Annotated in this window: 35 protein-coding genes and 1 tRNA gene; 19 read left to right on the top strand and 17 right to left on the bottom strand. The window is 66.0% G+C overall.

Annotated elements, in window-relative coordinates:
• The 6 genes from FE256_RS07205 to FE256_RS07180 form a co-directional block, all read left to right on the top strand.
• On the top strand, nucleotides 1-1421 hold a 1421-nt coding region (locus FE256_RS07205), incomplete at its 5' end, for a multicopper oxidase family protein (protein WP_138174197.1).
• Between the two features lie 143 nt (nucleotides 1422-1564).
• Nucleotides 1565-1777: a YHS domain-containing protein gene (locus FE256_RS07200; protein ID WP_067121084.1), complete on the top strand. Its 213-nt coding sequence runs from the start codon at nucleotides 1565-1567 to the stop codon at nucleotides 1775-1777.
• Nucleotides 1778-1839: 62 nt separating this feature from the next.
• On the top strand, nucleotides 1840-3045 hold the full coding sequence (locus FE256_RS07195) for an FAD-dependent oxidoreductase (protein WP_067121082.1): 1206 nt from the start codon (nucleotides 1840-1842) through the stop codon (nucleotides 3043-3045).
• 18 nt (nucleotides 3046-3063) lie between these two features.
• Nucleotides 3064-5238, top strand: a complete 2175-nt coding sequence (locus FE256_RS07190; protein WP_067121080.1) for a heavy metal translocating P-type ATPase — start codon at nucleotides 3064-3066, stop codon at nucleotides 5236-5238.
• A gap of 18 nt (nucleotides 5239-5256) precedes the next feature.
• Nucleotides 5257-5571 (top strand): metal-sensitive transcriptional regulator, encoded by a 315-nt coding sequence (locus tag FE256_RS07185; RefSeq protein WP_067121078.1) that lies wholly within the window; start codon nucleotides 5257-5259, stop codon nucleotides 5569-5571.
• Between the two features lie 58 nt (nucleotides 5572-5629).
• Nucleotides 5630-5700 (top strand) — tRNA-Cys (locus FE256_RS07180).
• A gap of 29 nt (nucleotides 5701-5729) precedes the next feature.
• Here the strand turns inward: FE256_RS07180 and FE256_RS07175 are convergent.
• The 3 genes from FE256_RS07175 to FE256_RS07165 form a co-directional block, all read right to left on the bottom strand.
• Nucleotides 5730-6515 (bottom strand): F510_1955 family glycosylhydrolase, encoded by a 786-nt coding sequence (locus FE256_RS07175; protein ID WP_354645990.1) that lies wholly within the window; start codon nucleotides 6513-6515, stop codon nucleotides 5730-5732.
• A 125-nt stretch (nucleotides 6516-6640) separates the two neighbouring features.
• Nucleotides 6641-7252 (bottom strand): DUF305 domain-containing protein, encoded by a 612-nt coding sequence (locus FE256_RS07170; protein ID WP_067121076.1) that lies wholly within the window; start codon nucleotides 7250-7252, stop codon nucleotides 6641-6643.
• Nucleotides 7253-7331: 79 nt separating this feature from the next.
• The gene (locus tag FE256_RS07165) at nucleotides 7332-7757 is read right to left on the bottom strand and encodes a DUF6153 family protein (RefSeq protein WP_067121074.1); all 426 of its coding nucleotides are present in this window, start codon (nucleotides 7755-7757) and stop codon (nucleotides 7332-7334) included.
• A 129-nt stretch (nucleotides 7758-7886) separates the two neighbouring features.
• On the opposite strand from FE256_RS07165, the gene FE256_RS07160 reads away from it, so the two are divergent.
• Complete coding sequence (locus FE256_RS07160) at nucleotides 7887-8273, top strand: four-helix bundle copper-binding protein (protein ID WP_067121088.1); 387 nt, start codon at nucleotides 7887-7889, stop codon at nucleotides 8271-8273.
• Between the two features lie 45 nt (nucleotides 8274-8318).
• Here FE256_RS07160 and FE256_RS07155 read toward each other — a convergent pair whose 3' ends face one another.
• A complete protein-coding gene (locus FE256_RS07155) occupies nucleotides 8319-9260 on the bottom strand; it encodes a cation diffusion facilitator family transporter (RefSeq protein ID WP_067121073.1) in 942 nt (313 codons plus the stop codon).
• 93 nt (nucleotides 9261-9353) lie between these two features.
• Here FE256_RS07155 and FE256_RS07150 point away from each other — a divergent pair, with 93 nt between their 5' ends.
• Genes FE256_RS07150 through FE256_RS07140 form a run of 3 tightly spaced genes read left to right on the top strand, consistent with a single transcriptional unit; the run spans nucleotide 9354 to nucleotide 11608 of the window.
• Nucleotides 9354-9959, top strand: a complete 606-nt coding sequence (locus FE256_RS07150) for a TetR/AcrR family transcriptional regulator C-terminal domain-containing protein (RefSeq protein ID WP_067121071.1) — start codon at nucleotides 9354-9356, stop codon at nucleotides 9957-9959.
• 48 nt (nucleotides 9960-10007) lie between these two features.
• Nucleotides 10008-10388 (top strand): ArsR/SmtB family transcription factor, encoded by a 381-nt coding sequence (locus tag FE256_RS07145; protein WP_067121069.1) that lies wholly within the window; start codon nucleotides 10008-10010, stop codon nucleotides 10386-10388.
• Nucleotides 10385-11608 carry an MFS transporter gene (locus FE256_RS07140; RefSeq protein ID WP_101305188.1) on the top strand — a complete coding sequence of 408 codons (1224 nt, stop codon included), beginning with the start codon at nucleotides 10385-10387 and terminating at the stop codon, nucleotides 11606-11608. The genes FE256_RS07145 and FE256_RS07140 overlap by 4 nt, the downstream gene beginning before the upstream one ends.
• 268 nt (nucleotides 11609-11876) lie before the next feature.
• On the opposite strand, the gene drmC is transcribed toward FE256_RS07140, so the two are convergent.
• The 5 genes from drmC to FE256_RS07115 form a co-directional block, all read right to left on the bottom strand.
• Nucleotides 11877-12587 carry a DISARM system phospholipase D-like protein DrmC gene (gene drmC, locus FE256_RS07135; RefSeq protein WP_138174195.1) on the bottom strand — a complete coding sequence of 237 codons (711 nt, stop codon included), beginning with the start codon at nucleotides 12585-12587 and terminating at the stop codon, nucleotides 11877-11879.
• Nucleotides 12577-14607 carry an MrfA Zn-binding domain-containing protein gene (gene drmB, locus FE256_RS07130; RefSeq protein ID WP_138174193.1) on the bottom strand — a complete coding sequence of 677 codons (2031 nt, stop codon included), beginning with the start codon at nucleotides 14605-14607 and terminating at the stop codon, nucleotides 12577-12579. Before drmB ends, drmC begins: the two co-directional genes overlap by 11 nt.
• Nucleotides 14607-18320, bottom strand: coding sequence for a DISARM system helicase DrmA (gene drmA / locus FE256_RS07125; RefSeq protein WP_252370934.1), 3714 nt, complete (start codon nucleotides 18318-18320; stop codon nucleotides 14607-14609). The genes drmB and drmA overlap by 1 nt, the downstream gene beginning before the upstream one ends.
• 61 nt (nucleotides 18321-18381) lie before the next feature.
• The gene (locus FE256_RS07120) at nucleotides 18382-19254 is read right to left on the bottom strand and encodes a hypothetical protein (protein ID WP_138174191.1); all 873 of its coding nucleotides are present in this window, start codon (nucleotides 19252-19254) and stop codon (nucleotides 18382-18384) included.
• Nucleotides 19255-19300: 46 nt separating this feature from the next.
• A complete protein-coding gene (locus FE256_RS07115; protein ID WP_138174189.1) occupies nucleotides 19301-20572 on the bottom strand; it encodes a recombinase family protein in 1272 nt (423 codons plus the stop codon).
• Between the two features lie 44 nt (nucleotides 20573-20616).
• Between FE256_RS07115 and FE256_RS07110 the strand changes: the two genes are divergently transcribed.
• Entirely contained in the window at nucleotides 20617-21879 is a 1263-nt protein-coding gene (locus FE256_RS07110) for a type IIL restriction-modification enzyme MmeI (RefSeq protein ID WP_138174187.1), read from the top strand.
• Nucleotides 21880-21897: 18 nt separating this feature from the next.
• Here FE256_RS07110 and FE256_RS07105 read toward each other — a convergent pair whose 3' ends face one another.
• Nucleotides 21898-25962, bottom strand: coding sequence for a DNA methyltransferase (locus FE256_RS07105; protein WP_252370933.1), 4065 nt, complete (start codon nucleotides 25960-25962; stop codon nucleotides 21898-21900).
• A gap of 29 nt (nucleotides 25963-25991) precedes the next feature.
• Entirely contained in the window at nucleotides 25992-29141 is a 3150-nt protein-coding gene (gene drmD / locus FE256_RS07100) for a DISARM system SNF2-like helicase DrmD (protein ID WP_138174185.1), read from the bottom strand.
• A gap of 173 nt (nucleotides 29142-29314) precedes the next feature.
• Here drmD and FE256_RS07095 point away from each other — a divergent pair, with 173 nt between their 5' ends.
• Nucleotides 29315-31189: a DUF262 domain-containing protein gene (locus FE256_RS07095; protein ID WP_138174183.1), complete on the top strand. Its 1875-nt coding sequence runs from the start codon at nucleotides 29315-29317 to the stop codon at nucleotides 31187-31189.
• On the opposite strand, the gene FE256_RS07090 is transcribed toward FE256_RS07095, so the two are convergent.
• From FE256_RS07090 to FE256_RS07075, 4 genes are read right to left on the bottom strand one after another with little or no spacing between them, the layout of a single operon-like run.
• Nucleotides 31181-31978 (bottom strand): metallophosphoesterase, encoded by a 798-nt coding sequence (locus tag FE256_RS07090; RefSeq protein ID WP_138174181.1) that lies wholly within the window; start codon nucleotides 31976-31978, stop codon nucleotides 31181-31183. The two genes, FE256_RS07095 and FE256_RS07090, sit on opposite strands and share 9 nt — an antisense overlap.
• Complete coding sequence (locus FE256_RS07085; RefSeq protein ID WP_138174179.1) at nucleotides 31971-32375, bottom strand: hypothetical protein; 405 nt, start codon at nucleotides 32373-32375, stop codon at nucleotides 31971-31973. Before FE256_RS07085 ends, FE256_RS07090 begins: the two co-directional genes overlap by 8 nt.
• Before the next feature lie 28 nt (nucleotides 32376-32403).
• A complete protein-coding gene (locus FE256_RS07080) occupies nucleotides 32404-32799 on the bottom strand; it encodes a hypothetical protein (protein ID WP_138174177.1) in 396 nt (131 codons plus the stop codon).
• Between the two features lie 52 nt (nucleotides 32800-32851).
• Nucleotides 32852-33205, bottom strand: coding sequence for a MarR family transcriptional regulator (locus tag FE256_RS07075; protein WP_138174175.1), 354 nt, complete (start codon nucleotides 33203-33205; stop codon nucleotides 32852-32854).
• Nucleotides 33206-33422: 217 nt separating this feature from the next.
• On the opposite strand from FE256_RS07075, the gene FE256_RS07070 reads away from it, so the two are divergent.
• From FE256_RS07070 to FE256_RS07055, 4 genes are all read left to right on the top strand, one after another.
• Nucleotides 33423-34178 (top strand): TnsA-like heteromeric transposase endonuclease subunit, encoded by a 756-nt coding sequence (locus FE256_RS07070; protein ID WP_138174173.1) that lies wholly within the window; start codon nucleotides 33423-33425, stop codon nucleotides 34176-34178.
• Entirely contained in the window at nucleotides 34175-36292 is a 2118-nt protein-coding gene (locus FE256_RS07065) for a TnsB C-terminal domain-containing protein (protein WP_138174171.1), read from the top strand. The genes FE256_RS07070 and FE256_RS07065 overlap by 4 nt, the downstream gene beginning before the upstream one ends.
• Nucleotides 36289-37410, top strand: coding sequence for an AAA family ATPase (locus tag FE256_RS07060; RefSeq protein ID WP_138174169.1), 1122 nt, complete (start codon nucleotides 36289-36291; stop codon nucleotides 37408-37410). The genes FE256_RS07065 and FE256_RS07060 overlap by 4 nt, the downstream gene beginning before the upstream one ends.
• Nucleotides 37411-37477: 67 nt before the next feature.
• Complete coding sequence (locus FE256_RS07055; RefSeq protein WP_289508579.1) at nucleotides 37478-39841, top strand: TniQ family protein; 2364 nt, start codon at nucleotides 37478-37480, stop codon at nucleotides 39839-39841.
• Here the strand turns inward: FE256_RS07055 and FE256_RS07050 are convergent.
• Nucleotides 39795-40079 (bottom strand): helix-turn-helix transcriptional regulator, encoded by a 285-nt coding sequence (locus tag FE256_RS07050; protein ID WP_138174165.1) that lies wholly within the window; start codon nucleotides 40077-40079, stop codon nucleotides 39795-39797. The genes FE256_RS07055 and FE256_RS07050 overlap by 47 nt on opposite strands.
• 163 nt (nucleotides 40080-40242) lie before the next feature.
• On the opposite strand from FE256_RS07050, the gene FE256_RS07045 reads away from it, so the two are divergent.
• The 3 genes from FE256_RS07045 to FE256_RS07035 are packed head-to-tail and all read left to right on the top strand — an operon-like array spanning nucleotide 40243 to nucleotide 43496.
• Nucleotides 40243-41445, top strand: coding sequence for a DUF262 domain-containing protein (locus FE256_RS07045; RefSeq protein ID WP_212743491.1), 1203 nt, complete (start codon nucleotides 40243-40245; stop codon nucleotides 41443-41445).
• Nucleotides 41442-42572: an AAA family ATPase gene (locus FE256_RS07040; protein ID WP_138174163.1), complete on the top strand. Its 1131-nt coding sequence runs from the start codon at nucleotides 41442-41444 to the stop codon at nucleotides 42570-42572. Before FE256_RS07045 ends, FE256_RS07040 begins: the two co-directional genes overlap by 4 nt.
• Before the next feature lie 6 nt (nucleotides 42573-42578).
• Nucleotides 42579-43496, top strand: a complete 918-nt coding sequence (locus FE256_RS07035) for a hypothetical protein (protein WP_138174161.1) — start codon at nucleotides 42579-42581, stop codon at nucleotides 43494-43496.
• Between the two features lie 114 nt (nucleotides 43497-43610).
• Here FE256_RS07035 and FE256_RS07030 read toward each other — a convergent pair whose 3' ends face one another.
• Entirely contained in the window at nucleotides 43611-43832 is a 222-nt protein-coding gene (locus FE256_RS07030; protein WP_138174159.1) for a hypothetical protein, read from the bottom strand.
• Nucleotides 43833-44017: the final 185 nt, after the last annotated feature.

The following is a 44017-nucleotide window of genomic DNA, read 5'->3' as shown; positions in this document are numbered from 1 at the left end:
CCCCCACCCCCGCCTGGGTCAGCCCGACGGGAGCGGCCGTCGACCGCACCGAACGGGGCCGTGGCGGCACCGGCCGCGTGGTCACCGCGACGCTGACGGCGGCGGCGGCGACCCTCGATCTGGCAGGAACACCCGCGTCCACGTTCTCCTACGGCAGCATCCCCGGGCCTGTCCTGCGCGTCCAGGCAGGAGACACCCTGCAGGCCACCCTGCGCAACACCCTCCCCGTCGACACGTCCGTGCACTGGCACGGCCTGGCACTCCGCAACGACATGGACGGCGTCCCCCCACTCACCCAGACCGCGACCCGCCCCGGCGAGGCGTTCCAATACGAGTTCATCGCCCCCGACCCCGGTACGCACTGGTTCCACCCGCACGTCGGCGCCCAGCTGGACACCGGCCTATACGGGGTGCTCATCGTCGAAGACCCGAATGAGCCGCTGCGCTACGACGACGAATGGGTCATCGTCCTCGACGACTGGCTGGACGGGGTCACCGCCACCCCCGACGCGGTGCTCGAGCAGCTGCGAGAAGGAATGGGCGACATGGGCGGGCACGGCGACATGTTCATGCGGATGGGGAACATGCTGATGGGCGCCGACTCCGACCTACTCGGCGGCGACGCCGGCGACGTGTACTACCCGCACTACCTGATCAACGGCAAACCCGCCGCCGACCCCGCCCAATTCACCGGCACGCCCGGCACGCGGGTACGGATCCGGCTGATCAACGCCGGCGGCGACACCGCGTTCCGCGTCGCCATCGGCGGGCACCGGCTGACCGTCACCCACACCGACGGGTTCCCCGTCGACCCGGTCGCTGCCGATAGCGTCCTGGTGGGAATGGGGGAACGCTACGACGTGATCGTCACCCTGGGCGACGGTGCGTTCCCCCTGGTGGCGGAGGCCGAAGGCAAGCGGGAACGCGGCTTCGCCATCATCCGCACCGGCAGCGGACAGGCGCCCACCCCGGACGCGGACATCGCCGAACTGGGCGAAGGCCGCGTCGTCGCGGTGGCGAGCATGCTCTTCGCCGCACCCGAGGTCACCCTCGACCGTCGTGACGTGGACCGCACCCTCGACCTCACCCTCACCGGCAGCATGGCCAATTACGACTGGGGGTTCAACGGCACCCAGTTCGACATGCACAACCCGTTGCGCGGCGCGCACGCACTGGTCGCGGGGGAACGGGTGCGGCTGCGGGTGACGAACGACACCGACATGTGGCACCCCTTCCACCTGCACGGCCACACCTATCAGCACGCCGGTGGCGGCCCCCGCAAAGACACCTCCATCGTGCTGCCGAACCAAACCCTCGACCTCGAGTTCGACGCCGACAACCCCGGCCAATGGATGACCCACTGCCACAACATCTACCACGGCGAAGCCGGGATGATGACCGTGCTCGCCTACCGCCCCTGAGCACCAGCAGTCCAGGGAATACACGCCACACCCCACCTGTTGTCATACCCGTACAGGGTATAGCCTGGAGGGGTTCGGACGCAGACAAACGAGGCAGCGACGACGGCTGCCGCCCCGGACCCACATCACGGAGAGCAACGGATATGAGCCACGACCATCACCACGAAGCACCCGCCGGCACCCCCGCCGATGACATCGTCACCTGCCCGGTGATGCCCGGCAGCACCGTCAGCAAGAGCACCGCGGAAGCCCAAGGCCTCTACCGGGACTACGACGGGCAGCGGTACTGGTTCTGCTGCTCCGCCTGCGGCCCCCTCTTCGACGCCGACCCCGCCAAGTACGCCACGGCCGCCTAACCGACCACAGGCCGGGGATACCGGTCACCAGCCCCCACATTCGCGAGACGCAAGGAGCAACATTGTCACCCCAGAAGGTCCTCATCCTGGGAGCCGGCGCCGCCGGCGCGGCCGCGGCGCGCGTTCTTCACGGTTCCGGCACGGTGAGCGTCACCCTCGTCGACCGCACCGGACAGGCCCCGTACAACCGCACCCTGGTCAACAAGGGGGTCGCGATCGGGCTGCTCACCCCGGAACAGGTCGTCACCCCCGGGGTGGAGGTCATAAGTGACACCGCGGTCGAGGTCGACCCACAGGGAAAGACCGTGCGGCTCGCATCCGGCCGGATCGAACCGTACGACGCGCTCCTCCTCGCCACCGGCAGCACCCCCCGCTTGCTGCCGGACACGCTGCCCGGCCTGACCGCCGCCACGGAGGCAGGACGGGTCACCACCCTGCACTCCCTGGAAGACGCGGTCGCCGTCCGCGACCTCCTGGGCACGCTTGGCCGCCCCGCGCAGATCGTCATCTCCGGTGCCGGTCTGGTCGCGGCCGAGACCGCCACGCTGCTCCGCGACCGTGGACATCAGGTCACCCTCCTCGCCCGCGCGACCACCCCCGGGGTCAGCGTGTTCGGCGCCGGCGCCGCGGAGCGCCTCGCCGCCGCGCACCGGGAGCACGTGGACGTCGCGTTCGGCCGCACCCTCACCGCCGTCACTGACACCGGCACACAGCTCGAGCTCGCCTTGGACGACACCACACAGCTGACGGCGGATCTGCTGATCATCGCCCACGGAACCACCCCGACCGGCCCCGCCCCTTGGGAAGACGGGGTCATCGTGGACGGGAAGCTGCGCACCGCCACCCCCGGCGTCTACAGCGCCGGCGGGGTCGCCGCACACTATGACACCACCCTGGGCGCCTGGCGCATCGATCACTGGTCGGACGCGGCCGCGCAGGGTGAACATGCCGCACGCACCATGCTCGCCGACCTCGGCGCCGGCACCCACCCGGGCGACTACCAGCCCCGCGCCCCCTTCACGGCAACCGTGCACGGCATGATGGTCGCCGGTGCCGGGATCACCGGGGGTCACACCTCCGCACGCATCGACACTACCGACCCGCTCCTGGTCGTCCACGAGCATGACGGTGTCCCCGTCGGGGTGCTCGGGCTGGACGCCGTGCCCGCGGTGTTCGGGTGGATGCCGAACCTTCATACTCCTGCCGCGACCGATCCGCAGGACCTCGCCTCCGCGGGAACCGCGACGGCAGACTCACACCAACGCTAGGCACAGGGAAGTGAACCGATGACTGACCCGCACGCACACCACACCGACCACCCCACCGGCAAGGCCGCCACCGCCACCGGGGGAGACACCCGCCACGGCGACCACACCCCCGAGCCGCCCACCCAGCACGACACCCACACCGGCCACGGCACGCAGGCCAGCCACGGGGACCACGCAGGTCACGATGGTGGTGGCCACGGCGGCGGGCACGGTGGGCACGGGGATCACGTCGGCCAGTTCCGGCGACTGTTCTGGATCAACCTGATCATCGCCGTCCCGGTCGTGGCGTTCTCCCCGATGTTCGCGATGATCCTCGGCTACACCGTCCCCGACTGGGCACTGTTCATCGCCCCCGTCCTCGGCACCGTCATGTACGCGTGGGGCGGGTGGCCGTTCCTGACCGGTGCGGTCAGCGAACTCCGCTCCCGCAAACCCGGCATGATGCTGCTGATCGGTCTGGCCATCACGGTCGCGTTCTTCGCGTCCTGGGGCGCCACCCTGGGCCTGCTGCACCACGAGCTGGAGTTCTGGTGGGAGCTGGCGCTGCTGATCGTGATCATGCTGCTCGGTCACTGGATCGAGATGCGCTCCCTCGCCCAGACCAGCTCCGCGCTGGACACCCTCGCGGCGCTGCTCCCGGATGAGGCAGAGCGCGTCGAAGGGGACCAGATCGTCAAGGTCTCACCCGCCGACCTGCAGGTCGGGGACGTGGTGGTGGTCCGCCCCGGCGGCAGCGTCCCCGCCGACGGGAAGATCGTCGACGGCCGCGCCGACATGGACGAGTCCATGGTCACCGGTGAATCCCGCCCCGTCGCCCGCGGCACTGGCGACCCCGTTACCGCGGGCACCGTCGCCACAGACTCCGGCCTTCGCGTGGAGGTCACCGCCACGGGGGATGAGACCACCCTCGCGGGTATTCAGCGGCTGGTCACGGAGGCACAGAACTCGTCCTCTCGGGCGCAGCGGATCGCCGACAAGGCGGCGGCGCTGCTGTTCTGGTTCGCGCTGGGCGCCGCCGCGATCACCGCGGTGGTGTGGACTGTCGTCGGCAATCCCGATGCGGCGGTCGTGCGCACCATCACCGTGCTGGTCATCGCCTGCCCGCACGCGCTGGGCCTGGCGATCCCGCTGGTGGTGTCCATCGCCACTGAGCGCGCCGCCCGTGGCGGGGTGTTGGTGAAGGACCGGCTCGCGCTCGAGAGCATGCGCACCGTCGACACCGTGCTGTTCGACAAGACCGGCACCCTCACCAAGGGCGAGCCCACCGTCTCCGCCGTGGAACCGGTCGGTGACCTGGACGCTGACCAGGTGCTCGCGATCGCCGCGGCGGCCGAGGCCGACAGTGAGCACCCGCTCGCTAGGGCCATCGTTCGCGCCGCGAAGGACAAGAACCTGACCCTGCCGAAGGCGACCGGGTTTTCCTCTTCCCCGGCGGTCGGTGTCACCGCGACCGTCGACGGTGCGGAGATCCGTGTCGGCGGTCCCCGTCTGCTCGAGGACGTCGGTGCCAGCGAGGTCGACACGGCGGACGCGTGGCGTAGCGAGGGCGCGATCATCCTGCACGTGACCCGGGACGGAAAAGTCATCGGCGGGCTCAAGCTCGCCGACGAGATCCGCCCCGAGTCCCGTGAAGCCGTCGATGCCCTGCACAAGCTGGGTGTCCAGGTGGTCATGATCACCGGCGACGCCGAAGCCGTCGCGAACGCCGTCGGCGCCGAGCTGGGCATCGACCGGGTCTTCGCGCACGTGCGCCCGGAGGACAAGTCCAGCAAGGTCGCCGAGCTGCAGAAGGAGGGCCGCAAGGTCGCGATGGTGGGCGACGGCGTCAACGACGCCCCCGCCCTCGCGCAGGCCGACGTCGGCATCGCGATCGGCGCCGGCACCGACGTCGCGATCGCGTCCGCCGGGGTCATCCTCGCGAGCTCCGACCCGCGCAGTGTGCTGTCGGTGATCCAGCTGTCGCGTGCGGCGTACCGGAAGATGAAGCAGAATCTGTGGTGGGCTGCCGGGTACAACCTGATCTCCGTGCCGCTCGCCGCCGGCGTGCTCGCCCCCATCGGGTTCGTCCTGCCGATGTCGATCGGTGCGATCCTGATGTCCCTGTCCACCGTCGTGGTCGCCCTGAACGCGCAGCTGCTGCGCCGCATCGACCTCAGCCCCGAAGCCAGCACCCGCGCAGCGCTGGACAGCTAAACCCGAAGGAACCCGGCCATGACCACACCCGCACCCGACACCGCTCACGCCCCCCACGGGTACATCACCGACAAAGACCGATACCTGAACCGGCTCAAGCGGATCGAAGGTCAAGCGCGGGGCATCTCGAAGATGGTCGATGAAGAGAAGTACTGCATCGACATCCTCACCCAGATCAGCGCTCTGACCAGCGCCCTGCAGGCCGTGGCCGTCGGGCTGCTTGACGACCACCTGAAACACTGCGTGCTCGACGCGGCGCGCATGGAGGGTGACCAGGCGGAGCAGAAGATCAAGGAAGCCAGCGACGCGATCGCCCGTCTGGTCCGGTCCTAACCGGACCAGACGGGCGATCCCACGCTGCTGCGTCCACGTCCCCGGTAAGGGGACACTCGGTGCCTTGGCCGAGCGGTCAGGCAACGGCCTGCAAAGCCGTCTAGACGGGTTCGACTCCCGTAGGCACCTCGCATACGGCCCGTCGCGTGCCCGGCGGGCTATCCGGGCAGAATCGTGATGCCGCTGGTCTCGTCGACGATCACGATGCGGCCCGCGGCGTCCATACCGACCGCCTGCACCCGGCCGTCCACGCGACCTGCCGGCTCCCAGCTCGCGGCACCGGCTCCGGTCACCCAAATCTGCCCATCGGTGCCGACACCGACCACCTGAGTCCGGTCGGCCGCAGCCCCCAACGTGTACAGCAGCGGCGCTTCGGGCCACGCCGCGAAGGACGCACCGCCGTCCGTGCTGATCTGCACACCCTCTTCGGTGGCCGCGATCACCCGTCCGCGACCGTCGACGGCGAGACTGGCCGCTACCAGATCCGCACCGGTAGGTTCCCAGGTCAGCCCGGCGTCGTCGCTGCGGATCACGTCGCTGACGTCCGTGGCGATGGCGTACACCGTGTCATCGGCGCCGGCGGCGAGGGCGTGGAAGTCTTTCTCCCCACCGAACACCACCGACTCCCAACTCACCCCTGCGTCGGTGCTGCGCATCACGCCCAGGTTCGGTGCCCCCCACTCGGCGGGGCTTCCGGGGCCGGGGTGACCGGACGCGATCAGTGTCTGCGAAGTGGCGGTGAGTCCCATCGCGTCGAAGCTGTCCGTGCTGACCCGGCCACCCCACTCCCCGGTGTCGGTGACCTCGTAGATGCCTTCATGCGTTCCCAGGAGAAGCTGGTCAGTGTCCGGGGCGACGACCACCGCGTGGACATGGCTCGGTACCCCGGTGCGCCCGTCCCCAGCCGGCGGCGACGTCGGAGTGTCCGCGCACCCCGCCAGCATCAGGAGGGCGGAAGCAGCGGCGCCCGCCGCCAGTGTCTTCGTATGGACGTGCATACGCGTACCTCCGCGTTCGAAGAGTGGGGGCACCGCGCATGGCAGCGGCGCCCCCACTCGACGGATCGGGCTCAGAGCTGGCCGAGCAGATCCTGCATGGTCTCGATCTCCGCGGACTGTGTATCGACCACGGCTTGCGCGAGCGCCAACGCGTCCGCGTTCTTCCCGTTGGCGAGTTCGGTCTCGGCCATCTCGATCGCCCCCTGGTGGTGGGCGATCATCTGCTCCAGGAACAGGGGTGCCGCCTCGGCCCCGGACGCCGACTCCAGCGCCGCCATGTCCTCGTCAGACATCATCCCGCCGCCGTGCTCCATCTCACCCATGTCCATGTCGTCACTGGACACGCCCCACTCGGCGAGCCATCCCTGCATCGTCTCGATCTCCGGCTGCTGGGCGTCCTTGATCTGCTGAGCCAGATCCAGCACCCGCTGATCAACGTCGCTCTTGGCGAGGATCATGTCGCTCATCTCGACGGCCTGCTCGTGATGCGGGATCATCATCATCGCGAACATCGAATCCGCCATGTTGAAGTCCGCCTCCGCCGATTCCGACGGGGCCGACGACGACCCACCATGATCCATTCCAGGCATGCTGCCTCCGTTGTCCGCGCAGCCGGCCAGGAACAGCACCGCTGCCAGCGGTACGGCCGCGACCGCTGCCAAACGCATCTTCTTGTTCATCATCAGTCCTCTCAAACACTCGTGAAACCCGCGTACGGGCAATGAACCTCACCCCCGCCCCAGAGGGCAGGGACAGTGCGTGTCACGTTCGGCTGATCGACAGCTCCAGGAGTGAGGGAGGCCGGTCCGGGGCCGGCCGGCACCGCGTCACCGGCGGACGCAATGCATGCCGCTCCCACACAGACGACCATGCGGCGCGGGGGACCAGCAGCACGAGGGCGGCTGCCAGCAACGCCAGCACGCACATCATCATCAGAACGTCATGGCCCCCGCTCGGGCTGCACGACGCGCACGCCTCCGCATCCTCATCGCCGGTCGCGGGCGCCGACGAGTGGTGAGGTGCCCCGCCCGGCATCTCGACATTCTCCGAGGTCGTAGGGGCGGTGTGTCCCGAGGAGATCGTGTGCATCCCCATCAACCCGACGATGACCGCTGCAGCGAAGCACACGGCAACCAGCCACCGCACCGGGTGCGGCAGCCGCAGGCGCAACGCGGACAGGCCGATCATCCCGTCCAGCCTACCGTCCGTACCATACCCCCGCACCGTAACCCAAGGGGGTCGCCGGCATCCGGAACAGCGACGTAACGTAACCCCCTCACCGATTCAAAGGAGAAGGCCGTGACCGTCACCGCCCAAATGTTCGACACCCACCCCCGAGCCAACGACATCGCCAACCGAGACGCGCTCCTGGCCTGTATCGACGCGTGCCTCGAGTGCGGCCAGGCTTGTACGACCTGCGCCGACGCCTGTCTCAGCGAGGAGATGGTCGCCGATCTGACCACCTGCATCCGTCTGAACCAGGATTGCGCCGACCTCTGCGACACCACCGCGCGCCTGCTCTCTCGCCACACCGGCACGGACACCACCGTGCTTCGTGCCGCGCTGGAGGCGTTGCGCGCAGCGTGCGCCGCATGCGCCGCCGAGTGCGACACCCACGCGGACATGCACGAGCACTGCCGGGTCTGCGCCGACGCCTGCCGCCGCTGTGAACAGGCCTGCACTAACCTGCTCGCGACGCTCTGACACCCTTCCTCCGCCGACCGCTACCGCGGCGCTGGGGGGCCCGGCTCAGCGGTGGCGGACAAGGGCTGGCTCGTCCTCGGTGAGGTGCGCGGTCTCGATCTGGAAGGTCGAGTGCTGAATCGACACCGGGAAGTGACCGGCCACGCATTCGCGTACCTCGTGCAACACCTCCGCGGCATGCCCGTCGGTGAAGCACTCATCCTCGACCACCACATGCGCGGTCAGGGTGGGCAGGCCAGTGGCGACCGTCGATGCGTGCAGGTCGTGCACGTCGGTGACGTGTTCGAGCTCAAGGATGTGCCGGCGTACCTCGTCCAAGTCGAGCCCGGCAGGGGTGAACTCCATGAGCACCCGGGTGGTGTCGCGCATCAAAATGATCGCGCGCGGCACGATCAGTCCCGCGATCAGGAGCCCTGCAATCGCGTCGGCCTGCTGGAACCCGGTCGTGGCGATCACAATCGCGGCCACGATCACCCCGAGCGAGCCGAGTGCATCGTTGATCACCTCCAGGAACGCTGCCCGCATATTGAAGTTCGCGCCGCGGCTCGAGGAGAGGATCACGATCGCGATCACATTCGCCGCGAGGCCGACGATGCCGAACACGAGCATCTCTCCCGCGGCGACCTCCGGCGGCTCGAACAGGCGTCGGATACCTTCGACGGCGGCGTAAGTGCCCACCACCAGCAGCAGTGCGGCCTGCCCGAGTGCGGCGATCACCTCGATGCGTCGGAATCCCCAGGTCCGCTTCGGATTAGCCGGCCGCAGCATCAGCGTCGCCGCGATCAGCGCGACCAGCAGACCGGACGCGTCGGTGATCGCGTGTGCGGTGTCCGTCAGCAGCGCCAGGCTGCCGGTGACGATGGAACCGATCGCCTGCGCGATCACGATCGTCGCCGTCAGGCCGAACGCGATCCACAGTCGTGCTCGGTGATCCCCGGGCGCTCCTGCCTCGGTAGTCGGTGCACCGTGGTTGTGACCCGCACCCATGTCCCACTCCTTACTTGGTCAGTGACCAATTTCCTTGATCGGTGACCAAGATACTACAGTGTTGGTCACTGACCAAGCTCGGAGGAGAGACCTGTGGCCGACCGACTATCCCGCCGCGACGTCATCCACGCCGCCTTGGCCCTGCTCGATCGCGGCGGGGCGGACGCCATCACCCTCCGTGGGATCGCCCGACATCTCGACGTTCACCTCAACTCGGTGTCGCTGCAGGTGGGGAGCAAAGCGCGCCTCTTCGACCTGATGGCAGACGCCATTCTCGGCGAGCTCTCCTTCGACGACCTCCCACACCCGCCGATCGACCGGGTCAAAGAGATCTTCCGCCGCTACCGCCAGGTCCTTCTGAACCACCGCGACGGCGCACATCTCGTCTCGGGTACGAGGGTCTCCGAAACCAACACCCTGCGGCTAGGGGAGGCGGTGATTGCCGCGCTGCTCGATGCCGGCGTCGACCCCGACCTCGCCGTCACCACCTTCTGGAGCCTCAACTACCTCGTGGTCGGACTCGTCCACGAAGAACAGACCACCCCCGAGGACGGCGCCCACCGCTTCGAGCAGGAACTCGCCGCACATTCGTTCCCCGCACTCACCAGCGTCCGCGATCTCTTCCTCGACGACAACGCCGCCGCACACCTTGAATTCGGCATGGACGCGCTCCTGCACCGCGCCCGCCACCTCGACTGAGCATCATCGTCAGCGGCGAGCCATCCCTCCATATGGAAGAATCTGCGTATGAATGCAGATAACGTGACATGCGGCCGCGACCCCGACAGCCTCTACGTAGAGCTCGCCGTCGAGGTCTTCGCGATGCTCGCTGACGCCACCCGCGTGCGGATCATCCTCGCGCTCGAGGGAGCCGGGGAGTTGTCCGTGAACCACATCGCCGACATCGTCGACAAGTCACCCGCCGCCGTCTCCCAGCATCTCGCCAAGCTGCGCCTGGCCCGTATGGTCACCACCCGACAAGACGGCACCCGCGTGTTCTACGCCCTCGCCGACGAACACGCGCGCCAGCTGGTCACGGACGCGATCTTCCAAGCCGAGCACTCCCTCGGTGGCGCCGCCCCGCACCACCACGCCGGAGCCGACGCCAGCCGCCCTGTGGCGCCATGATCACCGTCTTACGCAACGGCACCTACCGGGCGCTGTTCTTCGCCCAGGTCATCGCCCTTGTCGGCACCGGCCTGCTCACCGTTGCCCTCGGACTGCTCGCGTTCGAGATCGCCGGAGATGCCGCCGGATCGGTGCTCGGCACCGCGTTGACGATCAAGATGGTCGCCTACGTCGGCGTCGCACCCCTGGTTGCAGCGCTCGTGGACAGGCTCCCCAAGAAGGCCGTTCTGGTCGGCGCCGACGCCGTTCGACTCGCGATCGCGTTCACCCTGCCCTTCGTCCAGGACACCTGGCAGATCTACGTGCTCGTGTTCGTGCTGCAGTCCGCGTCCGCGACCTTCACCCCCGCCTTCCAATCACTCATCCCGAGCGTGCTGCCCGACCCCCAGCAGTACACTCGTGCCCTCGCGCTGTCACGCCTCGCCTACGATCTCGACTCGATCCTCAGCCCCGTCATCGCCGCAGCCCTACTTGCCGTGATCAGCTACAACAACCTGTTCGTGGGCACCGCCGTCGGCTTCGCCGCCTCCGCCACCCTCGTCCTCATCGCCCGCCTTCCCGCACACGTACCCGATGCGTCCACCGGCACGTTCTGGGAGCGGCTGCCAACCGGGCTGCGCGTGTTCGCCCGCACGCCCAGCCTCCGCTTCCTGATGGCCGCCAACGTGGTCGTCGCGGCCGGCACCGCTATCGTCCTGGTCAACTCCGTCGTCTACACCAAAGGCGTGTTCGACCTGGATGACACCGCCCTCGCCCTCGCCCTCGGCGCGTATGGGGTCGGTTCCCTGATCATTGCCCTCAACGTCCCGTGGATCGTCGACCGCATCGGTGTCTTGTGCGCCATGAGCATCGGTGCCTGGACGCTTGTTTCGGGTCTGATCGCGGCCATCGCGATGACGATTATCGCCACGACCACGGGAGAGGGCTGGTGGATGCTGCTTGCCACCTGGGCGTTGCTCGGTGCCAGTACCTCGCTGATTAACACCCCTTCGTCACGGCTTCTAGCCGACGCGTCCACCCCCGCTAACCGCAACCTGGTATACACCGCACAATTCGCACTTTCGCACGGCTGCTTTCTGGTTAGCTACCCGATCGCGGGCTGGCTCGGTGTCATTGGACTGCCCATCGCGGCTAGCGCGCTGCTCGGATTCGCCATCGTCGGCGTTACCGCCTTGGCTGTGCTGTACAAACCAGCAGGTACCGTCGTCACCACTCTGTAAACGATGAGCTGCGAGCACATGTTTCTGGCGGGTGTCGTCAGCTCGAACCGCGATGGACAACTCGAGGAGTAGACACACGCGTTGGACGCGGACACTTTAGCCGCGATTCCTCGGTCTCGTCGAGTCGTCGTGGACATCTCTGAGCGGTTCCTACAGGTGTAGGGATTTTTCTGAGATGTCCGTTTCGCGAGTGAAATGTCCACGCGATGTCCATCTGGACATTTCTCGATGCCAAGGCGCCGGTGAGCGGTCGCCCATAACCGGATGCTCAGACCGTGATGAGCTCGAACAGCGAACCGTGTTTGGTCATCATCGTCGCCTCGACCGAGGTGGCGAGGGCGGTGTCACGGACGAGGATTCCAAACTCAATGTTCTTGTTCTCGGCGGAGTAGCTGAAGTTCGCACTCGTGATGAGTAGAAGCTCGTGGTCGACCACTATGAATTTGGCGTGGCTGACCACTGGCTTGCCGTTCGGCAAAACCGCTGAGCGGTAGACAGTGGCCTTCGGAAGCTGGGCCTTGACTGTGGCGCCGTCGGCAACCCCGGCGTCCACGTACACGGTGACGACGACGCCGGGCTGTTCGGAGGCAGCCTTCAACGCGGTCCACATGTTCGACGTGTCCTGAAAGTTGTAGGTCGCCGCTGTGACCGATTGACGGGCCGCTCCGACGATGCGGTGGAACTCGCTGGTGAGATGCCCGGTGTTGGCCTCGTTGCCTGGCATCGTCCACACAGGTGTTAGCTCGCGCAGCATCGTCTTCGCTCCGGCGATTGCGCGCAGCACGCTCCCGGCCTTCTCCCGTTCGGCCGGGCTGAGTCCCGCGTCGGTCAATAACATCCTGACTTGATCGCGCCGGCTGATCGCGATCTCGCGCACGGCAACGCTGACTGGCGTACCGCTCTCGAACTGCAGCGCGAGCCGTTCCGCTTCAGTCGCGGTCAGGAACCTGCCGAGTTCGGTGAGCGGGTCAGAGGCCATGGATGCTGCCGAAGAACCCGGGGACGACCGGGCCGTTCGCGGTCGGGAGGTCGAGGAGGAATCGGCGGTCGAGGAATCGGTTGGCCTTCTCGCAGGAGGTCTCCGAGGCGAAGGAGCAGGTGTGGCAGGCCGCGCCGTGGAGGAAGTCCTCTGGGTCCGATGGGGTGCGCTGGGCGCAGACCGGGTCGGAGGAGCACCGCGCGGCCCGGCGCAGCGCCGATAGAACGATGTTCTGGAGCTTTGCCGGTTCCGACAGCGCAACCAGCCCGCCGAGCGTTCCCTCGCTGTCGGATGCGGTCGTACAGATGAGCAGCCCTGCTGCCGCCTCACGCCCGGGCTCCTCGCGCCAGGCGTAGACGCGCTCGGTGAGACTGGCGGCGCCGTAGCCGGAGTACATCGCCATCTCGCGGATGAGGATGTGCGACAGCGTGTGGACGAGCCAGTACCGGGGACCGGGCAGTCGAGTGTCAGGATTGACGGCGGCGGCGGTCTCGGAGAAACGCCGAGCGAAGTTGCGGCGGTGGGCCTCGACGTGGGCGTCCCACAGCGGGGTGGATTCGATGTGTCGTTCCCACTGTCCGACGGCGTCGAGGTCGAGTTGCAGGAAGATGCCTTCGCCGCGGTCCTCGGTTGCAGGTACCCAGGTGGGCTTGCCGTTGCGGGTGAGTTCGACCAGGCGTGAGGCGACGTCGTTGACCCGGTCCATCTCATCGAGGCGAGTGAAGCCGAGCACCGCGTTGACCTTCTTCATCCGGTTTACGCCGACGACCCGTTGGATGCGCGGATGCAGGTCCGGGCCGCGCTGCATCTCGGTGACCATCAGTCCGGTGTTGTTCTGCTGTTCGGGGAACAGTGCCGGCTTCTGCAGGTACCGCCATTCGGGGATGAGTAGTTCGATCGGGTCCCAATTGGCGCGGCGCTCTTCGCGGGCCTCTTCCGATTCGGGAGGTGCCAGCACGTCGGCGACGGCGGTGGCGATGTCGACGTCGGAGAGTCCGGTGACGTCGATGTTGTGTGCTCCGGCGAGTGCGCGGATGACTGGGATCTGGTCGGCGAACTGCTTGATCTGGTCGACGCCGAGTTCGACCCGCAGATGATCGGCGAGTGCCTCCTTCTCCTCGGCCTCGGACCGGGGCATGACAATGATGCTCTGGGTCGAAGAGAACCAGAGGTTCGAGGCGCCCATCATGATCAGCGCGGGCTGGGCCTTGCAGCTGGGGAAGAACGCGCCGAGGTGCGGATGGCGACCGCGACAGGTCTGGGGAAGCTTCTCCCTGCCCTTCGCGCCCTGGGCCTCAGCCATGCCGCGCGTGGCGTTGCAGGACTGGCAGATGATCGTGGAGCCGACGCTCTTGCCGACGTTGGCGTCACGCATCTTCAGGTCGGGGTTCTCTGCGACGGGGCACCTCTGACCCTTGTGCACCCACAGCGTGTACGGAAACTCGTCGAGGTGTCCGTTGGTGCAGGTCAGCAGATGCTGCGCCGGGACGGCCGGGCCGCCTTCGCGCCGCCCTCGCCCGCCGCGCCCGGGGCAGGGCTTGTGGGTGAACTGGGCGAGGTCGGGCCGGAACGGGTGCGTGTTCGTGTAGGTGAACCGCGTGAGCGGGCCGAGGTAGTCGCAGCCCGTGCAGCGGAACCACTGCGGGAACACCCGGGCGGGTAGACCGAGGTCGGAGCCCTCGGTCGACATCGAGCCCTTCTTCGGCTGCCACGGGAACGGACGCAGCGCGTCGACCTGTGGGCCGAGATGGAGCCGGACGACGTTGAGTAGGCGCGGTTCAAGGATGGTCGGGACGACCTCGCGGCGCTTCCAGATCGGCTCCCAGTCATCCAGCCCGGCGGGCATCACTGAGAAGCTCGGCAGGTCCATGATCGCGCCCGGACCGTATGTGTACAGCAGGGACGAGGGCCGCGCCGAGCCGACCTTGGCCCGGTTCTTCGCCAAGCCCTCGTCGGCGTCGCCGAGCGGGTCGAGGGCGTCGTTGTTGTCGGCCAGTGCGGCGATGGTGGTGTCAGTCATCAGTCGTCCTCCCCGGCGGGCATCGCCCAGTCGTCCACACCCGCGGGGGTTCTGGCGAAGAGTCGGTCTGGTATCGGCGAGACCAGGATGTTGATCTCGGGCTGCACCTCGCGCATCGAGTTCGCGATCACGAACGGTGCTTCGGTCGAACTGCCGACCTTGGCCCGGTGGTTCTCGGGGCTGATGATCAGAGGCAGGTACTTGTCGCCCTCACCCGTGCGTTCGTAGACGAGGGTTTGGTGCCGCTCCTTGGCGTACCCGGCCCGGCTTGTCCAGCGGTCGACGCGGTTGATGAGCAGGTCGCTCGCCTTCTTGGTGAGGTCGTCGTCCTGCGACGCCGCAAGGATGCGGCCCTTTAGTCGGTCAATGATCGCCACGACGGCGGGGTGCTGCGAGCTGATCTTCCCTGCCTCCCGTTCGGGCGAGAGGCCGTCGGAGATGGTCGCCTGTGCGACGCGCGCAGCACTGACCAGCAATCCGTCGATGCCGCGCTCCAGCGACGTGGGCGAGAACGGCGTGACCGACAGGGCCTCGACTTGCTTGTAGAAGGTGTCGTGGTAGTGCCGGAACTGCTCGAAGTGGGCGAGGTCACGCGGCCGAGCCCAATTCCCGAGTGACACGACCAGGCCGGGGCGGGCCGCGTCTCGGCCAACGCGTGAAGATGCCTGGATGTACTCAGCGGTGTTCTTCGGCTGGCCGACCACGAGCATGAGGCCGAGCCGCTGAACGTCCACGCCCACCTGGAGCATCGACGTCGCGAGCACCACATCGAACGGGGCGTCGCCGTCACGCTTGGGCGCAGCCTTGTCTTCGCGCCGCAACGCGATGCGGGTCTGGAACGCGGCGGTCGTGTCGTAGCCTGGGTCGAACTCCAGCCCGAGCTTGTCAAGCGTCTTGCCGATATCGGCACCCGAGATGCGCGAGGTCAGCTCGGCTACGTTGAGGTTCCCGAACGCAGTTCCATATCGGCGCGGGAAACTGGAGTCGCGCCGTGGGTTGCCCACGCGCGTGCTCACATCGTCGTCCACATAGCGGCGCATACCGGCGAGCTCGCGGGTGGCGTTGAAGTACCCGACGAGGGTCATGTATGGGTCGGCCTCGATGCCGGTTCGGTCGAGCAGCAACTGTCCGGCCAGGAGCAGCACCTCGGCGAGGCGGATCTCGGCACTCGACAGGCGTACGCCCGGCGCGCTCACGCCGATGTAGCGCCGTCCAGGGTTCTGATCGGAGACCTCGACCTCGCGGGAGAAGAACGTGTCGGCGACGTCGAGCACCTGTGGCGGGAAGATCTCCACCTTGCGGCCGTAGAGCTGACGCACCTGCTCGACTGCGTTCCGCACGGTCGCCGTGGAGGCGACGATCAGCGGCTTGACCGGCTTGCCTTCGGGGGTCTCCCACGAGCACAGCGTCTCGACCGCGACCTCGAACAGGCCCACTGCGGTGCCGAGCGCTCCGGTGATGAGGTGCAGCTCGTCCTGGATGATCAGGTCTGGCGGGCGCAGACGGCTGACGGGTATGACGGTCGCGGCCGGATGACCGTTGTTCGCCGGGTGCGATTGCACCGTGCAGCCGGTGTAGTCGGAATGCACGTACCCGTGCCGCCCGCAGCGCTTGCTGACGAAGCCGAACAACGATGCCGCCTCGCCCTCGCGCGCGAGCCGGGCGAACTTGTCGACGGTGGCAATGACGAATGCCGGGGTGAGCCGGTAGATCTCCTCATCAACCGTCAGCACGGGGAGGCCTTCCGGCACACCGCCGCCCTTGGAGAACGGGCAGCGGCCCAGTTCGTCGCCGCAATGCACGAAGACGCGACGGCTCGTAGCGTCGCCCTTTACGTTTGCCGGGGTGATCTCGGTACCGCACCACGGGCAGCGCTGAATCTGAAGGACCGTGAGCCGGTGCGAGGCCCCGTCGTTGACCTTCTTGAGCTGCTCGTCCGCCTCTTCGAACCGCTTGGGGCTGACATCCGTGCCGACCCACAGGCCGATGCGGAACGGTTCCGCACCCCACGTCGCCTCATCCTCACGGCGCGCGAGCTCGGCGGCACAGATCAGTGCGGTGGCACGCTGGAACTGCTGTGCCGTCAGCAGCCGCAGCGTGTAGCGCATAAGTACGGCCACGCCGTCGCCACCGTTGAGCGGCCCGTCGGCTGACTGCACGACGGCCTGGCGTCGGCGGATCGCGAACGTATAGGCAGCAAGACCGAGGTATGCCTCGGTCTTGCCACCACCGGTCGGGAAGAACAGCAGCTCGACGCGAGCCTGATGCTCCGCGCTGCGCAAAGGTTTCGTCGGGTCAATGAGCGCGCCGAGCTGCATGAGGATGAACGCGAGCTGGAACGGCCGCCACGAGGCCACCGGCTTCCCGTTGGCCTCGGACGCCTCGAGGTTCGCCCGCGCGTCCTTGATCGACAGCGTGGAGTCGGACTTGCGGGCCTCAGCGACCTGGGAGGCGAGGCGCTGGTCACGCATCACACGGTTCATGAACTGGAAGCACTCGAGCGCGGTCGCATCCGATGCGACGAATCCCAGACCGGTCACGAGACGGTGGTGGGCCTGACGCGCTTCCCACAGCGCCACATCGGCGGTCTCACGCAGATGGGCGGGGAGTTGCGCCGCGACGCCGTCCTGCCGGTCGAGCCACGCTCCGTACCCGGACACCAAGGGCGCGAGCCAGGCGCGTAGCTCGTCGGGGGTGGCGGATGCCAGTGCCTTCATCGACAGGGTCGCGCCCTCTACCTCGCCGGCCCTAGTCTGTGGAGTCTCAGCCTTCGGCAGCCAGGTCGTCGACACCGACGTCGCTCGGCGCGAGCCCTTGCGCACGACCCAGTCGGCCGAGCAGGTACGGCCGATCGCGAACTCCAGCCGGTCTTTGTACTGAAGGTCGAGCCGCCGCACCTTGTCGTCGTGTTCGGGCCAGTCCTGCTCCAGCACGTCCCGCACGGGAAGGAACGCCTCGTCGCCGCCAGCGTCGATGAGCAGCTTCGTCTGGAACATCCACATGTTGGACGGGATCGGCAACGGCGTCTCGCGGTCATTGCACAACGCGATCTCCACGAGGACGCGCCCGTACTCCGCGTCGTCGTACCGGTCGATCCGCAGGCAGATCGCATCGCGAAGAACGACCGTCTCGGTGCGCCCCGGAGTCAGCGACGCGAGCGTGATCGTCCGCGTCTCCTCGACCGGCGTGCGTTGGTACTTGCGCACCGGTCGGCCGGTCTTCGTCACCTCATCGGTCTCGACCGTCTCGTACGTGCCCCACGACGCGGTGACATTGAACGACGGCAGGCCGTTCGGGACCTGGAAGCGCAGACCCATCGACGCCGGGATCATCAACCCCTGCTTGGGCGCGCGATCCTCGACGTCATCCTCATCGGCATCGGCTTCGCTCTCGTCGGCCGCAACCGTGGGAACGCCCCGTCCTTCGGTCGCACCGTCTTGGTCGAGACGCACCTCGGCCAGGTCGTCGGCGTCGTGCTGGTCGAGCGCCGACGAGTCGGTGCCCGTGAGCTTCACGGGTGCGATGAGGCCGACGAGGTACATCTGCTTCGGGCTGAACGGCAGCAACTCGTTCTCGCCATGGATCGGCCCGAGCAGTTCGCGTTCGACGATATCGACGAGGTTCTCCCGCACCCCGAACGAGGTGCCCTCCGTCGGGAAGTTGAGCACGTAGCCCGAGTCCGCTGGGGTGGGCGCGTCCGTGCTCTCTGCCATGGGCACCAGTCTGCCGCAGACCACTGACGTTTGATTGGTGTCGCGCCCTAACGAGCGTTCCCTATTTCACTACGCGTACGCCCGCTGTCTCGGACTGGATGGGCGGCACGTCGTGTCGGGTCCAGCCATGGTCTCGACGCCAACGGTAGACCGTTACGGCGTCGTCACGGAAGTGTCGACCGATCCATACTTCGTTCAGGGCGCCGACGGTGGTGAGGTCTCCGTCGGGCGGCCCTTGGTCGAGCGAGCGGACGATCGGGAAGAAGCTCTGCGCATCGAGCCACAGGAAGAGAATGCGCGCGTCCGCAGCCGCCCCTCCCAGCTTGTCGACATCCGAGCGATGGGCGCCAGCCAGCTGCTCCGAGACAAACCGAGGGAGAATCCCACGATCGGTGGGGTCGTAGGTGTATCCGCCGTCGCCGATCGCGATGTGAACCTGGCCGGCAGGCGCCGTCTCGAGCGCCGAACCGAGCGTGATTCCGGCGGCCGCCATGCTCCGGAGCGTCTCGAAATTCGCCGGACGTTTACCCACGGGCTCGAAGAGATGGCGCTGCCAGGAGCGAGTGTTCACCGAGAACTCTTGGCGCGACTCCAGGTCTGCGAGCCACGACTGAACCCCTGCCGCCGTCGCCTGTGAGCTACCGGTGGCGTCCACCATCAGCAGCCATCCGCGCGCAAGACCGCTCACCTCGAGCAGCCCATCGGGCGCCATCTTGAACCATCCCGCGTACGCCCCGATGTCCCGGTGGTCAGCGAGCGTCGACACTTCGACGGCAGTCGTCGCTAGATCCGTGACGATGTCGAAGTCATGGCTACCCGAGGGGGCTCCCTGAACATCCCGCGGCACGATGTGGCGGCCATCGGTGCCGAGCACACCCAGAATGGCTGCCGAGGCGCGCCTCTCGCGTACGTCGAGATCGGTGCCCTTCGCCATGCCGTGCTCAACGCGGAAATGCTGAGAACGTATTCCGGGTCGGTGCCTACAACTCACACCTCCACGTCAGCAGCACACGATCCTCGTCGAAGTAGCGGCCGACAACGCCGCGGCGGACGACGAGGGCGTCGAGCTGAGACACGAGTACTGTGCGTCGCGCCTTGTCGTCGTGGCCGGCGCGCGCCCATGCCTCTTCCACAGCGAGGTCGCCAACCATCGCGTTGCCACGCTCGAGGAGGAGCCGGTCGATCAGGTACGCGTCGAGTGCGGTGCGGCCGATGGTCTGGCGGCAGCTTGGGCAGTAGAGCACCGGTCGCTTCTGGTTCGTGCCTCGGCAGAGGAAGACAGCGCACTCGTCACAGCGTGCGACACGTGACAGGAACGGGCTCGTGGCCTGACGCTCAGACTGCTTTCGGGCCTGCGGCACTGTGCGGGCGTCAAGGAGTCGTTGCAGTGACTCGAACTCGTCGAAGGAGACGATCGCCAGGGCCTCGTTGACCACTGGACGGTCACGGTCATCTCGGAGCACTGCGAACGGGTCGACGCGCTTCGTGCTCTTGGCGCGGCCGGGGTTATGCGGGGTCATTCCGGCGAGCACTGGGTTGCGCAACAGACCGTCGACCGTCTGTCGATTCCACGATGTGCTTCCCGATGTCCGCTCGGCGCGACGCACGGGCAGTGGCGCACCGCTCTTGGTCAGCCACGTGGCGATCGCGTTCACCGTCTCACCCCGCAGGGCCTTGGCGACGGCGTCCGAGAGCCACCCGATTCGCTCGACGTCCTTCATCAGAACTCGCCCGGGGCCGTCAGGGTTCGGCACCGATTGGTAGCCGTACGGGATGCCGCCACCAGGCCAACGGCCGTCCTTGAGAATCTGCGCACGTGCAGCGCGGACGCGGGCGCGGATCGCCTCGGCCTCCATCTCGCCGAAAACCGCGAGCATGACCGCGAACGCGCGCCCCTGGGGGCTGGTCATGTCGATCGGGTCCTCGACGGCGACTAGACCGGCGCCGCGCTTCTGGAGCGTCTCGTCTGCATGGAGGAAGTCGAGCACCCTGCGTGCGAGCCGGTCGACCTTCCAGATGATCACGGCGTCGAAGTCGCGAGCCGCGAGCAGCGACTTCCACCCAAGTCGCTCCTCGGGGCGATTGGCGGTGGCAGAGACGCCGTCGTCGACGAACTCGCCGACGATCTCCCAACCGCGGGCTTCGGCATAGCGACGGCACGACTGGAGCTGACGAGCGATCGAGACGGACTCCTCCTTAGTGACACTGAGGCGGGCGTAAAGGACACATCGACGTACTTGCTTGAGGTTCATCCGGTCAGTCCATCGGCCTTCGTCGGCGTCGTGCGACCTCGCTCTTGCAGGCGAAGGGCACGCTCGGCCTCATCGCGACCAACACCGTCGCGCAGGGAGACTCCCGTGAGGTCGGCCTGGGCGCGATGGTCGCCGACGGGTTCACGATCACGCGCGCAATCCAGAGCCGTTCGTGGCCCGCGGCCAGTGCGAATCTGGAGTACGCGGCCGTGTGGGGCACCCGCGGCTCAGTGATCGACGCCGTGCCTCGTGTCGCCGATGACGTCGACGTTCGACGAATCAGTACCCTCCTCGAACCCAGTGGCCGAGTGGACTCGATGCCCGCACGCCTCGCAGAGAACGCTGGATTGGCGTTCATCGGGTGCTACGTGCTCGGGATGGGCTTCGTGGTGGACCCCGAGGAGGCGCAAGAGTGGATTGCCGCCGATGCCCGCAACGCTGAGGTGCTGTTCCCATACCTCAATGGCGAAGACCTCAACCAGCGGCCTGACGGCTCCGGCTCGCGCTGGGTGATCGACTTCGGCGGTCGCTCAGAGGAAGAGGCTGCTGGTTTCCCCCTGCCGTTCCGTCGACTTGCCGAGCAGGTTCGGCCTGAGCGAGCCCGCAAACCGAAGGCTGTCAGTGACGCGCCGTGGTGGCTCTTCTTGCGGTCTCGCCCAGCGATGCGCGAAGCGATCTCTGGCCTGTCGGAAGTGTTGGTCATCGCGCTTGTCAGCAAGACCGTCATGCCGATGCGGGTGTCCACTGGACAGGTTTTCAGCCACATGCTCGGCGTCTTCGCGATTGATGACTACGGAGCCCAGGCAGTCTTGTCATCGACTCTGCACCGGACCTGGGCTATCACCTATGGATCCACGTTGGAGACGCGAGTCCGCTATACGCCGTCAGATGTCTTCGAGACCTTCCCTCTCCCGGCGCGCACAGAGCGACTCGCCGATGCGGGCAAGGTGCTCGAGCGGGACCGACGGGAAGTGATGCTGCGTCGCAACCTCGGTCTCACGAAGCTCTACAACCTTGTCGATGACTCAACAGTCCAGGGTGACCCCGATGTTGCGCGGCTCCGGGACATTCACGTCGAGATTGACGAGGCCACGGCGGAAGCCTATGGGTGGGACGACCTTCGACTGAGTCATGGCTTCCACTCCTACCGCCAGGTCGAAAGATGGTCCGTAAGCCCGACAGATCGCGTCGAAGCGCTCGACCGTCTACTGCTTGAGAATCAGCAGCGCGCGACCGTCGAGGAACAGGGCTCGAGGGATCGAACGACGACCGACTTCACCTCGCAGGTGGAGACCCTATTCGACTGACTGTCTCCCGCAACGGTGTCACCTGAACAGCACGCCGTCCTCGTTGTCATCGACGGCGACATCTGCTCCGTTGCTGGGCGGCGGGACCGGGAGATCGTTGCGGGCCCGGCGGTGGTTCTCTTCGAGCAGACGGTCCAGCAGTTCGACGCGCGCGGTCGTACTGAGAGTCCACCGCTGCATCTTCCTGAAGGTGAAGAACCCATGGTCGGCCCTGAGGTCGGACCAGCCGTAGGCACCAAGAACTGCCTGGTCCAGCTCGACGTGCAGCTCACGCATTCGGCTCACATCGCGATCCGCGCTAGCGGCCACCTCCGGATCATTCACCAAGTTGTAGAGCTTGGTGAGGCCAAGGTCTCGGCGGACCATGATCGACCGACGCTCACTGTCAAGCGCCCTACCCAGTTCCGTGAGGTCATCCGTTGCATTGGGTCGCGGGAATGTCTCGAAGACGTCGGATGGTGTGTACCTGGGATCGTTCCTCATCCCAGAGCCGTATGTGATCGCCCAGAGCTGATGCAGACTCGATGACAAGACTGCCTGGACACCGTAGCTGTCGGACGCGAATACGACGCAGGCCTCACTCGGTACCTGGCCAGTCGGAACCCGCATCGGCATCACAGTCTTGCTGACACGCGCGATGACCAAGACCTCCGACAAGTCAGAGATCGCCTTCCGGAGAGCGGGTCGCTTCTCTCCATACTGCCACCACCGCTCAGGTAAAGGCTTGCGAAGCGCGTACCCGCCATCTGGCTTCCGGCGCTGTCGCTCAGGCTTCACGCGCTCAGCGAGCCGGCGGTACGGGAGGTGGTACGCACGTGCACGCTCTTCCGGCCAATCGTTGAAGTCGACGACCCAGCGGGACGCAGATGCATCGGACCGCTGGTTGAGGTCCTCGCCATTGAGGTATGGGAACAGCACCTCAGCGTTGCGGGCATCGGCGGCAATCCACTCTTGCGCCTCCTCGGGGTCCACCACGAATCCCATCCCGAGCACGATGCAGCCCTGGAAGGCGATGCCCGCGTTCTCGGCGAGCCGGACTGGGTTGCCCTCGGCTCGTCCTTGCGCTTCCAGAAGGGTGCTTATATGCCGAACTGCAACATCGTCGGCAAACCGTGTGACGCTCTCGCCGACATCACCGCGGGTGCCCCACACGGCCGCGTACTCCAGATTCGCACTGGCCGCGGGCCACGAACGGCTCTGGATTGCGCGCGTGATCGTGAACCCGTCGGCGACCATCGCGTCGAGCCCAACTTCGCGGGAGTCTCCCTGCGCGACGGTGTTGGTCGCGATGAGCCCGAGCGTGCCCTTCGCCTGCAAGAGCGAGGTCGCACGCAAGAAGAAGTAGGCCACGAGGTCAGCACTGCCGCGTCGACCATCTGCGAGGACGTTCACGAACCAGTCGCGCACGTTGGTTCCCATCGCCCCGGTGAGCTTCTGCCCCCCAAGGAATGGTGGGTTGCCGATGATGGCGTCGAAGCCGCCGTGGTCGACCATGACATCTGCCGCCTCGATGATCCAGTGGAGCGGCTGCCAGCGGACGTAGTCCGTGTCCACTGTCGGTGTGAGTCCCTGGTCTATCTTGGAGTCGAGCCAGGTCGAGTCGGTCGCGCCACCGCGCGAGCCCGGATATGCCTTGCGTGCCGCCTCCCGCAGGTCTTCGTAAGCCGCGTCGAGCGTGCGGCCGGGCTTGCCACCCAACAAGAGCCCTGTGGCCACGACGCCATCCGCGAGCTTGCGCAGGTCCGATGTGACCTCGTGAAGCTGAGCGAGCTGACGGCGCTTTGCCGTGGCGGAGCGCGCGGGACTCTCATCGGATTCGACCGGCGAGGCCAGAGTTTCGCGGAGCTCGACGGCGCGCTTGATGATCGAGTCGATATCGACCTCGAAGATGTCGAGCATGCCCTGCTGCCGGTTGCCCTTGGCTGGGTCGATGTGCATTGCGCGCAACTGCCTGATGTCGGTGAGGCCGAGCAGCGAGTTGCCAAGGAAGACCTTGTCGTCGACGAACGAGAACGGCAGGTCGCGATCGAGGGAGACAAGCCAGAGCGACAGCTTGCACATCTCGATGGCCATGTCGTTGATGTCCGCGCCGTAAAGGCACTTGGCGACGACCTCGCGGATCGCGAGGGTGTGCAGGTCTCTGCGCCCCGCGAAAGCGGGGTTGTCGCTGACCCAGGCTTCGACGAGTCGGTCGGCCAGGAAGCGCGCGGCGGCGACGAGGAATGCGCCGGAGCCACAGGCAATGTCGGCGACCTTGAGGTTCAGGATGTCGGCGGGCGACTTCAGCTTCCACTCGTCGCGGTTGGCAGTCTGGTGCGCGCCGGGAGCGTAGACGAGGGGTTCGAGGGCGTACTTCACGACGTCTTCGGCGAGCGACTTCGGCGTATAGTGCGCTCCAGCGTTCTTGCGTGAGGGCGTCTCCTTGACGAGCAGCGCGCCCTGAAGGACAACGAAGGGGCGGTTGCGCAGGTCGAGGCGGACCAGTCCCAGCCAGGGCTTGACGCGTTCGCGCAGGTCAAGGTCGTCACCCACGGCCTGGGTGAGGGCACTGACGATGCTCGGGTCGACGGCCGCGTCAATCGCCTTGGCGATGGCGGCCTCGGAGGACGGTTTGGCTGAGGGCTGGTCTGTCTCGATGAAGGCGCGGATTGCCTTAGCGAGCTTCCTGCGGTCGGTGTTCGCCGCGGCGAGTTCTTCCAGCTTGGAGAGTGGAATCTCGGGCTCTTCACCCCGGGAGCCGTGGATGCCGAGGACCACTTCGCGCGCGACGGTCGCGGTGTAGCCAAGCAGACCCTCGTACATGTAGCCGATTTGCTCGACGTCGATGTCGCGGAAAGAGATGCGGCGGGCCTCGCCTTTGATCTCGGCGACCTGCACGGCACGAAGGACGTGCAGCATGACGCGGTCTGAGACAGTCACGCCGAGAGTGCCGAGTTCGTTCGTGGCAGTCAGGAATGGGAACCGTGCCGGGTCGAAGAGCGATCCGCCGTACGCGGGCATGCGGAGGTTCTCGAACGTCGCGCCCTTGTAGAGGGCGTTGCTGGTGGCCAGGAGACGGTGCCAGGTCAGCGAGGTGGCGTCGAGTGCTTCCTCGCTCTCCGCGGACTCGCGGGCAATGAGCTGGTCGAGTTCACCGGCGATGCCGTAGCCCTGGTCGAACAACTCGCCCTGCGGCAGCAGCCCGCGTTCCTCAGCGAAGAGCAGGAATACCACGCGCATCATCACCGTCACGGCGGCCTCGTAACTCTCGTGCGGGCGGGTCGAGAGTGGGTCAGGCAGGCTGCGGCGCTTGGCATCGGCGGCGGACTCGGAGAACGACTGGATGAGTAGCTCGACCGCACGGCGCACCTGTGCGCCCAGCGCCTCGGTGATCTCCTCCGCCGCGGCAACCGACTCCTCGAACAGCACCGGGAGCCGCTCGGCGGGGTCGCCTCCGATGAGGTACTGCCGACCGATCAGAGCGAGGAAGGCGTCGCGGGTGCGCGGCTCCTCGGTCCACGTGAGGGCATCGACGATGCCCGACGCGGCCATAGCACCCTCGCGTGCGCACACCAAGCCCCACCAGCGGCCGTCGGTGACTATGCCGATCGGTACCTTGCTCTCGCGCAGCATCGCCTCGACGCGGTCGACCGGGTTCGCCGCCCACAGGTCGCCGGGCACCTCGCGGAGCGAGTCGACCGGGTCGATGACATGCACGATCGCGCCGATCGCGTCATCGCCGCGAAGCGCCGCCTGCGCGCGGACGCTCACGGCACGGTTTGGCGACTGGGCTGCGACTCCCGCCACTTCGCCCCAGGCCAGTGACTCAGCCCAGCCTGCGATATCCCGCAGCACCGTCTTGACCCACTTGTCGCGGGCAGCGCGGTAAGCGTCGAGCGCGGTGTCGGAGTCGGGGCTGCGGTCGTAGCGCTCCCATGCGGATTCGAAGTCCTTGCGCGCGTCGGCGAGCGTCGCCTTCCGCGCGTCTGCGAGCTGCGGCATCCCTTCAGGCCAGACGCGCTTGAGCGGCGGGATCGCCAGGAAGGGACCCTCGGTGTCGACAAGTTCGAGCCACGCGCGGTGCAGTTCCGCGGTGCTCTTCATCGGGCGGTTGCGTGCGGGTCGGCGCGCCATCAGTCGCGCCACCCGTCTGCGTCGGAGCGGGTGAGCGCGAAGACTACGGCGGCGGCGGTGGTGTGGGGTTTCACGTCGGCGTACCGGTCCTTGATGGCTGCGATCTCGCGGGCCTCTTCGTCGTCGAGTTCGTCAAGGCGGCGCTGCATGGCTTCGCGGTCCCGCCGCCACTGCCGCTCCTGGTCGGGATCAGCGAAGAGCTGACCTTGGGCTTCGGCTTCCTGCGCGCGGAGGCTGGCCAGCGAGTCGCGCAGGTTCGTGCGAAACGCCGCGAAGATCTCTCGCGCACGTTGCACGTCTGCGGCCTCGCGACGCTGAAGCTGGTCGGTGACCTGAGTCTGCTTGCGTGCCGCCCGGTCGCGCATGGCAGTTTCGAGGCTCTGACGCAACGGGGCATCCGGCACATTCCACATGTCGGCGAGCTGGTCGCGCACCTGTGCGTCAGCGAGCATGAGGTTCTCCGCATCGAGCGCGGTGTCGAGCGCGGCCTCGGCACGCTCCTCGGCCATGGCACGGCGACCGCGCAAGCGCACGCCGGCGAGGAACACCTCCTCGTGCAGGCGGATGCCGCCACGCCCGACGAGTACCATGCGGGTCACGGCGGCGACGAATGACTCCTCCAGGTTATCCACGACGACCGCGGTTACCCGACGCAGCGTGGAATCGACGCTCCACAGTGAGCGGCGCAGGAGACGCTGCGCCTTCTGCACGATCGGGTGACCGAGGTGTACGTAGACGAGGTCGGCGCGCCCGTCGGCCGCGTTCGGGTCGAAGGTGATCGGGCGCAGCTCGCCCGGGTTCAGGCGGGTATCGAGTCCGCGGAGCGTGTCGCGCCAGCCGGCTGTCAGCGTCGGCACCGTGAACACCTCGGCGTCGGTGTCCTGCGCGAAGTCGTAGTTCGGCACGAGCGGCGACTGGTGGTTGATCCGCAGCGCAGTATCGACCACGCGGCGCAGGTTGGCCGGGTCGAGGTGCATCTCGGTGCGGGATGCGTCGTAACCCTGCTCCAACTGGGTCAATCGGGCGTTCAGCTCCATGCCGCCCGCCAGCGCCTGGCTGATTACCTCGTTGGTGTCGATGCCCTTGGACTTGCTCTTCGGGGCACTGCGGTTGCCGAAGTGCCCCTGGATCTCCGCGCCGACGACCTGATTCGCCGAGCCGAGATCGTACTCCACCTGTGCGATCTTGCGGGCGATGATCTCCATGAACCGCAGATCGGAGCCGTAGGTCGACGAGGCACGCTCGGGCACGAAGTGGAAGACCTGTGGCGCCTCGGTCTGCCCGTACCGGTCGATGCGGCCGATACGCTGCTCCAGGCGCGAAGGGTTGAACGGGATGTCGAAGTTCACCAGCCGGTGGCAGTAGGTCTGAAGATCGATGCCTTCGCCGGCGGCATCGGTGGCAAGCAGCACTCGCACCGGCTCCTTGGAGGGGTCGGCGGTGAACTGCGACCGGATGTACTCGCGATCCTCCGGGGCGGTCGAGCCTTGGATAACTGCGAGCCGATCATCGGTATACCCGTTCTGACGCAGGACACGGGTGAGCCACTCGACGGTGTCGGCGTACTCGGTGAAGACGACGACGCGCTCGTTCGACCAGAGCCTGCCGTCGGGACGACAGACCGCGTCGAGGAACTTGATCAACTCGTTGAGACGCGAATCGGCACGGCTCTCATAGCCCAGGCCCCAGTTCGCGAGCATTTCGAGCTGGCCCGGTTCGGCGCCAACCAGCGGGTCAGAGCCCTTCGACTCACGCAGCCGCTCAGACTCGTCCTGCTCCCACAGACCCTCTTCCTCGTCGGACTGGCCCTCGCCGAAGATGTCGTCGTACTCGTCATCCGACAGGCCCCGGCTGGCGTTCGAGGCCAGGTAGTTGCTCAGCGTGGTACCGAACGCGTATGGGCTCGACAAGAAGCGCTTCTTGAGCAGCATCGTCACGATGTCGCCGGTCCGCTTCGTGCCGTTGAGGTTCGCGCTCTTCGCAACGATCTCATCGAGGAGCGCGAACATCTTCTGCTCGTCGTCGGAGGGGTCGAACAGCAACGTGTTGACCTTGCGCTTCTTGAAGCCCTTTCCGGCCAGGTCAGTCTTGAGCCGCCGCACGGTCACGTCCTTCAGCGCGCCCGAGTCGAGGTGCGCCCCGCGGGCGAACCGGCGGGGGTCGATCATCTCCATCAGCGCGGTGAACGACTCGGGGTGGCCGTTGTGCGGCGTCGCGCTGAGGAAAAGCCGGTGCTCGCACTTCTCGGCGAGCTGACGTACCGCGACCGTGCGCTGGGTGTCGACGGCGTACCCGCGCCCGCCCGCGATGGTCGACGGGCTGGAGGGCGCGACATGATGAGCCTCGTCGACCACGAGCACGTCGAATGCGTAGCGGCTCCCCGTCTTCGGGTTGCTCGCCTGTGTATAGACGTCACGGAGGAGCCGTTGGGCGCGCACCTGCGGGAGCCACGCCATGCTGACGATCACTCGCGGGAAGGTCTGGAACGGGTTCGCCTGGAGACCGTGCGTGCGGCGCACCTCCGCCATCAGCTCGGAGTTCACGATCGTGAACTCAAGGCCGAACTTCTCTCGCATCTCGTCCTGCCATTTCAGCGACAGGCTCGGGGGGCAGACGATCACGGCCGTGCGGGCGCGGTGGCGCAGGAACAACTCCTGAATGACCAGGCCCGCTTCGATCGTCTTGCCCAGACCCACGTCATCGGCCAGGAGCAGGTTCGCTCGCGGCGCTCCCAGTGCACGGCGAAGCGGCTCGAGCTGGTACGCCTCGACGTTCACCCCCGACCAGAACGGGGCTTGATATCGATTCGCATCGGCACTGGTGACCGCGCCCCAGCGCATCGCGTCGACGAAGCCAGCGAGCATCTCCGGCTGATCAAAGCCGTCTGCATGGATCACGTCCGGCAAACCCTGCGCGGGCGTGACAGTGTGACCGACTTCGAGTTCCCACACGACGCTGAGCTGCGCGCCGAGGCTTCCCTCGTCGAGGGACTGTAAGTCGACAACGTGACTTAGCTGAGCGACCGTTTCGTCCGCCGGGCTGCGCGGAAGACCCTGCGCCTGCACGTTCGAGACCGCCCAGGTCGAGCCGCGGACCTCGACGACCTGACCTGCCTCGGGAAGCGGTGGGGCGGTGGTGGTGCTTGACACGTGGACTACCTCTTCGACGACAGGCGGGCTTCAGTTGACTTTCTCACATTGCCACGGCGTGACCGCATTGGTTGGACGGTTCCGCGTACGTTTCAGAGGCGGGGACGTCACCACGCCAGCTGTCCTAATCTCGACTTACGTCGACGATGTAAGGCAGCGAGGAGCGCACCGACTTGGACGCCAAGACCTACCCACTGCAGGAGATCCTTAAGCCCGAGCGCCGCTATGTGATCCCTACCTTCCAGAGGGACTACGAGTGGACACGGAAGGGTCAGTGGGAGTTGCTCTTCGACGACCTTGCCACCACGGCCGACCGGCTCATCGACGTCCGGACGAGTGGAGAGGAAGGCTCGAAGCTCAAGTCGAAAGAGCAGTCGATTTCTCCACACTTCCTGGGTGCGATCGTGTGCGCGAGCCTTCCTTTCGCGACGGGGGGCGTTGCGCTGCGATCAGTCATTGACGGCCAGCAGCGGCTCACGACCATTCAGCTGCTCGTCCGAGGCCTCCTCGATGTGCTGAACGAGACTGGCAGCGAGCGTGCGAAGTCCGTCAAACGGATGCTCTTCAACCCTGACGATGTCGTCGAGACGCCCGACGAGATCTACAAGCTTTGGCCACGGCGCAAGGATCGAGAGGTCTGGCCTTCCGCAATGGGGGATGCCGAAACCAACGCTGATACGGACCATCTTTATCTGGAGGCGAGGCGGTATTTCGCCGAGGCGTCGAGAGAGTACGCCCTTGTCGAGGATGAGGTGGACCCGACTCGGTTGGCCGCTTTGGCAGACGCAGTGTCGAGCCTGTTCAAACTGGTTGTCATTGATCTCGACGAGAACGACGACGCCCAGGTGATCTTCGAGGTCCTCAACGGCAGGCAGACTCCGTTGTCTGCGATCGACCTGGTCAAGAACCTTCTCTTCCTACGCGCTGAACTCGATGAAGAGGACGTCGAGTCGCTATACAACGCGTACTGGGCACAGTTTGACGACAAGTGGTGGAAGGAGAATGTGGGGCGAGGCCACGCTGCGCGCGGACGTCGCGATGTGCTGCTCTCCGTTTGGCTTACGGCCGCGCTCGGCGAGGAGGCCAACGTCGGGCACCTCTACCGAGAGGCAAGGACGTATCTCAACGACGGCCCGTCGACAGAGCAGGCTCTCGAGGAGTTGAACGCCTTCGCGGAGGCGTACCAAACCATCTACGAGAGGCTGCCGGCGCCCTCTCGGCGCCTCACCGTGGCATATAGAAGGCTCCGCGCGCTCGACATCACCACTGCGGTTCCGCTCCTGACGTGGCTCGCGACATTGGACGACTCACAGCTGAGTCTGGACGACCATGTGCGGACCGTTCTGGCCATCGAGTCGTGGGCGCTTCGTCGCGCCTTCGTCGGCTGGCAGACCCGCGGCTACGGCTCACTGCTGGCCAAGGTGCTGAAGGAGGCGAAGACTGCGCTGAGCGAGGGCCGCCCGATCGCAGACGAAGTTGAAGGAGCGCTCCAAGTAGGCGCGCTCGCCTGGCCGACCGACGACGACGTGCGCCGCGCGTTCGGGGGTCGACAGTTCTACAACGGGATGTCGCAGGCTCGCATCCGCCTGCTCCTCGGGTCGATCGACCAGCATCTTCGGGACGAGGACCCCCACGAGCCCGACGCAATCGTTGAGTACGACAACCTCCAGATCGAACACGTCATGCCACGCTCGTGGGCGGCGCACTGGCCACTGCTAGCCGAGGACGCCACGCCCATCGTGGCGGATGAGTCCGATCCAGATTGGGTGGTCAGGAGCCGTGAGCGAAGTTCGGCGGTCGACCGCATCGGCAATCTCACCCTGGTCACAGGGACCTTCAACAACGAGGTGTCGAATCTGTCTTGGGACATCAAGCGCCCAGAGTTCCAGAAGCAGCGAAGCCTTGTGATCAACTACGCGATCGCCGCGTCAGACGCCTGGACTGAGAGCGAGATCGCGTCCAGATCGACAGACCTGGCTGAGGTTGCGATTCGCATTTGGGGACCACCACCAGCAGCGATGCCCGAGCCAGCGTCGCCGTTAGCTTGAGCGCCGTTCGGGCGAGGTCTGCGATCTGAGCGCCTCCAGCAGTTCTTCGAGGTGCATGTGAAGTTCGTCGTACGCCTGCATGAAGAACATCAAGTCCATGTTCGACGGCGGCGTGTCGTCCAGGTCGGCGATGACCTCCCGCGCCTCGCGGACCGCGGTCTCGAGCCGGGTCTCGATTCCGGGCAGGCTCTGGATCCAGTCGTCGATGACGCTGAACGGGATCGGCGCGAAGTCGTGGGCGTCGACGCCGGCGTGGAACTGATGGCCGTTCGGACCGTGGTCGCGCGCGTGCGTGTGCCCGTGGATGAGCGGGATGCCGTCCTCCCACCGTGGGCGATGCGACGTGTGGCGGTCCTGTTCCTGGCTGTCGCCGGCGTAGGGGTAGTGCGAGGCGATGATCCGGTACCCGTGGCGGGTGCCCTCGATGACCTCTGGGAGGATCTCCCAGCCCGCCGCTTCGTACTTGGGCAGGAATCGCTCGATCGCCCGTTTCGACTGTGTCGCGGGCGAGACACGATCGTGGTTCCCGGGTACGAGCAGCCTGCGCCCGTTGAGCCGAGCGGTGAGCCCGATCGATTCTTCGATCGGGCCGAGCGCCACGTCGCCGAGGTGGAGGACGACGCTGCTGGACGAGACCGTGTCGTTCCACCGGCGCACAAGGTCGTCGTTCATCTCATCGACCGTGGCGTACGGTCGACCGGCGAGTTCGCTGATGCGGGCGTGGCTGAAGTGCGTGTCGGAGGTGACGAAGTCGACTTGGTCGAAGTCGAACGTCGGATAGTCAAGCATCGTGGACCTCGTCGTCGCCGTCGATGTCGAAGGCGCGCAGGAGGAGCCGTTCCACGTCGCTCACCGGCTCAGGAGGAAGATCCTTCATCTCGTCGCGGAGCCGGTCCAGTGTCTGTTCGAGGAGCGGGCGGTTTTGGTCGCGCCATGCGCGGATCCCAGAATCGCGCAGGAGGCCGGACTCTGCGCTCCCCTCGTAGCCGAGCAGCAGCTCGGTGTCGATAACCGACGCTATGACACGGGCATCGACGTTGGGCGACGAGCGCAGGCTCGACAGGTGGGTGACGGCATCCGAGCCAGTCAGGTCGATGCGGTAGCGCTGGATGTCGCCGTACTCGGTCGCCTCGGTCTCGATATGGGAGACCGTGATGGTGCGACCGCCGATGATGAGCTCCCGCACGTGTCCTCCTCGATCCGAACTGGCCAATCTACTCGGACTCGGTTCGGTTCGCCTCGGCCACAACGTCGACGCGTCCTGGCCGGACGATGTCGTCGTATCCGGGGACGAACGCTATCGTTCCGAGCCGGGTCCAGTAGCTGATGAGCCATCGCTGGAGCAGGTCGCGCTGTTCGTGGCGTTCGAAGAGTGTTCGTCCGGGATCCTCGATCGCGGCATCCCAATCATCGATCTCGAAGACCGCCTCGATGAGTTCGGCGCACGTCGGTCCGTTGCCATGTTCGTCCCACCAGGCCAACGTCAGCATGCCGGCGCGATTGGCGGTCGAAGTGCCGCCGGGCTCATCGATCGTCCCAAGGAGGGCGCCGAGGTACGGGTCCTCAGCCGCAGTCGCGAATGCCTCGTAATGGTCCTCGGCAACGCTCATAGAGGAAGGATGCCATACTGATTAGGCATCCGAGGACCTTCGTGAGCGTCTACTAGCGACGCGCCGTCGTTGCTTCCCACTGAATGGTGAAAGTTCCGGCTGCGCGTGCGTCTGCCTCTGCTTCAAGCCGTAGTGCGTAGTCCCATGTCGGGTGCACTGCGCGCTGATAGATCCTGATCCGCTCGGGGGTGACCTCATCCGTTCGCCGGACAAGCCCCAACTGCTTGAGGCGCTTCAGTAGGGCGTGGATGGTGCTGGTCGACAGCCCCGTGGCGGTTGCGACGGAGGGCGTGGAGAACGTTCCGTCGGGAGACCGTGCGATCTCGGCCATGAGCGCGAGCATGTGGTTGCTCCCGAAGGCAAGCTTCGAAAGCTCCTCGCTCTGTTCGCTCGGCACGGTCTCCACCGCCTCATTTTCGCATGAGGCGCTCAGCGCAGCAGGAGCATCGCAGGGCGTGGTCCGACGGCGTGGCGCGTGTTGTGTATCTGACTTCCCCAGCGTAAATGTCACATTCACTGCTCGCAGCCATCGGCATGCGAGAGAACTCCAACGCGAAGAACTCGACCCGCGTGTCGAACCTCAAGAACGGTAGAGACCTCCGTACGTTAACGAATCAAGAGTTATGACTCATTGTTCGCGACTCGTAGGAGTTGACGTGCCAACATCGCCACCGCAGTACACGCTGCGACTCGACGGGGATGACCTCGAGCGGGGCAAACTCGCGGATCTCGAGGCTCGACACGTCTTCGAGGCCGAGCCTCGGCGGACGTTCCGCTGGCATCGGGGACAGCGGCATTACCCAGGGCGCTACTGGTGCGCCACCACGGAAGGCTTCGTCGGGTACGAGAGTCGCCTCGAGCTCGCGGCGCTTCTCCTCGAGGACTTCGACCATCGGGCGGTTCGGATCGCATCGCAGCCGTTCGAGTTGATCGCCGATCGAGACGGTGTTGAGCGAAGCTACGTGCCCGACTACATGATCGAGCACGATGACCATCGCTTCACGGTGATCGAGGTCAAGCCGAAGCGTCGGCTGGAAGACCCGGAGATCGCGGGTGCACTCCGGTGGGCGGGCGACATCATCCAATCCCGCGGATGGGGATATCGGCTCGTCACCGAGCCCGACCCAGCGCTGCTCTCCAACGTCCGGTTCCTTGCGGGGTATCGACGCCTCTGGCAGTTCCCCCGGCGCGACGTGGAAGTCGTCGAGGCGACGATCAGCGAGACGCCCACACTTGGCGCGGCCATGCGGAGCGCCGGGGCCGCCTTGGATGACATCCCCTATGCGCGAGCGGTCGTGCTCCACCTGCTCTGGCGCCGCTCGATTCTCTGCGACCTCACATCTGCCCTTGCCAACCACACCGCATTGGAGACGCCATGAGCCACACCTTCGACATCCGCATCGGCAGCACCGTCTCGTTCGACGGCAGTCTGTGCACTGTCATCGAGATCGCGGGCGACGCTGTTGTCCTGGTCGACGGCGCGAAGAAGACCCGACGCGTGCGACTCGTCGAGCTTCTGCGCGACGCCACGGATGCGTTCGGGATTTCGTCCGAGGAGGTTGCACTCACACCGCTCGCCCTGATCTGGGCAGACGCGACGGAAGATCAACGCGACGAGGCGCGACGAAAGGCGGCGCACGTCCGAGAGATGCGCACCGGGTTCGCGTCGGGGATGCCGACTCTTGCTCAACCGCACGAGCCGCGACCGGAGTACAACCCGAAGTTCACCACCATCCACGAGCGCCGTCGCACCAAGGCCGCAGAGCTTGGCGTCAGCCCGAAGACGCTGAAGCGCTGGGGCGATCGGTTCGACGAGGGCGAAGATCTCGCGTTGCTCGACTTCCGAAAGACCGCTTGGACACCGGCGCTCTCCGGCCTCGATCCGCGCTGGGTAGACATGTGCCGACGCGTCGTTGAGGAGAACGTCCGCGGCGCGAAACGCAGCGTCACGACCACGCTCGCGATCGTCTTGGCGAGGGTCAAGCGCGAGTACCCGGATTCCGACGTGCGGATCCCCTCCGAGTCCACAGCTCGTGAGGCGGTCGCCGAGCTCACCCGCGGGAAGGGCACGTTCGGCGCCAGCATGCGGGCCCAGCGATCCATCGAAACGCGGCCGCCCGTGCCATACGGACGATTGGTCGCGACGAGACCCGGTGAGTACGTCGTTCTCGACACGACGCCCCTCAACGTCTTCGGCGTCGCACCCGTTACCGGCAAGTGGATGCGCGCCGAGCTGACCGTCGCCCTCGACCTCTACGACAGATCCATCCTCGGCCTCCGTCTTGCACCCATCTCCACCAAGGCGGTCGACGTGGCGGGCGTGCTGATGGAGGCTCTCTCACCCCGCGAGATGCCGGCCGAGTGGGGCGACCGAGCCACCTGGCCCTTCCATGGCGTGCCGGAGAACATCGTCATCGACGTCGAGAACCTCAAGGCGCTGCGGTTCCGCCGTCCCGGCATCCTTCCCGACACGATCATCATCGATCACGGCAAGCCGTTCATGTCGATCCATGTCGCAAGCGTGTGCCAGCGGCTCGGGATCTCCATCCAGCCCGCACATGTCTACACCGGCACAGACAAGGCGTGGGTCGAACGCTGGTTCCGCACGATTGACGAGATGCTGCAGGAGCTGCCCGGCTACAAGGGCAAGGACATCGCCTCCCGAGGGGAGGCACCGGAGAGCGAGGCGGTCTACACGATCCCTCAGCTCGAGCAGATCATCCGTGAATGGATCGCCACGGTCTACCACCTCCGCCCGCACGGCGGACTCATCGACTCGCAACTGCCCGCAGCCAAGATGAGCCCCGCGCAGAAGTTCGAGCAGGGGATCGCGGTCGCCGGCCGCATCCGTGTTCCGTCGAACCCCAACCTGCTGCTCGAGATGCTCCCCGTCGTGAAGCGCAAGTTCAACCACTACGGCGTCGAAGTCAGCACGCTCCGCTACAACGGCGACATCGTCGGGAAGTACTACGACCGGTCGAGAGCAATGGCGAAGAGCAAGCGGAAGTGGCAGTTCTCGGTGAACCCCGACGACTTCTCACAGATCTACTTCAACGACCCCGACGACAACTCGTGGCACGTCTTGCGCTGGGAGCACGCGCCGAAGGTCCCCGTGCCGTTCAGCTTCGACGCTCTCGAGTACGCCAAGGGCATCGCTCTCGACCGTCGCAACGGCGTGGATGTGTCTGAAGCGCTCGGCCAGCTGCTGGAACGCTGGGGCGCCGGTCGCGCGAGCACTCCGGCCGAGAAGCGCATCAGCGCCCGGCTCGCAGCTCAACTCGCAGAGACGTCCGAGGGGCCGGACAGTCCGTTCTTCCCGCACATCGCCAAGCAGATCGCGCAGCAGGTCGGTGGACCCGACCTGAGCGACGAGCTGGGGCTGGTCTCTGTGACGCCGCCTCCGGTCAGCGAGGAGCAAGACCGGCTCGCACTCAGTGCAGACCCGCTCGTCGACGACGATCTCGATGACTTCGACCTCTTGGAGGACCTGTGATCCTGCCCCTGGAACGGGACGAGCTTCTCTCCCGGTGGGAGGGCTGGCGGCACTTCGCCGAGGACCCGGCACCGGAGAAGCCGCAGAGCCTGTCCGCCAAGCAGATCGACAAGCTCGGTGAGGATGATCGCGTCGCCTACGACTACCACCGCGAGCGGTACCACGCGAACTTCCTGGTGACGACACCGCAAGTCAAGCGGCTCAATGTGCGCTTGTGGGACCTTCTCGACGCCAACCAGCAAGGTCCTTCACGGGTGAAGGGTGCGGCGATTGTCGACTCGCCGCCCGGACTGGGGAAGACCACCGCTGTCGACGCGTTCGGGCGAGCATTTCACCGCCGTCAGATCCTGCGTCACGGGAAGGACTTTGACGACGGGCAGACCCTGCACATTCCGGTGTGTCACGTCGCCTTCAAAGGAAACACGAACACGCGTGCCCTGAACGAAGCCATCCTGAACTTCTACAACCACCCGTCCGCTGAAGCGGCGGAGACTCGCCATCTGCGGAACCGCAACCTGGCCGCTCTCGCGGCGGAGTCAGTGCGCCGCCACGGCACGCGGCTGATCATCGTCGACGACGTGCACTTCCTGAAGATCCACACCGATGAGGGGGAGGCGGTGGCTAATGAGCTGAAGTGGCTCGCCAACGAGTACCCCGCCACCTTCCTGTTCACCGGTGTCAACATGACCGCGACCGGGCTCCTCAGCGAGAGCAAGACGAGCAAGAACCTCGCGATGTCGCAGATCGCCCGGCGATGGACCAGGCTCACTCTGCCGCCGTTCGAACATCCCGTCGGTGAGCACCGCAAGGCCTGGATTTCGTTGCTCGGCACGATCGAAACCCACCTTGTGCTCGCCAACGCTCGACCGCGGATGCTTCGCGGGCAGGCGGACTATCTCTACGAACGCTCCACCGGCATGATCGGCTCGCTGTTCAAGCTGATCACTCTCGGAACGGTCCACGCGATGCGCGACGGAACCGAAGAACTTACCCGGGAAGTGCTCGACGAGATCGACATCGACGTCGCAGCCGAAGAGGCTCGCGAGGTCGTCGCCAAGGAACTCGAGGAGAAGAAGAGCGGAACGGCGAAGCGGAAGAAGCCGCGAGCTGCGGCATGACGCGGACGGTCGTCGTGCATTGCTGCGAGGTCGGAGCGTGACGTTGCGTCGCCTCCTGCACGTCGTGATGCCGCTTCCCGACGAGCCGCTCGACTCATGGGTTGAGTTCATGGCGCATGATTACGGGGCTACCGTCGGAGAGATGGCGCGAGCGCTGGGCCTCATCGACGCCGACGGCGTCCCGAAGGCAACCCCGCAGTCCGCGCGAGCCTGGTCCACCTCCCTCGAGCCCCAGCAACTCACGAACCTCGAACAGACGACCGGGAGGCCCGCCGACGAGTATCTGGCGATGACTCGGACGACCTTCGCCGCGAACGCCATCCGGCTCACACCGCAGGGGCGGATCAGCGCCTCCTGCCCGAGCACTGGCGTCGCCGCGCGTTACTGCCCCGATTGCCTCGCCGACTCGGGTGGCAGGTGGCGGCTCTCCTGGCAGTTCCCCTTCGGCTTCGCCTGTCTGCGCCACAAGCGACTGCTCGTCGACCTCTGCCCAGGATGCCGGCAGCCGCCGCGGCTCATCGGGCATCCGATCACGCTCGTCCCGCAGCCCGGTCACTGCCACAACAGGCCGTCGGTGGGGACGCTGAGCATGCGCGAACGCTGCGGCGCTGATCTGACAGCAGCCCAGGAGTGCGTCGCGGCCGACGAGGCCACGCGCGAGGCCCAGCGCATGATGCTGCGCGTCGTGGCGGTTGGCTCGAGCGAGCTTGGCATTTACTCCGAAGCGCGGCCCAGCACGATCCAAGTCCTGTCCGACATGCTCCTGCTTTCTCGCGCCGCGCGACAGGCGCTCGTTGACGGGGAGCGATTCGATTGGATGCCGGTCGTCGCGCCAGACCTCAGCGCGATCACCTCACACGCGAGCACGGGGAAGGTCGACCTCCGGCCGAACACCGCGCGCGAGGTCGCGCTCGGAAACACGATCGCGTTCGAGGCGCTCCGGGCGGGTGAACGCATCACAGACCTTCTCCGCGGACGCGTCAGCATCCACACCGCGCTCGATCACCATTCCCCACCGCTTCGGGACCACGTGAGCCGCGCGCTCGGGCGTACGCGACGGCCCACGGCCACTCTCCAAGCGATGAAGGTGTCGACCACGGACCCGGCCGCCCGTGCCGCCAAGATCCCGGCTGTGCTGTGGCCTGAGTGGACGGCTCGTCTCGCGCCACGACGACTCGACGCCGAGATCGCCGGCGGAGCGCTGTCCGCAGCAATCGTCTTCGCCGGAACGCGCCTCACGCACGGATCGGCGATCAAGCTTCTTGACCCCGACATGAAAGGGCGCCAGGTCAGTCACGTCATGCGCTCGCTCGGCCGCAACGCTCCCGAGGCGGACACCATCCGTGCGCTGGCACGCGTCGCCGAGTTCCTCGACGAGAACTCGACGCCCATCGACTACGCGCGCCGCCGAGCGATCGACTACTCCGACATCCTGCCCCGCGACGAGTGGCACTGGTTCTGTCGGACGGCGAACGTGCTGCCGGGCGGGGATCGGCGGTGGCAGCTCGCTCGCGCGCATCTCTACGCTCTGCTCACCGGCAGCCGGCTCGCCAAGGCGGCGTTCGCCTCGGATGCGAGCTTCCCGTCGTTCGTTGAGCTCCAGCAGTTCCGCGCCGGACTGCCAGGGGCTGTGGCGGAGGCGCTTCAGAGTTCGGCGGCTGAGTTCCTGAGCGCACGGGGAATCGATGAGCCGGTGTCATGGATGCCCGAGCTCGAGGTCGCTGGCATCCATGGCGACGTCTCCGTTCAGCGAGATCGCGAGTGGCCGCCGGCTCGGCCCGCGCGCGCCGCGGTGAGGCCGTCTCGGGCAGTGGCGGCCTACTCTTCTGGCCGCTCAGTTGCTGAGATCGCACTCGATCATGGGGTTGCGAGGCAGACCGTGAGCCGTGTGCTCGACCATGCCGGGGTCGACACGCGCCGCGGTCGGCGACGTGCGCCGATCGACGTCGACTGGCTGCGACAGCGCTACATAGTCGAGCGGCACACCATCCCGGAGATCGCCGCAGAGGTCGGCGTGACTATGACCACGATCAACCGTCATCTCGAAGCGGCAGGGATCCCGCGCAGACCTCGGGGCAGCGCGAGTCGAGCGACTGCGATCCGCGTCGACCCGCGCGCGGGGGACTCTGCACTGCTTCGCCGAATCCTCGTCGGTCAGGACGCCACGCAGCGCGCCGAACGGTTCCTCATCGTCGCCCGCCACGACACGATGACGGCTGCCGCCACCAAACTCGGCGTGACTCTCAGCATCCTCGCGAGCCAGATGAAGCGCATCGGCGCGGATGCCGGCGGCCCACTCATCACGCGGGCGGTACGAGGACAGCCGCTCACTCTCACGGACCTCGGGCTCGAGGTCCAGCGTGAGCTCGCGCGAGCCTTCGCGGTCAGCGAAGCCGAAGGTCCGGCGCGTCGGCCGGAAGAATCTCAGTGAGCTCGACACCGAGCGTCTGCGACATCGCCAGGAGCGTGCGGATCGTCGGGTTCGCCGGCGTCCCCGGCTTCGACTCGCCCTTCTCGTACTTCTGGTACGTGTAGCGCGTCAGCCCCGAGCGGTAGGCGACATCTTCCTGGCTGAGACCAGCTTCGGCGCGCAGCCGCCGGAGATTCGCGGCGAGCTGGCCGGCGTAGTCGTTCCAGGCCGCGTCCTCGGGTCCGGTGCGCTTTGCCACCGGTCCAGCGTTCCCGTGAACGCGTGTCGGTATGGCCTAATCGGTATGGCTGGATTCGGGTGGCTAGGACTCCAACCAGCTGTTGCGCCGTAGCGAATCTTGAGCCGCCACGGCAACTGAATCTCCGCCCGGGAGCATCCCACTGACATCATGGGAGGGCTGTGTGGCCGCGCTGAAGGAGGACGCTCTGCAGATGGATGCACAAAGCGCTGATGAAATCGCGATCGATGAAGAGCTCAGCGCCGACGGCCACGCCGCCGGTGTCGAGCGTGAGGAGTTGGCGCTCGAGGAGAACATCAAGGAGCCGTTCGATCCTGCCCTAATCGATGTCGTAACGCGAACCATGACTGTGGATCTGCTCCTGGCGCGGTTGCGGCGTGGAGTGCTCGACCTTGCGCCGGATTTTCAGCGTCAAGCCGGCGTGTGGGGCGACGAAGCGCAGAGCAAACTAGTCGAATCTCTTCTACTACGGATTCCCGTTCCCAACCTTTACGCCGCCGAAAGCGGTGACGAGGGGTGGTCGATCGTTGACGGGATCCAGCGCCTGACGACGATCGCACGATTTGTCGATCCTGCCCTCGTGCCCAACATGGCACCACTTCGTCTTCGCGGCCTCGAATACTTGAAGTCGTACGAAGGGAACCTGTACGGGGACCTCCCGCCGAGCCTTCGAACGCGGATCGACGAGACCGAGCTCCTGGTGCACCTAATTCGCTCCGGCACGCCAGAACCGGTCAAGTTCAACATCTTCGCCCGAATCAATACGGGCGGACTTCCGCTGACCTCGCAGGAGCTGCGCCATGCGCTGATTCCCGGGGATGCGCGGACCTACCTGACGAAGCTCGCGCATTCCCAGACGTTTAGGAAGGCGACCAACTACAGCATCAAGCCAGATCGAATGGCCGATCGCGAGATGGTCCTGAGGTTTGTCGCATTCCTTCGGACGGATCCGCAACAATACGCGCGAGGGGACTTGGACGGGTTCCTCCGGGACGCGATGGTGCAGCTGAACCACGCGGACGAAGCGGTTAAGGGCGGGATCGAGCAGGACTTCTATCGAGCGCTAACGCTCGCGCGTGACATCTTCGGCGACCAGGCATTCCGAAAGCGGAGCGCATCTAACGCCGATCGTCGACTGCCCATCAACAAGGCAATATTTGAATCTCTCGCGGTCAACCTCGCACGAGTTGATGCTCCCCAATCGAAGACGCTCAAGACGCGCCGGCGAACTGTCGATGAACGCTTCGCCGCGCTTACTCGGAACGATCGATTCTTCGACTCGGTCTCAGGGGGCACTGGAGATGTTCGTAAGGTCAAGACACGGTTCTCCATGGTGCGGGATCTTCTGGAAGAGGTGCTCGCATGATCAGCGAGGTCAGTCTCCGAAACTTCAAGGCGTTCGTGAATCTCAGCGTGCCGCTCGGAGGATTCACGCTACTCGCAGGACTCAACTCCTCAGGCAAGAGTTCCGTGCTCCAGGCGCTCGCTCTGTTGCGACAGGGCTTCGACGCTTTTCAACGGGGTGGTACGTCTGGGGGTAGCGCCGGTCTCCCCCTCAATGGCGAGTATGTGGACCTTGGGACCGGGGCCGATGTTCTCAACGAGGACTACTCCGGAGACCAGCAGTTCGCTGTCGCGTTACTGGGTCACGACGGTGGCTCAAGTTCGGTCGTAGTCGGGTACGAACGGGAGGGTGATTACCTTCCTCTTGTGGGTGAGGGATTCTCGAGCACGTTTTGGCAGGAGGGCGCACAGTCGATCACAAGAGATGGATTCCAGTACCTGCGAGCCGATCGGCTGACCCCCTCTGCGACGTATGCGCGCTCGCACGAAGTCGCTGTGCGGCGCCGGTTCCTCGGTACCCGAGGCGAGTACGCGGTGGACTTCCTTCGCGCATTTCAGGATGAACCCATTTCTGCCGACGTGCTCAGCCATCCGTTGGCCAGCTCGCCGAGACTGCTAGATCAACTTGAAGCATGGCTCGGCGAGATCTGCCCAGGCGTTCGACTTCAGGCGGTGGCCATTCCCCAGACTGATCTGGTCCGGCTCGACATCGAGTTCATGCGTTCAGATCGTCCGAGGAGCAATTCTCGCCGGGCCACTCACGTCGGATTCGGCCTTGCGTACGTTCTTCCAGTCGTCCTCGCCTGCCTCACGGCGCGCCCTGGCTCTCTTATCCTCCTCGAGAACCCGGAGGCGCACGTACATCCTCGGGGCCAGACCGCCATGGCGCGACTTGCGTGCGCCGCGTCAGCCTCGGGCGCGCAGGTCGTCGTTGAGACCCACAGCGACCACATCCTCAACGGAACGCGGCTCGCGGTGAAGAGCGCGCTGATTCAGCCTTCCGCCGTACGGCTGAACTACTTCCGACGGGATGAGAGCTCGTCGATTAGCGTCTCATCCCCAGCAATTGGCGCTGATGGAATGTTGTCTGCGTGGCCGGAGGGCTTCTTTGATGAGTGGGATATGGCGCTTGACGAGCTACTGGGCTGATCGCTGATGGTGCTTCTGATTCACGTCAACGAGGCATCGGTATCGGAAGCTCGACTTCCATCGAAAGAGGTTTCTGACGAAGTTGTCGGCGACTTTGCTGCGCTTCTTCTCGCAGTCAGGCGAAGGCGGGGCGATGCAGCCCTGGTGTCCGCCAAGGCGCTGAGCGAGGTGACCTTGTTCGAACATCACACACTTGGTGAGTGGGGAAGCCGTGCGGCCAACCGTGACCGGTGGCGGGTCGTACGACTTATGCAGAGCAAGTCGCCGGGCTGGCATCGGGACCGTGACGACGAAGCCTCCGAATACCGCGTTGCGGGGGACGCCCTCGTTGCCTTCGGCGATGCTCACATGAGCGATGGGCTACTGGTCAGTTTTCGCACTTCGGGCGCGTGGGATGTCGAATGGGTCAAGGGAACGCGCACCTACCTCGTCGACCTGGACGGGGAGATTCGACTGATGAGTGAGGACGTCCAGGTTCGACACGGATCGGTCGAGTCCCACCTCGACCCTCATATCGAATGGGTTTCGTTGGCTGGCATGGCCGATGTCGAGTCTGGCGCGGATCTCCAGGCGAAGTGCGAGGAGATGTTCACGAAGCTGAAGTTTCTGCGGCGTGCCGAAGATCAACTAAAGGCACTCGACCCGAAGTGGGTGGCCCCGGTTGCGCAGACTCTGGCCCTAATGAACCGTGCGTTGGTTGAGTGGTCACCCACGTCATCGCATCCGTCGTGGTACACGCATGTGACAGCCGATTCGCAGAGTCGGCGGGGTGAGGGTCTGATGGATTTTCAGGACCTCGACGGAACCGTTCGTACCTTCGACACCCATGCGCGATTCACTCCCGGGCATGGAAGGATTCACTTCAAACTGGACACGGCGACGCGAACGGCGACTGTTGCTCACGTGGGCTATAAGCTCCTCTGACGATCTTCCGAGCTCGCGACGCGAGAGATCGCACCGATGCGAGGTGCTTCACGTCAGCGTGAGAGCCCACAGAAGCTGGGGAGACTGGCACCCAGTCTTCGCCTGGTTGCGGCCTCACGTTTGTTGTCCGTTCCGGCGCCAGGCTGAGCCGGCGGTGCTCGCGAGTCTCACACCTGAGCGCGCCGCGTCTTTGGCCGGGCCGAACGCCGCACGGCAACTGGCGACGAACGCTGCGCAGTCCGCCTGCACGGTCGGGTCTTTGAGAACAACGACGATGCGATTGCCGATGGTGAGGATACTTCTGTAGAGGAGATCGGTCTTGTCTGCGGTGGACACTGTCATGAGTGTGCTTCCTGTCGTGTGGGTCCTCCCGGCATCGCCGGGGCGAGGCCGGCCTGGAGTCCCGCGGGGTGGTGGTCTTTCGGGCCCGCGGCGTCGTGACCGCGACGGGGTGAGCCATCGTGCGATGGTCAGTGAGAACGACCAAGAACTCACACAGAAAGACGACACCGCACGATGGC

The organism is Microbacterium sp. 5K110 (genome assembly GCF_005774735.1).
In the GTDB taxonomy this organism is placed as follows: domain Bacteria; phylum Actinomycetota; class Actinomycetes; order Actinomycetales; family Microbacteriaceae; genus Microbacterium.
This window is presented reverse-complemented; position numbering and strand designations above follow the sequence as displayed.

What these genes read in the sequence shown, in the direction of transcription:
- drmC (WP_138174195.1), bottom strand. Translation starts at nt 12,587, where the DNA reads ATGGCCTCTGACCCGCTCACCGAACTCGGCAGGTTCCTGACCGCGACT.
- FE256_RS07145 (WP_067121069.1), top strand. Translation starts at nt 10,008, where the DNA reads ATGAATGCAGATAACGTGACATGCGGCCGCGACCCCGACAGCCTCTAC.
- FE256_RS07165 (WP_067121074.1), bottom strand. Translation starts at nt 7,757, where the DNA reads ATGATCGGCCTGTCCGCGTTGCGCCTGCGGCTGCCGCACCCGGTGCGG.
- FE256_RS07065 (WP_138174171.1), top strand. Translation starts at nt 34,175, where the DNA reads ATGAGCCACACCTTCGACATCCGCATCGGCAGCACCGTCTCGTTCGAC.
- FE256_RS07120 (WP_138174191.1), bottom strand. Translation starts at nt 19,254, where the DNA reads ATGGCGAAGGGCACCGATCTCGACGTACGCGAGAGGCGCGCCTCGGCA.
- FE256_RS07155 (WP_067121073.1), bottom strand. Translation starts at nt 9,260, where the DNA reads ATGGGTGCGGGTCACAACCACGGTGCACCGACTACCGAGGCAGGAGCG.
- FE256_RS07070 (WP_138174173.1), top strand. Translation starts at nt 33,423, where the DNA reads ATGACTCATTGTTCGCGACTCGTAGGAGTTGACGTGCCAACATCGCCA.
- FE256_RS07140 (WP_101305188.1), top strand. Translation starts at nt 10,385, where the DNA reads ATGATCACCGTCTTACGCAACGGCACCTACCGGGCGCTGTTCTTCGCC.
- FE256_RS07200 (WP_067121084.1), top strand. Translation starts at nt 1,565, where the DNA reads ATGAGCCACGACCATCACCACGAAGCACCCGCCGGCACCCCCGCCGAT.
- FE256_RS07090 (WP_138174181.1), bottom strand. Translation starts at nt 31,978, where the DNA reads ATGCTTGACTATCCGACGTTCGACTTCGACCAAGTCGACTTCGTCACC.
- FE256_RS07040 (WP_138174163.1), top strand. Translation starts at nt 41,442, where the DNA reads ATGATCAGCGAGGTCAGTCTCCGAAACTTCAAGGCGTTCGTGAATCTC.
- FE256_RS07175 (WP_354645990.1), bottom strand. Translation starts at nt 6,515, where the DNA reads ATGCTGGCGGGGTGCGCGGACACTCCGACGTCGCCGCCGGCTGGGGAC.
- FE256_RS07035 (WP_138174161.1), top strand. Translation starts at nt 42,579, where the DNA reads ATGGTGCTTCTGATTCACGTCAACGAGGCATCGGTATCGGAAGCTCGA.
- drmB (WP_138174193.1), bottom strand. Translation starts at nt 14,607, where the DNA reads ATGACTGACACCACCATCGCCGCACTGGCCGACAACAACGACGCCCTC.
- FE256_RS07105 (WP_252370933.1), bottom strand. Translation starts at nt 25,962, where the DNA reads ATGAAGAGCACCGCGGAACTGCACCGCGCGTGGCTCGAACTTGTCGAC.
- FE256_RS07160 (WP_067121088.1), top strand. Translation starts at nt 7,887, where the DNA reads ATGTTCGACACCCACCCCCGAGCCAACGACATCGCCAACCGAGACGCG.
- FE256_RS07170 (WP_067121076.1), bottom strand. Translation starts at nt 7,252, where the DNA reads ATGATGAACAAGAAGATGCGTTTGGCAGCGGTCGCGGCCGTACCGCTG.
- FE256_RS07190 (WP_067121080.1), top strand. Translation starts at nt 3,064, where the DNA reads ATGACTGACCCGCACGCACACCACACCGACCACCCCACCGGCAAGGCC.
- FE256_RS07185 (WP_067121078.1), top strand. Translation starts at nt 5,257, where the DNA reads ATGACCACACCCGCACCCGACACCGCTCACGCCCCCCACGGGTACATC.
- FE256_RS07115 (WP_138174189.1), bottom strand. Translation starts at nt 20,572, where the DNA reads ATGAACCTCAAGCAAGTACGTCGATGTGTCCTTTACGCCCGCCTCAGT.
- FE256_RS07055 (WP_289508579.1), top strand. Translation starts at nt 37,478, where the DNA reads ATGCCGCTTCCCGACGAGCCGCTCGACTCATGGGTTGAGTTCATGGCG.
- drmA (WP_252370934.1), bottom strand. Translation starts at nt 18,320, where the DNA reads ATGGCAGAGAGCACGGACGCGCCCACCCCAGCGGACTCGGGCTACGTG.
- FE256_RS07080 (WP_138174177.1), bottom strand. Translation starts at nt 32,799, where the DNA reads ATGAGCGTTGCCGAGGACCATTACGAGGCATTCGCGACTGCGGCTGAG.